The 57,671-nt window shown below is 42.6% G+C and carries 44 protein-coding genes and 2 pseudogenes (1 of these 46 running past the window's edge); 13 read left to right on the plus strand and 33 right to left on the minus strand.

The genetic code is table 11. From position 1 onward, the window contains the following. The 12 genes from nuoM to MN200_RS12445 all read right to left on the minus strand — a co-directional run. Nucleotides 1–1,596 carry the 5' portion of an NADH-quinone oxidoreductase subunit M gene (gene nuoM / locus MN200_RS12390; protein WP_242760535.1) on the minus strand. It extends 12 nt beyond the left edge of the window, so only the first 1,596 of its 1,608 coding nucleotides appear in the window; it begins with the start codon at nt 1,594–1,596; the stop codon falls past the left edge of the window. Nucleotides 1,597–1,603: 7 nt separating this feature from the next. Then, nucleotides 1,604–3,493 (minus strand): NADH-quinone oxidoreductase subunit L, encoded by a 1,890-nt coding sequence (gene nuoL / locus MN200_RS12395; protein ID WP_242759495.1) that lies wholly within the window; start codon nt 3,491–3,493, stop codon nt 1,604–1,606. Continuing rightward, nucleotides 3,490–3,798, minus strand: coding sequence for an NADH-quinone oxidoreductase subunit NuoK (nuoK, locus tag MN200_RS12400; protein ID WP_004695395.1), 309 nt, complete (start codon nt 3,796–3,798; stop codon nt 3,490–3,492). The genes nuoL and nuoK overlap by 4 nt, the downstream gene beginning before the upstream one ends. Then, nucleotides 3,798–4,316: an NADH-quinone oxidoreductase subunit J gene (gene nuoJ / locus MN200_RS12405; protein WP_171264408.1), complete on the minus strand. Its 519-nt coding sequence runs from the start codon at nt 4,314–4,316 to the stop codon at nt 3,798–3,800. Before nuoJ ends, nuoK begins: the two co-directional genes overlap by 1 nt. After that, nucleotides 4,316–4,858 carry an NADH-quinone oxidoreductase subunit NuoI gene (gene nuoI / locus MN200_RS12410; RefSeq protein ID WP_004651038.1) on the minus strand — a complete coding sequence of 181 codons (543 nt, stop codon included), beginning with the start codon at nt 4,856–4,858 and terminating at the stop codon, nt 4,316–4,318. Before nuoI ends, nuoJ begins: the two co-directional genes overlap by 1 nt. A 16-nt stretch (nt 4,859–4,874) precedes the next feature. Further along, entirely contained in the window at nt 4,875–5,882 is a 1,008-nt protein-coding gene (gene nuoH, locus MN200_RS12415; protein ID WP_004695391.1) for an NADH-quinone oxidoreductase subunit NuoH, read from the minus strand. A 3-nt stretch (nt 5,883–5,885) separates the two neighbouring features. Beyond that, on the minus strand, nt 5,886–8,567 hold the full coding sequence (nuoG, locus tag MN200_RS12420; protein WP_242759498.1) for an NADH-quinone oxidoreductase subunit NuoG: 2,682 nt from the start codon (nt 8,565–8,567) through the stop codon (nt 5,886–5,888). An 11-nt stretch (nt 8,568–8,578) separates the two neighbouring features. Continuing rightward, a complete protein-coding gene (gene nuoF / locus MN200_RS12425; RefSeq protein WP_178928348.1) occupies nt 8,579–9,910 on the minus strand; it encodes an NADH-quinone oxidoreductase subunit NuoF in 1,332 nt (443 codons plus the stop codon). Further along, nucleotides 9,907–10,416: an NADH-quinone oxidoreductase subunit NuoE gene (gene nuoE / locus MN200_RS12430; protein ID WP_004982912.1), complete on the minus strand. Its 510-nt coding sequence runs from the start codon at nt 10,414–10,416 to the stop codon at nt 9,907–9,909. Before nuoE ends, nuoF begins: the two co-directional genes overlap by 4 nt. A 14-nt stretch (nt 10,417–10,430) precedes the next feature. Beyond that, nucleotides 10,431–12,218 carry an NADH-quinone oxidoreductase subunit C/D gene (gene nuoC, locus MN200_RS12435; RefSeq protein WP_078389993.1) on the minus strand — a complete coding sequence of 596 codons (1,788 nt, stop codon included), beginning with the start codon at nt 12,216–12,218 and terminating at the stop codon, nt 10,431–10,433. Nucleotides 12,219–12,306: 88 nt separating this feature from the next. Then, nucleotides 12,307–12,984, minus strand: coding sequence for an NADH-quinone oxidoreductase subunit B (locus MN200_RS12440; RefSeq protein WP_004695382.1), 678 nt, complete (start codon nt 12,982–12,984; stop codon nt 12,307–12,309). Between the two features lie 6 nt (nt 12,985–12,990). Next, nucleotides 12,991–13,539 (minus strand): NADH-quinone oxidoreductase subunit A, encoded by a 549-nt coding sequence (locus tag MN200_RS12445; protein ID WP_004695380.1) that lies wholly within the window; start codon nt 13,537–13,539, stop codon nt 12,991–12,993. A gap of 491 nt (nt 13,540–14,030) precedes the next feature. On the opposite strand from MN200_RS12445, the gene MN200_RS12450 reads away from it, so the two are divergent. Continuing rightward, nucleotides 14,031–14,387, plus strand: a complete 357-nt coding sequence (locus MN200_RS12450) for a hypothetical protein (RefSeq protein ID WP_004695379.1) — start codon at nt 14,031–14,033, stop codon at nt 14,385–14,387. 49 nt (nt 14,388–14,436) lie between these two features. On the opposite strand, the gene bfmS is transcribed toward MN200_RS12450, so the two are convergent. Continuing rightward, nucleotides 14,437–16,101, minus strand: coding sequence for a sensor histidine kinase BfmS (gene bfmS, locus MN200_RS12455; protein ID WP_058870147.1), 1,665 nt, complete (start codon nt 16,099–16,101; stop codon nt 14,437–14,439). Between the two features lie 36 nt (nt 16,102–16,137). Then, nucleotides 16,138–16,854, minus strand: coding sequence for a response regulator transcription factor BfmR (gene bfmR / locus MN200_RS12460; protein WP_004695375.1), 717 nt, complete (start codon nt 16,852–16,854; stop codon nt 16,138–16,140). 595 nt (nt 16,855–17,449) lie between these two features. On the opposite strand from bfmR, the gene MN200_RS12465 reads away from it, so the two are divergent. The 3 genes from MN200_RS12465 (at nt 17,450) to MN200_RS12475 (ending at nt 21,965) form a co-directional block, all read left to right on the plus strand. After that, nucleotides 17,450–20,281: a ribonucleoside-diphosphate reductase subunit alpha gene (locus MN200_RS12465; protein WP_004695373.1), complete on the plus strand. Its 2,832-nt coding sequence runs from the start codon at nt 17,450–17,452 to the stop codon at nt 20,279–20,281. A 125-nt stretch (nt 20,282–20,406) separates the two neighbouring features. Then, entirely contained in the window at nt 20,407–20,544 is a 138-nt protein-coding gene (locus MN200_RS12470) for a hypothetical protein (RefSeq protein ID WP_004695369.1), read from the plus strand. A 137-nt stretch (nt 20,545–20,681) separates the two neighbouring features. Further along, complete coding sequence (locus MN200_RS12475; protein ID WP_058870148.1) at nt 20,682–21,965, plus strand: ribonucleotide-diphosphate reductase subunit beta; 1,284 nt, start codon at nt 20,682–20,684, stop codon at nt 21,963–21,965. Nucleotides 21,966–22,517: 552 nt separating this feature from the next. Here MN200_RS12475 and MN200_RS12480 read toward each other — a convergent pair. The 7 genes and pseudogenes from MN200_RS12480 to MN200_RS12510 all read right to left on the minus strand — a co-directional run bounded on the left by MN200_RS12480 (nt 22,518) and on the right by MN200_RS12510 (nt 33,053). Then, nucleotides 22,518–22,940 (minus strand): hypothetical protein, encoded by a 423-nt coding sequence (locus MN200_RS12480; RefSeq protein ID WP_058870150.1) that lies wholly within the window; start codon nt 22,938–22,940, stop codon nt 22,518–22,520. Beyond that, nucleotides 22,930–24,036: pseudogene (locus MN200_RS12485) on the minus strand (RHS repeat-associated core domain-containing protein); the annotation flags it as partial. The gene MN200_RS12480 and the pseudogene MN200_RS12485, both read right to left, overlap by 11 nt. Before the next feature lie 2 nt (nt 24,037–24,038). Next, the gene (locus MN200_RS12490) at nt 24,039–24,533 is read right to left on the minus strand and encodes an IS630 family transposase (RefSeq protein WP_005402037.1); all 495 of its coding nucleotides are present in this window, start codon (nt 24,531–24,533) and stop codon (nt 24,039–24,041) included. 47 nt (nt 24,534–24,580) lie between these two features. Then, a complete protein-coding gene (locus tag MN200_RS12495; RefSeq protein WP_000122230.1) occupies nt 24,581–24,886 on the minus strand; it encodes an IS630 transposase-related protein in 306 nt (101 codons plus the stop codon). A 32-nt stretch (nt 24,887–24,918) separates the two neighbouring features. After that, nucleotides 24,919–28,860, minus strand: a complete 3,942-nt coding sequence (locus MN200_RS12500; RefSeq protein WP_242759500.1) for a DUF6531 domain-containing protein — start codon at nt 28,858–28,860, stop codon at nt 24,919–24,921. Between the two features lie 18 nt (nt 28,861–28,878). Then, the gene (locus MN200_RS12505; RefSeq protein ID WP_242759502.1) at nt 28,879–32,091 is read right to left on the minus strand and encodes a type VI secretion system Vgr family protein; all 3,213 of its coding nucleotides are present in this window, start codon (nt 32,089–32,091) and stop codon (nt 28,879–28,881) included. A gap of 767 nt (nt 32,092–32,858) precedes the next feature. Continuing rightward, nucleotides 32,859–33,053, minus strand: coding sequence for a hypothetical protein (locus tag MN200_RS12510; protein WP_151836627.1), 195 nt, complete (start codon nt 33,051–33,053; stop codon nt 32,859–32,861). Nucleotides 33,054–33,186: 133 nt separating this feature from the next. On the opposite strand from MN200_RS12510, the gene atzF reads away from it, so the two are divergent. The 3 genes from atzF to MN200_RS12525 are packed head-to-tail and all read left to right on the plus strand — an operon-like array spanning nt 33,187 to nt 39,347. Then, the gene (gene atzF / locus MN200_RS12515) at nt 33,187–35,016 is read left to right on the plus strand and encodes an allophanate hydrolase (protein WP_058870154.1); all 1,830 of its coding nucleotides are present in this window, start codon (nt 33,187–33,189) and stop codon (nt 35,014–35,016) included. 20 nt (nt 35,017–35,036) lie between these two features. Next, a complete protein-coding gene (uca, locus tag MN200_RS12520) occupies nt 35,037–38,639 on the plus strand; it encodes an urea carboxylase (protein WP_242759503.1) in 3,603 nt (1,200 codons plus the stop codon). Between the two features lie 3 nt (nt 38,640–38,642). Continuing rightward, complete coding sequence (locus MN200_RS12525) at nt 38,643–39,347, plus strand: GntR family transcriptional regulator (protein WP_242759504.1); 705 nt, start codon at nt 38,643–38,645, stop codon at nt 39,345–39,347. Between the two features lie 68 nt (nt 39,348–39,415). Here the strand turns inward: MN200_RS12525 and lysM are convergent, their stop codons facing one another. The 6 genes from lysM to MN200_RS12555 form a co-directional block, all read right to left on the minus strand. Then, a complete protein-coding gene (gene lysM / locus MN200_RS12530; protein ID WP_184118468.1) occupies nt 39,416–39,889 on the minus strand; it encodes a peptidoglycan-binding protein LysM in 474 nt (157 codons plus the stop codon). A 245-nt stretch (nt 39,890–40,134) separates the two neighbouring features. Beyond that, complete coding sequence (gene acpP / locus MN200_RS12535; RefSeq protein WP_004695351.1) at nt 40,135–40,371, minus strand: acyl carrier protein; 237 nt, start codon at nt 40,369–40,371, stop codon at nt 40,135–40,137. Between the two features lie 86 nt (nt 40,372–40,457). Beyond that, nucleotides 40,458–41,192, minus strand: a complete 735-nt coding sequence (gene fabG / locus MN200_RS12540; RefSeq protein ID WP_004695350.1) for a 3-oxoacyl-ACP reductase FabG — start codon at nt 41,190–41,192, stop codon at nt 40,458–40,460. After that, nucleotides 41,189–42,175, minus strand: a complete 987-nt coding sequence (fabD, locus tag MN200_RS12545) for an ACP S-malonyltransferase (protein ID WP_242759505.1) — start codon at nt 42,173–42,175, stop codon at nt 41,189–41,191. The genes fabG and fabD overlap by 4 nt, the downstream gene beginning before the upstream one ends. 176 nt (nt 42,176–42,351) lie before the next feature. Continuing rightward, nucleotides 42,352–42,534, minus strand: a complete 183-nt coding sequence (rpmF, locus tag MN200_RS12550; RefSeq protein WP_004279227.1) for a 50S ribosomal protein L32 — start codon at nt 42,532–42,534, stop codon at nt 42,352–42,354. 76 nt (nt 42,535–42,610) lie between these two features. Next, entirely contained in the window at nt 42,611–43,168 is a 558-nt protein-coding gene (locus MN200_RS12555; RefSeq protein WP_242759506.1) for a YceD family protein, read from the minus strand. A 97-nt stretch (nt 43,169–43,265) separates the two neighbouring features. Here MN200_RS12555 and MN200_RS12560 point away from each other — a divergent pair, with 97 nt between their 5' ends. The 6 genes and pseudogenes from MN200_RS12560 to rluB form a co-directional block, all read left to right on the plus strand. Beyond that, a complete protein-coding gene (locus MN200_RS12560) occupies nt 43,266–43,928 on the plus strand; it encodes an elongation factor P hydroxylase (RefSeq protein WP_242759508.1) in 663 nt (220 codons plus the stop codon). Nucleotides 43,929–44,013: 85 nt separating this feature from the next. Beyond that, the gene (locus MN200_RS12565) at nt 44,014–44,631 is read left to right on the plus strand and encodes an L-threonylcarbamoyladenylate synthase (protein ID WP_242759524.1); all 618 of its coding nucleotides are present in this window, start codon (nt 44,014–44,016) and stop codon (nt 44,629–44,631) included. Between the two features lie 115 nt (nt 44,632–44,746). Next, a complete protein-coding gene (locus MN200_RS12570; protein WP_242759525.1) occupies nt 44,747–44,953 on the plus strand; it encodes a hypothetical protein in 207 nt (68 codons plus the stop codon). Nucleotides 44,954–45,400: 447 nt separating this feature from the next. Further along, a complete protein-coding gene (locus MN200_RS12575; RefSeq protein ID WP_218289040.1) occupies nt 45,401–46,195 on the plus strand; it encodes a segregation/condensation protein A in 795 nt (264 codons plus the stop codon). After that, on the plus strand, nt 46,195–46,782 hold the full coding sequence (scpB, locus tag MN200_RS12580; RefSeq protein ID WP_010327370.1) for an SMC-Scp complex subunit ScpB: 588 nt from the start codon (nt 46,195–46,197) through the stop codon (nt 46,780–46,782). Before MN200_RS12575 ends, scpB begins: the two co-directional genes overlap by 1 nt. Nucleotides 46,783–46,823: 41 nt before the next feature. After that, nucleotides 46,824–47,675: pseudogene (gene rluB, locus MN200_RS12585) on the plus strand (23S rRNA pseudouridine(2605) synthase RluB); the annotation flags it as partial. 411 nt (nt 47,676–48,086) lie between these two features. Here rluB and MN200_RS12590 read toward each other — a convergent pair. The 6 genes from MN200_RS12590 to MN200_RS12615 are packed head-to-tail and all read right to left on the minus strand — an operon-like array spanning nt 48,087 to nt 57,584. After that, a complete protein-coding gene (locus MN200_RS12590; RefSeq protein WP_242759532.1) occupies nt 48,087–49,814 on the minus strand; it encodes an ABC transporter ATP-binding protein in 1,728 nt (575 codons plus the stop codon). Nucleotides 49,815–49,824: 10 nt separating this feature from the next. Next, entirely contained in the window at nt 49,825–50,970 is a 1,146-nt protein-coding gene (locus tag MN200_RS12595) for an ABC transporter permease (RefSeq protein ID WP_242759535.1), read from the minus strand. Nucleotides 50,971–50,977: 7 nt separating this feature from the next. Continuing rightward, nucleotides 50,978–51,916: an ABC transporter permease gene (locus MN200_RS12600; RefSeq protein ID WP_114392736.1), complete on the minus strand. Its 939-nt coding sequence runs from the start codon at nt 51,914–51,916 to the stop codon at nt 50,978–50,980. A gap of 11 nt (nt 51,917–51,927) precedes the next feature. Then, the gene (locus MN200_RS12605) at nt 51,928–53,943 is read right to left on the minus strand and encodes a M3 family metallopeptidase (protein ID WP_058870163.1); all 2,016 of its coding nucleotides are present in this window, start codon (nt 53,941–53,943) and stop codon (nt 51,928–51,930) included. 24 nt (nt 53,944–53,967) lie between these two features. Further along, the gene (locus MN200_RS12610) at nt 53,968–55,776 is read right to left on the minus strand and encodes an ABC transporter substrate-binding protein (protein ID WP_242759538.1); all 1,809 of its coding nucleotides are present in this window, start codon (nt 55,774–55,776) and stop codon (nt 53,968–53,970) included. Nucleotides 55,777–55,793: 17 nt separating this feature from the next. Continuing rightward, nucleotides 55,794–57,584, minus strand: coding sequence for an ABC transporter substrate-binding protein (locus MN200_RS12615; protein WP_242760537.1), 1,791 nt, complete (start codon nt 57,582–57,584; stop codon nt 55,794–55,796). Between the last annotated feature and the right edge of the window lie 87 nt (nt 57,585–57,671).

The following is a 57,671-nucleotide window of genomic DNA, read 5'->3' on the forward strand; positions in this document are numbered from 1 at the left end:
CACATTTTCGAGTTGAACAGTTGCTTGACTCGCAACGTCAACTACTTCTTGTACAGGAATGTAGCTGTTCGCTAACCACGCCATGCTTGAATTTGAAATATCAAGGAAGCTTTGTGGGTACAGACCAAGCCATAACAGACCGAAAGCACAGATTAACAAGATCACTACTTCACGCGCATTTAAATCTTTCAATGGGTTGTTGTAGTGCTGCTGTTGTTCTTCGTTTGGCGTACCAAACAACGCTTTGTGGATCAGAATCAAGCCATAAAGACCTGCAAATACTAAGCTTACTGCTGCAAGAATAGTAAACACTGGGAATTTTGCATAAGAACCCATCAAGATCAGGAACTCACCAATGAAGTTACCTAGACCTGGAATACCTACAAGCGCCGCCACGAAGAACATGAGGAAGAATGCAAGATATGGGAACTGACCACGCATACCGCCCATCAAACGCATATCACGTGTATGAACACGCTCGTACACTTGACCACACATAATGAACAATGCAGCAGATGACAAGCCATGTGCCAACATCATGATCATCAAACCTTGGAAGGTTAAAATGTTACCTGCGTAAATCGCAAGTAAAACAAAGCCCATATGTGAAATTGACGTATACGCAAGTAAACGTTTCATATCGGTTTGCTGGAAAGCACACCAAGCACCGTAGAAGATACCGATTAAACCGAAAATGATCGCGATGTCTGCAAACTGTGCAGAAGCCGCTGGGAAGAATGGAATCACAAAACGTAGTAAACCATATGCAGCGGTCTTAATTAAGATACCTGCAAGGTCAACCGAACCTGCTGTAGGTGCTTGCGCATGCGCATCTGGTAACCAGCCATGTAATGGGAAAACTGGAAGTTTTACCGCAAAACCGACGAATAAACACAGCATGAATGCAAAAGCAACAGCAGGTAATTCTTTGTCTAAAGTATTGGCTACAGCTAATAAATAGTTGTAATCAAAACCGATCATACCCGTCATCATGTAACCGTAAACCACAAGGCCTAGGATACCGATGAGCATGATAAGACCAGCGACTTGCGTATAGATAAAGAATTTGGTTGCAGCGTAAACACGTGATTTACCTTCTGCCCCTTTATGACCCCAAAGCGCGATCAAGAAGTAGATAGGTACAAGCATCATCTCCCAGAAGAAGAAGAACAAGAACATGTCAATCGCTAAGAATACACCGATCACACCACCCAAAGACCATAAAAGGTTTAAGTGGAAGAAACCAACATTCTTTTGAATTTCACCCCAAGAACAGCCGACAGCTAATACACCTAAAAGTGCCGTTAAGCCCACCATTAATAGAGATAGGCCATCCACCGCTAAATGGATGTTAATGCCTAAAGTTTGAATCCATGGCAACATGAATTCAGCAGACCACGATGGCACTTTCGCGCCAAGTTCGTAGTTAAATGTACCTGTCTGCCATAGCGCAACAGTTAAGCCCAAAGTAATGAGCATACCCACTAACGCGATATAACGCGGCAGTTTGTCGTCGAGTTTGTCGACTAACCAACAAATAAAACCAGCAATGAACGGAACTAAGATCAGCGCGGGTAGAATCCAGTTGTTTGTGATTTCCATCTTATTTCCCCACGATCTGAGTGACGATCAAGACCATTAGTAATACAAAGATACCTAATGCCATGCTTGATGCGTAATCACGCAATGAACCCGTTTGACGTGAACTTGTGAAGCCATGACCGCCTTTTACAAGTGCAGGCAAGACTAACCACAAACGATCAATTGGATCACGACCTAAAATCTTCGCAATAAGCAAATATGGTTTCACAAAAACGATGTCATAAAGCGCATCGAAGCCCAGTGCATTACGGCAAATGTTTGCAAGACCTGCACCCAATGACGTTTTAGCAAAGCCTTTCACTGCGCTATAAGCAAACGCAAACAAGACCACACCAATCACTAAACCAACCAATGCAATACCCACAGCAGTCCATTCAGCGCTGTGCATACCATGTTCTAACGCTTCTGGAATTACAAATGCTGGAATTTTTGCTGCATTTAAAATGCTTTCTACAGGCGCTTTAAGTACCGCACCAATGAAGGTCGAAAATACAGCAAGAATCGCCAAAGGACCCCAGAAGGTAATGCCTTTGATCGCATGATACGGCGTATTTTCTTTACCAAAGAACACAACCCAAATCAGACGGAATGTGTAAATCGACGTTAAGAATGCACCTGCTACACCCGCCCAGTATAATGAGTTATACACTGCGATTGATTCGCCTTGTACCCAAACTGCACCCAAGATCGCGTCTTTAGAGAAGAAGCCTACGGTGATGTATGGAATCGCGGCCAATGCACCGCCACCAATAGCGAAACAAGCAAATAGGAATTTGTTCTTGTAGAACAAACCGCCCATCTTGAAGATGTTTTGTTCGTGGTGGTAAGCCAAAATCACTGCACCCGAAGACAAGAACAATAATGCCTTGAAGAATGCGTGAGTTAGCATGTGGAACAGGCCTGCTTGGTAAGCTTCAGCACCCACAGCCATAAACATATAACCCAGCTGACTCATCGTTGAGTAAGCCAAAATACGTTTGATGTCGGTTTGAACCAATGCAGCAAAACCAGCCACTAACAACGTTACCGCACCTGTGATTGAGATAAACATCATCACTTCAGGCGCCATTTCAAACACGGTGTACATACGGCAGCACAGGTAAACACCTGCAGTTACCATCGTTGCAGCGTGGATCAATGCAGATACAGGCGTAGGACCTGCCATTGCATCGGCCAACCATGTTTGTAATGGGATCTGTGCAGATTTACCTGCCGCACCCAAGAACAACATCAGTGCTGTCCAAATGGTTAAAGATGAACTTTGTGTCATCACTGTTGGTGCAGCTGCAACCACTTCAGCAATGTTTAAAGTACCGAACTGTTGGTAAATTAAGAACAAAGCGATCAGTAAGAAAACGTCACCGACACGTGTTACGGTAAATGCTTTAATTGCTGCAAAACCATTTGCAGGGTTTTGATAGTAGTAACCAATCAGCAAGTAAGAGCATAGACCTACGCCTTCCCAACCTAAGAACAATAACGCTAAGTTATCGCCCAATACGAGCAGCAACATGCTAGCAACGAACAGGTTGAAATAAGAGAAGAAACGCGCGAAGTCTTCTTCACCACGCATATACCATGATGCAAAGATGTGAATCAGGAAACCCACACCTGTCACCATACCCATCATGAGCAGTGATAAACCGTCAAGATGTAAGCTAATGCCTGGGCTTAGATTGCCTACATTGAACCATGTCCAAAGATGTTGAACATAAGTCACTTTGCCATTATTCACAAAGTCTAGACCAGCGATCAAAGCAACCAATGCAGAAAGGCCAACCGCCCCTACACCAATAATGGCAGCGACATTTTCAGGAAGCTTGTTGCGACCTGCCGCTAAAAGGACAAAACCAATGAGCGGGAATAATACTGTTAAATATAAAAAACTCATCCGCGCATCTCACTAGCAGCATCCACATCCAAATGATGGAAGCGATGATAGAACTGAAGGACGATCGCAAGACCGATACACGCCTCTGCCGCAGCAAGTGTCAAGATCAGGATAAACATGATCTGACCATCTGGTTGTACCCATGCACTACCAGCCAAAACAAACGCAAGCGCAGCTGCGTTCATCATGATTTCAAGGCTCATTAACATAAATAATAGATTACGTCGCACCATCACACCGTAAAAACCCAGTGCAAAAAGAATGGTTGCAACAATCAAACCATGTTCTAAAGGGATGTTGCCCATTATTGTTTGTCCTCTTCTGCACCTGGTTCACGTTTGCCAAGATGGAATGCTGCAACCAACGCAGCAAGCAATAACATGGCAGCAACTTCAACCAATAATAAATAGTGAGTAAAGAGTGCTTGGCCAACGACTTTTGGACCCACAACTTCAGTACCCATAGCAGGCCCAGCCACTGTGTAGTCAGAGCCGAGCATCCACACCAACACCAAGCCCATTAAGAAGCTCATGAGTGCTGGATATGCCCAAGCAGACGATGTTAACCATTTACGTTCTTGTTCAACGGTGTGTTGACCAAGGTTTAACATCATCACTACGAATACGAATAACACCATGATCGCGCCTGCATAGACGATGATCTCAAGCGCGCCAGCAAATGGCGCACCCACGATCATAAACATGCCTGCAACTGCAAGAAGTGACACGATCAAGCTTAATAAAGCGTGTACAGGATTCGCGTTGGTCACAACACGAATCGTAGAAACGATGGCCACAAGTGCCATCAAATAAAATGGCCACATCATGGTAATAAGCTCCGTACATCAACTGGTGCGCTTTCACGCTGCGCTTGACCTTTGTCTTTTCCAGTTACAGCCATACCTGTTACACGGTAGAAGTTGTAGTCTGGGTATTTACCAGGACCTGAAATGAGTAAGTTTTCTTTCTCATATACCAAGTCTTGACGAACGTATTCACCCAACTCGAAATCTGGAGTCATTTGAATTGCAGTCGTCGGACATGCTTCTTCACACATCCCGCAGAAAATACAACGTGAGAAGTTGATACGGAAAAACTCCGGATACCAACGACCATCTTCTTTTTCTGCTTTTTGTAGTGAAATACAGCCAACAGGACATGCAACTGCACATAAGTTACACGCAACACAACGTTCTTCACCATCTGGGTCACGTGTTAACACGATACGACCACGGAAACGTGGTGGAACAATTTGTTCGGCTGGCACTTCTGGGTAAAGAATGGTGTCACGTTTACGTGTCACGTGTGAGAAAACCATCCACAGTGAACGTACGATTGACCCGAACCCAGCTAGAATTTTATACATTTTATTCTCCCTGCCCTTACCACAGAATCACTGCGCCAGTAACTAATAAGTTAACTAACGCTAATGGTAAGCAAATCTTCCAACCAAAGTTCATCACTTGGTCATAACGCGGACGCATAAGTGAACCACGAGCCAAGACAAACATCATCACAAAGAATGCTGTTTTGATAATGAACCAGAATACTGGTGGAATGAACGGAATATCGATGTTAAATGGCGCTAACCAACCACCGAAGAATAGCGTTACGATCAATGCAGAGATCAGAACTACGTTGACGTATTCCGCAACGAAGAACATCCCCCATTTCATACCGCCGTACTCGACGTGGTAACCTTCCGCCAATTCTTGTTCTGCTTCTGGTTGGTCAAATGGGTGACGGTGAGTGACCGCAACACCTGCAACCACGAAGATTAAGAAACCTAAGAACTGTGGGATGACAAACCATACATCTTTTTGTGCTTCTACAATTTCACGCATGTTGAATGAGCCTGCAATTGCAACCACACCCATCAATGAAATACCCAAGAACACTTCATACGAAATGGTTTGAGCTGCAGAACGTAGACCACCAAGCAATGCATATTTGTTGTTTGATGACCAACCACCAAACAATACTGCATAGACTGCAATACCTGCCATTGCCATAAAGAACAATAGACCGATGCTCATGTCTGCAACACCTAAGTATGGTGATACAGGAATAACCATGAACGACATCACCGCTGTTGCCATGGCAACAGCAGGAGCTAAACGGAAAGTCAATTTGTCAGCAAACTTTGGTGTCCAGTCTTCTTTGAACATGATTTTCAACATGTCAGCAACGATCTGGAACATTCCCCCAGGACCTACACGGTTCGGACCATAACGGTCTTGCCATAAGCCCAGTAAACGACGCTCAATAAAAGACATCAACGCAGCGATGAGTACTACAACGAGTAAAATCACAATCGCTTGAATGACTGAGTAGGCAATTGGCCAGTTCTCAGCCCAAAGCGGCGTTTGACGGATTAATTCTTGTTGCATGAATTACGCTCCTACCGCGACTGATACAGGCTCAGCAAGTGAAACCGTAGGTGCAAGACCAACTGGATAACCAATATAACCTGTAGGTAAATAATCAATCACTTGAACTGGAAGTACGATCGAAGTCTCACCTGATTTCACAGTGATTTTTTGACCATCTTGAACATTCAAACGAGTTGCATCTTGCTCACCCACTGCAAAGACCGCTTCAGGAATACGCGATTCCATCGCAGGTGTTTTCACAGTAAATTCACCAGAAGCAAAAATGTGATGCATCGGCACTAAACGGAAGCTTTCAGGGTTTGCAACGATAACTGCTGGAGCAACGAAAGTACGTGCTGGGCGCTTCGATAAACGATCGAATAAACGCACACCCGAATCACCACCTTTTAAGTGACCACCCACGTTATCTTGGAATTTATTCCAAGCTTGCGGTGAGTTCCAACCTGCTGACCATGCAAATGGTACCAGTGGAGACGGAGTCTGGTTCCCAACATAACCTTCCATAGAGAATGTTAATGCAGAGTCGATATCTGTCGGTTGTTTCGGTTCATGCACGTTCAATGGTGCACGCATAGAGGTACGACCAGAGTAACGACGCGGTTCACGCGCAACTTTCAAACCATGGACACGGAAGCCCGCATCTGGAGCCACATCTTGAATCGCAGCAAGTGCAGGTACGTTTTTCGCAACTGACTCAATCACGTCATCAAGTAAGGTCCAAGAAATCGCTTTGCCCTTCACGCCGGTTTCAATGGCATGTAACCAGCGCCAAGATTCTTTAATCGCCAGTTCAGGTTTGTAGTAGCTCGGGTCATACACTTGGTAGAAACGTTGTGCACGGCCTTCTTGAGAGACAACCGTACCATCGCCTTCAGCAAATGACGCAGCAGAAAGTACGATATCCGCTTTCTTCACAGTTTCAGTTTCAGAGTGATCTAAAACAATCACGTCTTTACCAGAAAGTGCTGCTTCAACTTGTACCGCTGGCAAACGACGGAATAGATCATTTTCAACGATCACAACCGTGTCATAGTCTTGCGCAAACGCTTGTTCTAAGCTTTGACCACCGAAGATTGCTAAGCCCATAGAGTTCACTTCAGGAACCGTCAAGCTTAAGCCAGCATTTCCACCAAGGTTTTGCGCAACTTGTGCAGCAGCTTCCATGATGGAGGCATCTTGTAAACTTGTACCTGAAATGATCAGTGGTTTCTTCGCCGCTTTCAGTGTATCTGCAATGTTCTGAGCAAATGCTTTCGCATCATCCGCCAAACCAAGAATTGCATCACCTTTCACAGCAGCAGCAACGGCAAAACCTAAACGAGCAATGTCGTTTGGAGAAGCAACCACTTCACCAGCAGCAACATCAGCTAAGCGTGTTTGTGTTGCAGCGAGGATGAAAATCGGTGATTTCGCATCTTGAGCAATACGTTGTAGCGGTTCTGCTAACCAGTCTTGGGTACGACGTTCCGCAGCCATTTCTTTGGCTTTGTTTTTCGCCGCTTGACGAACAGACAACGCCATACGTGGTGCAGTTTGCGTTAAGTCTTCACCCAAAATGAGCACAGCATCATAGCTTTCGATTTCACGCATACCTGGGTTATAGACACCTTCGGTTTGCATAATCGATGCAGCCAATTCAACCAAGTTTTGCTCTTTTTGAGACATACCAGTTGAATAGTTCTCTTGACCGACTAATTCGCGAAGCGCGAAGTTCGACTCAAGTGATGCGCGTGGAGAACCAATACCTAAGACTTTTTTGCCTTGGATATTTGCAATCACGGTATCTAATGCCTGATCTACAGAAACTGTAGTTGCTTCAGCACCATCACGGAACTGCGGTTGACGTGGACGATCTGCACGGTTCACATAACCTGTACCAAAACGACCTTTGTCACACAAGAAGTATTGGTTCACTTCACCGTTAAAACGGTTTTCGACACGACGAAGTTCGCCATAACGCTCACCCGGAGAAATGTTACAACCCGAAGAACAGCCTTGGCATACGCTTGGCGCATACTGCATGTCCCACTTACGGTTATAACGTTCTGAGTGAGTTTTGTCGGTGAATACACCTGTAGGACATACTTCAGTCAAGTTACCTGAGAATTCAGACTCTAAAGTGCCTGACTCAGGACGACCAAAGTAAACACGTGACGCGCTTGCATACACACCAAAGTCTGTACCACCCGCATAGTCGTTGTAGTAACGAACACAACGGTAACATGCGATACAGCGGTTCATTTCGTGTGAAATGAATGAGCCTAGCTCTTGGTTGTAGTGCGTACGTTTAGTGAAACGGTAACGACGACGGTCGTGTTGAGTCATCACGGTCATATCTTGTAAATGACAGTGACCACCCTCTTCACAGACTGGACAGTCGTGTGGGTGATTCGTCATCAAGAACTCAACAATTGACGCACGGAAGTCTTTCGCTTCTTTGTCTTCAATCGAGATGTAGGTATTGTCAGATGCAGGCGTCATACATGACATGACTAAACGGCCACGCGTATCTTCAGGATTCGCGTATTGAGTCACGGCACATTGACGGCAAGAACCGACAGAACCTAAGGATGGATGCCAACAAAAGTACGGGATATCAATACCCAAAGACAAACATGCTTGCAGCAAGTTCTCTGAGCCATTGACTTCGTACGATTTGCCATCGACATGAATTGTAGCCATAGTCGAATTCCTTAAGCTTGTTCTACGTTGCTAGTTTGCGCAGCAGCATTCACTACTTTTGCTTCAAACTCGCCACGGAAATATTTGAGTGCACCCATCAACGGTTCCATTGCACCTGGAGCATGCGCACAGAAAGTCTTACCAATCCAAAGCTTACGAGTAAGTTCTTGTAAGTGATCGATATCTTCTTTCTTACCTGTACCATCTTCCAATGCTTTCAGTGCTTTCACCGCCCACGGTAAACCATCACGACAAGGCGTACAGAAACCACATGACTCACGTGCAAAGAATTCTTCTAAGTTACGAGTCGCTGAAACCATACATTGCGTTTCATCAACCACCATCAGCAAACACGTACCTAAACGTGAACCTGCTTTCATGATGCTCTCAGCATCCATCGGTAGATCAATGTGTTCAGCAGCCAAGAAGTCTGTAGACGCACCACCCGGTAACCATGCTTTAAGCTTCAAGCCATCACGCATACCGCCCGCATAGTCTTCAATTACTTCACGCGCAGTTGTACCAAATGGAAGCTCCCAAAGACCAGGGAATTTCACCTTGCCAGATGCACCATAAATTTTTGTGCCTGGATCTTTTGACTTACCCGCAGATAAGCCGATATACCATTCAGGGCCACGCAACATGATTGCTGGTAAGTTGTTGTAGGTCTCTACGTTGTTGACAATGGTAGGACGACCCCAAGCACCTGCAACTTGTGGGAATGGCGGTTTCGTACGTGGGTTTGCACGGCGACCTTCAAGCGAGTTGATTAATGCAGTTTCTTCACCACAGATATAACGACCCGCACCCGTGTGCACATGCAACTCGAAGCTCCAGCCAGTTCCAAGGATGTTTTCACCCAAGTAGCCTTTGGCACGAACTTGCTCAAGCGCTTCATTTAAGTAAGCAGCTGCTTCAATGTACTCACCACGAATGAAGATATAACCATGAGTTGCTTCTAGCGTATACGCTGCAATCAACATCCCTTCGATCAATTGGTGAGGAAGTTTTTCCATCAACAAACGGTCTTTAAAGGTCCCTGGTTCCATCTCATCGGCATTACAAATCAGGTAACGTGGCCCTGAGTTGTCATTTGGCGCCATCAAAGACCATTTGATCCCTGCTGGGAAGCCCGCACCACCACGGCCTTTTACGGTCGCAGCTTTAATCACTTCAAGCACATCTTTCGGCGGCATGGTGATTGCTTTTTTCAGACCCGCGTAACCTTCAAGCGCTTCGTAATCATCTGCATTACGAACGTGCTCTTGCTTACTCAAACGCCAAGTTAATGGATGCGTTTCTGGGTTACCTTCGCCATAAATTGGTTTTGGTTCGGTATTCATACATACTTCTCCAATAACTGTTTCACTGAAGAAACTTCAACCAAACCGTGAGTGTCTTCATTCACCATTAAGGTTGGGCCTTTGTCACAGTTACCTAAGCAGCAAATCGGCAGCAAAGTAAAACGACCATCAGCAGTCGTTTGACCAAACTGAATGCCTAACTCGCGCTGAAAAGCTTCTGCTAAAGTTTCCGCACCCATCAAGAAACATGCAATCGAGTCACAAAGTAAAATGACGTTACGACCCACGGGTTGACGGTAAATACGGTTGTAGAAAGTTGCAACACCTTCCAAATCAGCAACACTGATTGTCAATAACTGAGCAATGGCGTTTAGCTGCGCGTCATCTACCCAGCCATTACGGCGTTGTACACACTTCAAAGCATCCAAAGATGCTGCACGTGGGTACGGATAGTGACCAATGTGATGTTCAATTTCGTGGATTTCGTCCGCAGTCAAAATCCCTTCAACATTCACGCGTGGCTTTTTATCAGTCAAAATCATCATAATGCGTTTACCCCTTAGCGATCCACGTCAGCCATAACGACGTCAATTGTCGCTAAATAAATGATCAAGTCAGATACCAGACTGCCGTTAATCACAGAAGGCATTTGCTGTAAATGCGTGAAGGTCGGTGTACGAATACGGGTACGATAACTCATGGTTGACTTGTCTGAAGTCAAGTAGTAGTTCGACGCACCTTTGACCACTTCCGCCATTACAGATGCTTCACCTGCAGGCATTACAGGACCCCAAGATACGCTTAAGAAATGCGTAATCAAGGTTTCAATATCTTGTAAAGTCTTGTCTTTTGGTGGTGGAACAGCCAATGGATGATCTGCTTTGTATGCACCAGAAGGCATGTTGTCTAAACATTGCTTCACGATTTTGAGTGATTCTTCAATTTCACGGAAGTGAACAAGAACACGTGCATACGCATCGCCTTCGTACTCAAGTGGCACATCGAAGTCGTAGTTTTCATAGCCACTGTATGGGCGATATTTACGAACGTCGAAGTCAATACCTGTTGCACGTAGACCTGTACCAGTTACACCCCAAGCTAACGCAGATTTCGCGTCATATTGAGCTACGTTACGCGTACGACCTACAAATACAGAGTTTTTAAGCGCTGCTGTGTAGTATTCGTTCATACGCTTCGGCATCCAATCTAGGATTTCACGAATCAGATGCTGCCAGTTGTTTGGCAAGTCATGCGCTGTACCACCAATACGGAACCATGCTGGGTGCATACGATAACCCGTGATCGCTTCAATCGCGTCATAGATTTTTTGACGATCCGCAAACATGTAGAAGACTGGTGTCATACCGCCGGCATCTTGAATCGCAGTACCGATATACAATAAGTGGTTATTGATACGGAACAATTCAGACATCATGACACGGATACATTGCGCACGGTCAGGTACAGTAATACCCGCCATTTGCTCCACACCCATCACATAAGGCATGTTTTGCGCACAACCACCCAAGTAGTCGACACGGTCGGTATAAGGAATGAATGAATGCCAAGTTTGACGTTCAGCCATCTTTTCCACACCACGGTGGTGATAGCCGATATCAGGCACACAGTCTTTCACTTCTTCACCATCCAACTGCAAGATTACACGGAAAGCACCGTGCGCAGATGGGTGGTTCGGACCTAAGTTCAAGAACATGAAGTCTTCGTCGTCATTACCGCGCTTCATACCCCAATCTTCAGGTACGAAACGAAGGTGTTCCTGTTCGTAATCCTGCTTCGCTTGGTTCTGCATATACGGTGTATATTCAGTGGCACGTGCAGAGTATTCTTTACGAAGTGGGTGACCTTCCCAATAGGTTGGCAACAAAATACGACGGAGCATTGGATGCCCTTCGAAATTGATCCCGAACATATCGTAAGCTTCACGTTCGTACCAGTTGGCATTTGGCCAAATATTGGTTGCAGTTGGAAGATTTACATCATTTTCATTCAATGCAACTTTGATACGAATATCACTATTACGCTCAAGCGATAATAAGTGATAGAACACAGTAAAGTCAGACGCAGGCAAACCGTCGCGGTGTGTACGTAAACGTTCATCTACCGCAGACAAGTCAAACAACATCACGTATGGACGTGACACTGTACGCAAGAACATTAAAACTTCTTGTACGCGCGCGCGCTCAACCCAGACTGTTGGAAAGTCTTCAAAAGTCGTTTGCACATAGAAGTTCTCGCCAAATTTGGTTTTGAGCTCTTCTACAATTGCAAATGCTGGGCGTGAATCAACTTGCGCTGACTCTGGCATAGCGTTTTCAGTTTCAGCCATTGGCTTGGCTTCCTATTTAATACAAATTCATTCAACCTAAACGACAACTACACCCAGACCGGGTGCATCAAAACAACTGTCGTTTAAATTATTTAATTTCATCCATAGAGCGTAAGTTTTTCACTGCAATACGTTCAGCATTCTTACGATCACGTTCTGGCATCATCTTTGGCTTATACACTGGCTTAAGATCATCACCAATCACGGCAGAAAGTGGACGGCGCTCTAATTGAATTTGGTCTTGTAACAACATTAATGCTTGGATTAATGCTTCTGGACGGGGTGGGCAACCTGGAATATAAACATCGACTGGGATGATTTTATCCACACCTTGTACAACTGAATAAATATCGTACATACCGCCAGAGTTTGCACATGCGCCCATTGAAATAACCCACTTCGGTTCCAACATTTGTTCATATAAACGTTGAATAACTGGAGCCATTTTGACGAAACATGTACCTGCAACAATCATCAAGTCAGCCTGACGAGGTGAAGCACGGATTACTTCGGCACCGAAACGCGACAAGTCATGCACGCCTGTTAAAGTCGTTGCATACTCTACGTAGCAGCAAGATGTACCAAAGTTAAACGGCCAAACTGAGTTCTTACGACCCCAGTTCACTGCTGTATGTGCCACATCCTCTAAACGAGTCATGAACACATTTTTATTCACTTCTTCTTCAAGCGGATCCGTTACGATTTGACGCTCTTGAAGTGGATATTGATCAGCATCCGGATTCGCACGGGTTAATGTATATTTCATCCCGAGTTACTCCTTATCAGACGATTTAGCCGGTGACTTATCTTTCACACGACCAGATGATTGAGCTGGGATTTGACCTGTAGGGTCCATAACCAACTCTTCAATTGAATTAAAGCGAGTGATTTCTGCAAGATTCATATTTGGAGAACCAACTTTAGGTTTAATCCCTGCTGCTTTACGTTTGTCAGAAGGCGACCAGTTAAGCGCACCAGTAGACAACTCATAAACCAAACCAACGAGTAAAACTAAAATAAATACTGCTGCAGTGGTGAAACCCACCCAACCCACTTCACGAACCGATGTAGCCCATGCGTAAAGGTAAAGCGCCTCTAAGTCGAATACGACGAAGAAGATTGCAACCAAATAGAACTTTGCTGACAGGCGGATACGTGCGCCACCAGCACCAACCACACCTGATTCAAATTGCTCTTGCTTTGCACGGCCCCATGACTTACCCCCAAGGAGTAATGGGACAGTGAGCATAAAGACGCAAAGAAATGTAACGCCGATCACGAAGGCAATAATTGCCCATTCGTATGGAGTAATGGCACTCATGCGGGGATAACTCCTGGCAGGCCTAATTTATTAACAAAGAATGCATGTATTGGCCTTCAAATACACCAAACACAAAATTAATCCCGCCAATTGTACCCGATTGCTGACGTAAGTTGCTAGCTTATAGACCTTCGTCTTTAGGATGATTTCTCTTCGTTTTTTGAGATTTTTTCGATGAAAGCCCTTTTATTTCGAAACCAATCGCTTTATCTAATAAAACACTACTATTCTATTATTTTTCCAAATTTTGACATTCAAACAAAGCCTATAAAGCATTTTTCAGCCTCATTCCAATAACAATCACACAATCAGCGGTTTAAAAAACTCAGCTCAGCAACCGCAGCATTTTGCTTATTTTAAAAGTACAAAAGTAGATTAAGTCACTCATATTTTTTGTATTTTTTTGCAAATCACTCCAATCAATTAATGCACTTGGCTTTTTCTTGTGCTATTGATATAGACAACCAACAACAAAGAATAAGGAGCACCACATGAGTCTGGAATTCACCCATAAACCTAACTATTTTTTATTTGCCCAGTTGCTTATTCGCCATGTTGAAACTTATGTTCGTAAACACCCTGATGCCAATAATGCCATCTTTGATTTACGCGACATTTATGAACTTTTTCGCCAAGACAAAGCTTCAGCCACCACCAACCTTGATGGCATTATGAATATTGTGGATGAATATAAAATTGAAACGATTAATGGTGATCAAAAGCTCATTAGCCGTTATGGCATAGATACGCAAAACAACTCTTTATTGATTGACTTTAATGCAGATGCGCTTGAAAGCCTAAAACAAGGCAAGCAGATTATTTCTCCCGATGCCAGCATCCAAGAATAAGTCAACATTGAAAATAAAAAAGCACCGAATTTCGGTGCTTTTTTAATGCTTAGCTTTTTGAGTCTGTACTATCTTTGACACTATATTTCTTTTTAGACTTACTAAAGCGGTGTGCCGGCCATGTCATAGTAAAACGTGCACCACCGAGACTTGGGCTTTGATCCACTTTAACGCTACCACCAAACCAATAGGCAATTCGGCTCACAATCGACAAACCTAAACCATAGCCACCCGATGCTCGAGTCCGGCTATCATCCAAACGTGCAAAGGCTTCAAAAACGCGCTCTCGCTCGTCTTCTGGAATACCGGGCCCGTCATCTTCAACACAAACATAGGCCATACCGCTGTCATTAATACCACCACTGACCAGCACCTGATGGTCGCCATAACGAACCGCATTACCAACCAAGTTCTGCACCACACGGTGTAAATAACGACGCTCAGCTTCAACTTTTAAGGTTAAAGGAGGGGCATTTAAATGAATTTCTTTCTGGGTTTTTAGTGCTTCCGTCTCAACCACCACCTGATCTAAGACTTCAAACAATACAATGTTTTCAATATCCAGTGATGGTGTGCCCTGCTCTAACTTGGCATAGGTCATGATTTCATCAATTAAGGTATTTAAAGCCTCAATGTCTTTATCAATCATATCGACTTGTTGAAGACGATATTCATAATCATCTTCTTCAGCCAACATTTCCATACCAAAACGAATCCGAGCAACAGGCGTACGCAGCTCATGGGATACCGCACGCATCAGCTCACGCTGCGCCTCGATGAGTCGTTGAATATGATCTGACATGCTGTTATAACTATTGGCTAGACTGGCCATTTCATCCGTGCCATCGACAGGCAAACGTAGGGTCATGTCACCCGCTTTCATACGGTTTAAACCGTAATTGACCTCGCGCAGTTTACGCTGCATCGGTACAAGCAAGCCATACACCCCCAAACTCAGCACAAACAGGCTCAACAAGGTAATCCCTGCTGCGAGCTGAAACGGCATCCAGTTGAAAATAGGCACAGGCCCCAATACCAAAACCTTGCTCGGTGAACTTGGTAAAGGTGGAGACACAATAGAAATGGTGGTGCCACGAACAGAAGCACTATCACGATATAAGATGACGCTATGATCTAAACGCAAACGACCAATCTGCTCCGACTCTAAAGCCAGATTTTGTACTTCTTCAATTTGTACAGGATAAGAGAAATGTTTCTGTACTTTTTCCAAATACTCTTCTTCTTGGCCTGGGTAATACACCAAATAATCTAGGATAAAAATCGGGAGTGCTTTCATTTGCAGCTCACCAATTTTATCTACTTTAATATACAGTAAATGATTCGGATCATCTTTTAGACCAATGATCAGGTACGCCACTTGTGTTTGCGCATCATAACGCACAGCGGCTTTACGCTCACTGATCCGTTTTAACTCTGCACGACTCAAATCAACCTTATTGGCAGGGATCATATTAATCGGCAGTTCAAGCAAATCTGAAGCATCTGAAATCCAGTCTGCTTTTTGCTGTGCATTGGTCTGACGGGATACACCTTCACTAATAATAAAGGAAATCCCGTCCGTCAAAGACTCTCGATATTCTTGCACTCGCTGATAGTTAATAATTTGTACAAGCAAATACCCCATGAGGGCAACAATAGCGACCAGCACTACCAGCCCAGCATAGATACGCAAGAATATACTGTGTTTGAACACTAAAAATGTCCCGTTTTAACGAATCAAATAAACGGCTTAAAGACCATTGGTTTCTTTTACAAATAAGTAGCCTTTACTACGTACCGTTTTAATACGTTTTGGATTTTCAGGATCATCACCAATTTTTGGACGAATACGCGAAATACGCACATCAATTGAACGGTCTTGACCGTCATATTCGATGCCACGTAAGCGTTCGAAAATGTCTTCGCGAGAAAGAATGCGGCCTGCATTTGAAGCCAGCAACCACAATAAGTCATATTCAGCGCTGGTAAAGTCAACCAGCTCACCATTTAAAGTCACTGAACGACCACCGTTATCGATCACCAGATCATCAAATTCAATACGCTGTGCAACTTCATCTTCAGGCGCTTTGTCAGTACGACGTAATAAAGCACGAATACGTGCAAGTAAAACACGTGGCTGAACTGGTTTTGCCACATAGTCATCTGCACCCATTTCTAGACCAAGCACTTGATCCATATCTTCGGTACGTGCAGTCAACATCAAAATCGGTTGGTGATAATGTGGACGAACTTCACGGCAAATGGTTAAACCATCTGCACCTGGAAGCATCACATCCAACACCACCATATCGGGTTGTTCTGCAATAATACGGCGAATGGCACGGTTACCATCGGGTTCTACCCCAACCTCAAGACCATTACGGATCAGGTACTCTTGAGTTAAGCGAGCTAGGCGCTCATCGTCTTCTACGATTAAAATTTTTGGTAACTTTTCTTCTTGGCTCATGGAGTGCCCCTTTATTTTGACGACTTAACGTATCCTTTAAAATCCAAGGGATACGCTCTGATATATTTTGCAATATACACACGTTTACATTGTAAACAAGATCTTGTTCACCAAACTGATACATCAAAGTAGCATTTTGTTATACATTTTTTTAGCCTCCAAATGAGCGCTTTCTCGCGTTTGCTGTATATCCAACCAAAGCAAAAGAAACGTTTCTTTACAAAATGGCGATTTTTCATACCAAGTCACTGTTTGAACAGTTTATAACTCACTCATTCGTCTGTTTTGAACTTATCCACAATGTTATCTATAAGCACTTAAACCGAGCTTTGTTATGCTATCGCCTTGTCTAATAAGGCTTAATACAAGAATCATAAAAAAGGGATCTTTTTGAGATCTTTTCGAGACCAGATCGATCAAAATATTTAATAAAATGTCAATATTGATCTACCCTGAATTTTCCCGTATCTTGTGTTCAATTAATTTTTAAACCACTAGGTCTTGTGTTTAAACCTCAAACACTGTGGCATAAAAATTGCCCAGTTCAAACGGTCCATAGACATAAAAATAGATGACAAAATGGAGCTATGCTAGCATGAGCGTATCGAATTCAACCCCTGGTCAAATTCAGGTGATTAAACGCACTGGAGATGTTGCCAGCTTTGACGCAGAAAAAATCTCTGTTGCCATTGGTAAGGCATTTTTGGCTGTTGAAGGCCAACAAAGTGCTGACTCAAGCCGCATCCACGATCGTATTTCTCAACTTACCGAGATGGTATTAAATACGTTCAGTCGCCGCCTACCTTCTGGCGGTACAATTCACATCGAAGAAATCCAAGACCAAGTTGAACTTGCGCTGATGCGTACAGGTGAACAGAAAGTTGCTCGTGCGTATGTCATCTACCGCGATCAACGTGCTGATGCACGTAAACAAGCAGGTGAAAACCATCACCCAACCTTACAAATCACTGACGCCAATGGTCAGCTTCAACCGCTTGACATGCGTAAGCTTGAAGCGACTGTAACCAAAGCGGCTGAAGGTTTAGAAGGCATCAATGTTCAAGCGATCATCGATGAAACCATTAAAAACCTTTACAACGGTGTAAAAGCGTCTGACATCGCAACCACGATGATGATGGCAACACGTACCCGTATTGAACAAGAACCAAACTATACCTACGTGACAGCTCGCCTACTTCGTGATGAATTGGTCGCAACTGGTTTAACTTTCCTTGGCTTGTCTGAAGACACCGCTGAAGGCGATGCTTTAGAAACTTTCCTGAAGAAAGGTATTGAGCTAGACCTACTTTCACCAGAACTTCTCAACTTTGACCTTGCGAAATTGGCCGCAGCGATTCAACCAGAACGATCAAACCAATTTACGTACTTAGGTCTGCAAACATTATTTGACCGTTACTTCATCCACTCAGATGGCGTACGTTTCGAATTGCCACAATTATTCTTTATGCGTGTTTCGATGGGTCTTTCACTCAACGAAGCAAACCGTGAAGAACGTGCAATCGAGTTCTACAACTTATTGTCTAGCTTCGATTACATGGCGTCTACGCCTACCCTGTTTAACTCAGGTACGCTACGTCCACAGTTGTCTAGCTGTTATTTAACGACCATTGATGATGACCTATATGACATTTATGGCGCTATGCGTGATAACGCAATGCTATCTAAATGGGCAGGCGGTTTAGGTAATGACTGGACGCCAGTTCGTGCCTTGAACTCATATATCAAAGGTACAAACGGTAAGTCACAAGGTGTAGTTCCATTCCTTAAAGTGGCAAACGATACTGCTGTTGCAGTTAACCAAGGTGGTAAGCGTAAAGGTGCTGTGTGTGCATACCTTGAAACTTGGCACTTGGACATCGAAGAGTTCCTAGAGCTACGTAAAAACACGGGTGATGACCGTCGCCGTACGCATGACATGAACACCGCGAACTGGGTTCCTGACTTATTTATGCAACGTGTTTTTGAAGATGCTGAATGGACACTGTTCACGCCGTCTGAAACACCAGACCTACACGACTTAATGGGTGCAGAATTCGCTGAGCGTTATGCACACTACGAAGCGATTGCGAAAGAAACAAACATGTTGCACAAGAAAATTCGTGCAAAAGATTTGTGGCGCAAAATGCTGTCGATGTTGTTTGAAACTGGTCACCCGTGGATCACATTCAAAGACGTATGTAACTTACGTTCACCACAACAACACGTTGGCGTAGTTCACTCTTCTAACTTGTGTACAGAAATCACATTAAACACAAGCAAAGATGAAATTGCGGTATGTAACTTAGGTTCGATCAACCTTGTACAACACGTTCAAGGTGGTGTGTTAGACCGTGAAAAGCTTGCACGTACAGTAAAAACAGCGGTTCGTATGCTCGATAACGTAATCGACATTAACTACTACGCTGTGCCACAAGCGAAAAACTCGAACTTGAAACACCGCCCAGTGGGTATGGGTATCATGGGCTTCCAAGATGCGCTTTATGAAATGCAACTCGCTTATGGTTCTGATGCAGCAGTAGACTTTGCTGATGAATCGATGGAAGTGATCAGCTACTACGCAATTTCAACATCAAGTGATTTGGCTGTTGAACGTGGTACTTATGAGACATTCAAAGGTTCACTGTGGGATCAAGGTATCCTGCCAATTGACTCGCTAGACCTTGTTGCTAAAACACGTCCTGAACGTATGTTTGAAGTTGACCGCACTCAACGTTTGGACTGGGACACTTTACGTGCCAAAGTTCAAAAAGACGGTATGCGTAACTCGAACGTGATGGCCATTGCACCGACTGCAACCATTTCAAACATTTGTGGTGTGTCTCAGTCGATTGAGCCAACATTCCAAAACTTATATGTAAAATCAAACCTATCAGGTGAATTCACAGTAATCAACCCGTACCTAGTACGTGCGTTGAAAGACCGTGGTCTGTGGGACTCTGTGATGGTGAATGATCTGAAACACTTTGAAGGTTCAGTTCAGAAGATTTCTCGTATTCCTGAAGAGCTTAAAGCAATCTTCGCGACGGCATTTGAAGTTGAGCCACGCTGGATTGTGGATGCTGCATCACGTCGTCAAAAATGGATCGATCAAGCGCAGTCTTTAAACCTTTACATCTCTGGTGCAAACGGTAAGAAACTGGACTTGACCTACAAAATGGCTTGGTTACGTGGTTTAAAAACAACGTATTACCTCCGAGCTTTAGGTGCAACTTCTGCTGAGAAATCAACCATTAACACTGGTGCATTGAACGCAGTAAAACCTGCAACTGTAACGGCAGCGCCTGTTGCAGCAGTTGCTCAGGAAGTTAAACCAGAAGTGGTTGCTGAAGATGAAGGCTTCGGTCAAGCAGCTCCAGTGCCAATGGCGTGTTCAATTGACAATCCAGACTGTGAGGCTTGTCAGTAATCACCTCCCCTAACCCCTCCTAAAAGGAGGGGAATTACACCAAACTTATTGAGGTGTGAAAGTCCCTCTTTCATAAAGAGGGATTTAGGGAGATTAAAAAATTAAAGACGACCTAGGAACCCACCATGCTCCATATGACACATAACTATATGTTAGGTCTTGCGACCTTGGTGATTTCCTTTGTGGTTTTGTTTTATATGCCGATTGCCTACTTTTGGGTAAAAGCAAACCAAAGCAAAAAGCGAAAGCAAAATAAGTCGTGAGAATCACGTTCTATGCACAGTTTTAGAACAATGATTGGCAAAACTTAATTTTGCTTTCACAAATTAAGCGTATAGTAAGACATCTCAGCACTGCTGGATGTCGATAAAAGATATAAAGCAACGTAGAGAGAATTGATATGTCTATCCTAAGTTGGGACGATTTCGAAGATGATTCGCAAAAACCGGCTGCACCTGAACACAAGTCTGCGCCCGTCGAACCGCAAAAAGCGGCTAATCCGCAGATGGTATCTGCTGCAGAGCAACCACAGAAGAATGTGGCAACTGCACAACCCGCTTCAACCCCTCGAAGCCGATCAACAAATCCAGCCGATCCGTTGGCAAGAGCATCTAACGCCTTAGAAAGCTTAGATGTTGCTCCAGGTCTAGAAGAACTAGAAATGGGTGCGCAACGTGTACAAGTTGACGACAAAGCCATGATTAACTGTCGTGCGGACTTAAACCAACTTGTACCGTTCAAATACGAATGGGCTTGGCAAAAATATCTAGACGGTTGCGCAAACCACTGGATGCCACAAGAAGTAAACATGAACCATGACATCGCGCTTTGGAAGTCTGAAAATGGCTTAACCGAAGATGAGCGTACCATCGTCATGCGTTCATTAGGTTTCTTCTCTACAGCAGACTCATTGGTTGCAAACAACTTGGTATTGGCGATTTACCGTCACATTACCAACCCTGAATGCCGTCAGTACATTTTGCGTCAAGCGTTTGAAGAAGCTATTCATACTCACGCTTACCAATACTGTATCGAATCTTTAGGGATGGATGAAGGCGAAGTCTTCAACATGTACCGCGAAGTTCCATCAGTCGCACGTAAAGCAGCTTGGGGCTTGAAATATACGCAGTCTTTAAGTGATCCTACTTTCCAAACTGGTACACCTGAAAACGACCAAATTTTGCTGCGCAACTTGATCGCGTTCTACTGTGTTCTTGAAGGGATCTTCTTCTACTGTGGTTTCAGCCAAATCTTGTCGATGGGCCGCCGTAATAAGATGAATGGTGTTGCTGAGCAATTCCAATACATTTTACGTGATGAGTCGATGCACTTGAACTTTGGTATCGACATGATTAACCAAATCAAGATCGAAAACCCAAGCTTATGGACTGCTGAATTCCAAGAAGAAATCGTTCAAATGATTCTTGAAGGTACGATGCTTGAAATCGAATATGCGCGTGACACTATGCCACGTGGTGTATTGGGTATGAATGCTGCGATGATGGAAGAATACTTGAAATTCATCTGTAACCGTCGCTTAGCACAGTTGGGCTTGCCTGAGCAGTTTGCTGGTGTGAGCAACCCGTTCCAGTGGATGTCTGAAATGATGGACTTGCGCAAAGAGAAGAACTTCTTCGAAACACGTGTGACAGATTATCAGACTGGCGGCGCGCTGAGCTGGTAAGGTAAAACACGCGTTGAACGACACATCAGTTGTCATAGAAAAAGGCTGCTATTTGCAGCCTTTTTCTATTAGAAACAAATTATGGTAACTCTTTGATCATACTTATTGAAAACAAATATTCTTGATGGTCATCACTAATTTCCAGAGTAGCGTGCTTTTATACTTTCATTTTTTTACAATACAAACTAATGGTTTTATTCAAAATCACATATCACCAGCTGTCAATAAATCATGATGTTTCTCGCAATATATTTCATTATACCAAGTATAATGCATGTCATTATTAATGCTTACAAAGATCCATAAAGGTATATTGACCAATGATTTTGAGGCAAGTTTGTTATTTAAAAAAATGAATCTACTATCTTTCTTGGGCCACTCAGGCATTTCATTATAAGATCTAATAGAGTTTCCTAAATCTATTTCTTTTACTATGATTTCTTTTAGACATTCACAGATATATATTCTATTTAAATTAAATTTCATTAACTTATACTAACTCACACTTCACTTTGAACAAAAATAAGAAAGCATAATTTTTATTATTACGTTTTAAAACTCCAAACTCATGGAAATATCGCCTTGTTTGGGATCGTAAGTAAACTCGACTAAATTCCATTTGTGATTTTCTTTATTCAAAATAACTTTAGTAGGATGTTCTACATAGAAATTACTATGCTCTAATTTATATTTCTTCATGAATCTTTTCAAAACTTTAGAGTGAAGCAAGTTTTTTTCAAAAAACTCAGGAGTTTGAAACAATATATAAATCATATTTTCTGTTTTCAGAAATACTTTCAAATCAACCATATCACTTAAATAAATTAGTTGATTATAAAAGTAGTGTTGTTTGCCATTTATTGATTCTTTTTTCAAAAAACTTAAAGAATGAATATTCGCCAAATCAATAATTATGTTATCAATTTTTAAAATTTTTTCATCCAATATAATTTGTAAATTAAATTTATTTTCCATATTTAATTATTTTACCTGTTGAAGTTAGATTTTTTTTATCTGAGTCTTCGATAAAATATTGAGTTCCTCCTCCAGCACCAAGATGAGGATTTGCAGCTGTCCTACCTTTAGCCATACACATATCTTTAGTAACAATGAAGGCATGTAGTTGTGTTCGCATATCTCTTGCTTTAGGGTTATCCCAATTTCCTTTGTGCGCAACTTGTACTGCATCGTTATAACCTCTAGCAGTCCCTGCCTTTATTACATCAGGTGATGTAGCAAGATAATTTCCTGGAGCACTACCATGTGGATACAAAGTATATAAAACAGTGCCTTTTTTTACTACTACATTTTTATATGCATCTACACCAGAATAAGGTGCCGATCCTTGCCATGACCGAGCTGTTTTTGAGGGATCTTTACCTTCACAAGGATTTCCATGGCAAGGTTTCTTTTTAGGAGGTACTCCTCCTTTACTTCCCTTTCCACTACCATTTTTAGAACCTTTTCCGCCAGATAAGCCTCTCGGATCAACCCAATCAATAGGATTCGGCGCATAAGCATAAACATTATGCCCACCTAAAAGCCCAATTGGATCTTTAGAAATAAAGCGCCCAACGTAAGGCGAGTAGTAACGATGACGGTTATAATGAAGCCTTGTTTCTTCATCAAAATACTGCCCTTGGAAGCGAATATTATTTGAAATGATTTCACTATTTTCAAAGAAGTTTGATTTCACTTTCTCTGCTTTACATTCACCCCAAGCTTTATATTGTGCCTTCCAAATGAACTGACCACTAAGATCACTCATCTCGTGTGGAGTCCCCAAATGGTCACAGTGATAGAACCAAACATCATCAAAGCCTTGACTACTCTGAGTCTTCTTCCAAAGTAAATCACGAGTAAAACTATATTTATCATCCCAAACAGGTGTTGTATGCACCTGTATAGGCGTTTGATAAACAGCTTGAATTAAGGGAATAAAGCTGTCTTTTTCATAAAGATAATGCTTGGTATATGACTCATTTGACTCATATGCTAACGTATCACCATCCCATCCATAAACAAAATCCAGCTCTTGACCTGTATGATGGTGCTTACTTCTTTTTGCTATAGTCAAACTACTTTATTATTCATACAAGATTCGAAAAAAACTCGAAATAACTCATCGACTGAGTCGATCAACCATTCTTTACGCTTACGTTTAACCCATGCCCACATGTGTTCTATAGGATTTAAATCAGGGCTGTATGCAGGAAGCCAAAGAATTTTATGCCCTTGTTGTTCCAATAACTCCTGAATATCTGCTCTTTTATGAAATGCTGCATTATCCATAACCACTACACTATTTTCTGGTAATGCTGGTATGAGGAATTGCTCAATCCAAAAATGAAAAACATCTGAATTGATTTTGCAGTCAAATAAACCGACTGAAAATAACTTACCCTCATGGATTGCTCCAATGGCATTGGTCTGATTCTTTAATTGCCAATTATATTGCCATAAACAGGGTACTCCTTTTCGTGAGTAGCCATGAGGTCTATAATCATGTGACTTAAAACCACTTTCATCCAGATAAATAATCGGATGGTTTTTTTCTAATTCATTCACTTGCAGAATAAATTTATCCCTAAGCTTTGTATCTGCTTTAGGATGGCTTAACGTCTTTTTTTAACTGTAATATTTAAGCGCTTTAATGCAGCACCAATAGATGAAACACCACAATTAAAACGTGCAGCACGTTCATATTGATAAGCATCAGGATACTTTTCAACATCTTCACGTAAAGCATCATCGTTAATTTTAGAAGGTTTACGTACACGAGTTTTTTTAATCTCTATACGTTTCTTCCATTCAACAATGGTATTTTTATTAATTTCAAATTGTGCAGCTACCGCTCGAATAGAATAACCTTCCTCAAGCTTAGCTAAAATTTTACGTCTAAAATGTTCTGAATAACTCATTGCACCATTGTATTGGTTTTATAATGATTTGACTATAAACGTCGCCCCATCGCATCGTAACGATATTCAGCCGTATATTCAGTATTACGACTTCGAACCAAACGACCTAAAACATCCCAAGATAAGTTTAAATCCCCTTGATTTGATTTTTGAGCAGTCAACTGTCCATAAGCATCATATTGATATTGTTGATCTAAATATTGACGAACAACATTATTGACCAATTTCAAATAGCCATACTGGTTTTCATCTGTTCTACGTTCGTGAATTTGATTTTGCTGTTCCAGATGTCGGTCTATTAAATTACTCGCAGGGTCAAAACTAAATTTTTCTTTACATAATTTCGACGTTGCTTCAAGTAAACGTCCAAGTGGATCATATTTATAATGAATATCACCACGACGGCTGTCCTGAATTTGAGCAAGCTGACCAGATTTATCATAACGATAGACACGTGATAATAGACTTGTAGTGTCTTGAACAGCATTTTGTTCTTGTTGCAATTGTGCATTTGCATAGCCACTTTCATGGCCTTGTACGATTTGTTGCTGACTCAACCGTCCTTGTTCATCAAAGTGTTCAAATTGGCTTAAACCGTTTGCATAATGTCGTGCAATTTCGCGATGCAAATCATCGCGTTCGAAGCTAACAATATCTTGGCCATTTAAAATTAAGCTATGGACATGACCCGTTCCATAAGTCAACCAATCAATATCTTGTCCATCTGGGCGTATCGTTTTAATACGGTCATTGATTTCATCGTAGCCATGTTTCCACACCGCTGTCATATGAGTTTTATTGTCTTGAATGTGCTCTCGAACTAAATTACCCACAACATCGTAGAACCACTCAACCTTACTCTCAGCATTTTTTGCCAATAAAATTTGGCCATGACTGTTATAGGCAAACTCTTCTAACTGCTGTTCTTCTAATTCATTTTGACCTTTGTATCCAAAACCAGAAGTACGTTGTTCAAGTCGCCCCATACTATCCATAACGAAGTGCTGAATACGATCTTTTGGTGCCAGCTTTCCAGACAAGTTTTGCCCTTGAAGCATAGCAACTTCGATACTGGTTTGAAGTTGACCATTTGTCTCATCATATTCATACAGGGTTTCTTTACCATCAAAATCAATTTCTTTGATTAAACGACCAGCTACATCATAAAAGAACTCAAAGGCCGCACCATTTTCATTGATTAATCGTTTGAGTCGGCTTAACTTATCCCACTCATATTTAATCTTATACCCCAGAGGGTCAATACGATAAGAAATTAGACCTGCTGGGTCATAGTCATAACGTATTTTTTTCCCAGTTGGATCGATATACACCAACAGTCGGCCTTCGGCATCATGAATAAAATGTTCTTCTAATACATCGCTATATTTAATCTTTTCTAATTGACCAAACGAGTTTAATGGTAAACCTTGTTCAAGAGGTTCTCTTTTTTCAGCCGTAAAATCACTATAAAAATATTCAACTTTATTTTTTAAAGCATTCTCGACTGAAGTCACTCGCCCCCTGAGGTCATACTCCCATTTTGTTTCTTTACCTGAACAGTCGGTATAACTGATTAAGTTTCCTTGGTCATCATATTTTAATTGTTTGCTTCCACCTTTCGCATCTGTGATTTGTATAGGAAGACCCATAGCATTGTAGTTGTACTTTGTTTCTCTTTTTAACGGATCAATTTCTTTTATTATGTTTCCTGAACCATCATATTCTTTAAACCAACGACCTTGTTCAGCATCTACCATACCAATGAGTTGATCCTGATCATCATAGTCATAGTGGATGGTCGCCCCATCAGGTTGAATAATTGTGGTTAAGTTACCATTCTCATCAAATTCATATTCATTGACAGCTGCGTCAGTATCAATATGTCTAACTACACGACTACATTCATCTCTGAAATACCATTCTTCCAGCCCATCAGGATAAACAATACGGTAGGTATAACCATCAATATCATAGTAATATTCTGTTTCATTACCATATGCATCAATAACATAGGTAAGACGAATATTCTCATCCCACTCTAAGCGAACCTCAGAGCTACCATCATCTGCCCATTCATGATATGCCTTAGAAGTCGGTGCAATGCCATCGTATTCTAAATTCATACCGCGACCTGTAAGATCGGTATAACGTGTTATAAGATGATGATGATATTGGTAATAATAACTTGCGCCATTTTCAGTAATGGCTTCAATTAAATCGCCTTTGTCATTGTAGTTATAGCTTGCTAGTGGACGTTTTAATTCTCCCTTTTCAATTGCCCAAACATCTTCAACCTTACCTTGACTATTTATGCTAAATGCGATGTGTAGCAACAATTGGGATTTATGTTTAATTAAAATATCTGAAATATAAGACTTATTATTGATCTTATGGTCATAACGAACTGCTGCCGTCATTCCATTTTTATACTCAATTATTGATAATCGGTATTCATCATTATATTTTTCAAAGATGTGCTTCTCATCTGTACCAAATGAAATCATTTGTACATTTTCAGAAATCACACTGTAATAAAATCCTTCCTGTTGATCATGAATACTTTCCCCAACATTAATATCCGCTAAAGCAATTGGGCGCGCATCTGCCCCAATATACTGCAACCCTTTTAATTGACGGATATGTCCTTCTTTCTGTTCTGTTTCTTCTATATATTCTGTTTTATTAATAATGCGTGACATAAATGGCGTAAACCAACGCGCTCCAAACTCACCATCATCCAGTTGATACAAATTTGAAGCGTAGGTTCTAGAGAGAACAAAGCTAGACAAAGCAAATTCATATGCATCTACATGAGTTAAGAATTCAGTTCCTAAAGCATAACTGATACTTCTTTTAGTTTTAGTCACTGGCTTGGTTTTACTTCCATTTACACCAGTTGTATTCAGTGGACAACTATCATTCGGATTGTTATTGGCACCCTTCTGATTTTGAATAGTTTCCAATTCCCCACTTGGTCTTTTTTTATCTTTCTGTGAAGTTTGATTCGGTTTAATTGCAACCGTCTTTTTTGCCTTCTTCAGTTTAAATTTTTTTGCAGCTATCGAAAGTTTTTGTAATAACCAAGAAAAACTCATAGCTGTATTTGGATCGGCCAAAGGCGCTAATTTTGACGGTACAGTATTACTAAATTTTCTGAAAACTCCAATTTGCTTGTTAAGCAAGGCTTTTGTATCTGATCCTATGAAATAGGTTGCAGTACCAGCTCCTAAATTTCCATACTCTTTTCCAACAGCAGAAAGACCACTCGCTAAGAAAGAAACACCATGTGAAAATGCTTTTCCAGTATCACGAAAAATATTGTCACCAGCTTTAGATAAACTGGCTTTTGCATTTTTAATGTCACTCCTTGAATTAAAAACTTTTCCAGTTAAAATTTTGCTCATACCATCAGCAAAATTATTGCCAAGCTCTTTAGCTTTGCCACCACAATCATTAACTGTCTTTTTAACTAAAGGCTGTGCCTTATCTGCAAATTTATCCAGCTCCCCTGCTACACGCTCATTAACATGATTAGTTAATAATTCAATAATAACATCAGGTATTTGTTTAGTTAAATTTTTGGATTTCAGTGTTTTCAATGCTGGTCTAAGCGCTGTGCGAGCTGCGGCCATCCCGGGAGGTAAAGGAATCACTCCAACTAAATCAATTCCTAGGTTTAGCCAATCGGGGAATCCTGGATTTGGCTTCTTCGTAATTTCAATGACATCATAAACAGCATCTGTTAATGAAATAATATTTCCTATTACTGGTAAGCTTCCTGCAACATTTTTAAGAGTATCTAAATCAACAACACCCCCTGTATTTTGCTTTAGCCATTGATTAATTTTTTTTGTCCCAGCATTCACATCTGCCATTTTAATTGTATTAATTGGTGCAACTGCTGCTTTTCCAGTATTACTTCTCGTACTTACTTTTGTTTGTTGTTTCTGCGCTGTTTTTGGTGGATTAGCCATTCTTCTAATTCTCAATTCTTACTTAAATGTTAAATTCATAGCGTTCATCGGGTTACTATTGATCAAAGTTGTGCTTTGACCCGTGGTATTTGAAGCTTTTTGTCTTAATGGATTTTTGATTGGTTCTAGGCTATTGCTAGCAACAACTCCTTGCACCCCATTGGCTATACTTTGCCCTTTAGAATTTTGTCCAAGTGCTTTGGGTACAAAGCTGGCGATTTGATTGGTCAACTGCGTTTCAGCACCTTGTTTTAGCATTGGGAGCAATGTCTTTGCCCCTCCATCTTTCAACATGCTGGCTGCTCCAATTGTTTTCTTAATTGTCTCAGGATTGGTAAATGCTTGACCTAATGTTTTCTTCGCTTCACTTACTGCATTTTTTAGTACAGATTCAGCCTTCCCCATTAAACTTTGTGCATCAGGATCATTTTCATTTGGCCACATAGGTGGTCGTTTAAAGTCACTCGCTTCATCCCATGGATTACGTTGATCTTCTTCAAATACAACTTTGGCTGCGCCTGTCGCTAATCCTGAAACACGGACAAAACCTTTATTATCCAGTTGCCCTTTAAATTGCTTACCAAGTGAATCAGTAACGGTATAGCCGCCCTGTTTGACAAAATCGCCATGAGCATAATCATGTAATAACTCAAGTACACCCTGACCACGCTTCGGTGGTGGTGGTAAACTTGATTTGGTACTCGCTGTCGCCCCACTTTGGAACACATGCTGTGCTGCATTCACTCTAAATTCACCGCCTGTTTTCGGGAAAATCCCAGAACCATTTAAGGTGATTTGTGATGTAGCCCCTGTGATGACAATCTCTTTAGGACTGCTGATTTCGATACGGTCCTCAGTCGAGGAAATAATGATGCCTTTTTTAGCAAGTATATCCAACGCATCGGATTGAGCTTGGATCTCAACTTTACTCTGTGCTGCTACGGCTTTGATCCCACCTTGAGCAGCAAACAAGCTCAGTTTGTTTTGCGCCTGAGCAATCCAGTTCTTTTGAGTGCTGAAGTTGATGCTATCGCCTGCAATCTGATTAATTTGTGAATCAGCAGAGAAATGAATATCTTCAGCTGTACTTAGCGCAATTCCGTCAGGTGAATTGAGCAATAAAACTGCCTTTTTGAATTTTGCAATTTTTTGTTCGAGTTGTTCTGCAAATTCTTTAAGCTGCTCAAGCGATTCAATTTCATCAGTCTTTTGATTTTTAGCAATATCACTTAAAGCTTTACTGTTCGTCTGACTACCTTCCAGTTGTTTCTTGGCAATTTCAGCATCTAGATGCTCACCTTTGGCTTGATCTTGTTTATACGTGGAAACAAGTAAGCCTTGCCCAGCACGGACAGCTCCCCACTGGTCAGTACGCAGTTCAAAACCTTCACCTCGCCCTTCACTCGTGTCCGTTTCTTTAGGATGGCTCAAATTCCCTAAGTTCAGTTGTGTTGCACCATGACTGCTTTGTAGTTGGGTACTGATCTGACCCGTCGTGTCATCAAAGCGTAGTTGCCCAAAGCCCTCTCCTTGAACCTCTTTTGATCGGATCCCTGCCAGTTTTTTGGTATCAGGCAGTTTGCCTGTATTGTCAAACTTGCTTGGATGACGTTGTGCTTCATGGATGCGCCCCACGACAAAGGGTCTGTCGATATTGCCATCAAAGAAGTCGATAACCACGATTTCACCAATACGCGGTAAGAAGCGTGCACCATAACCTTCACCTGCCCAAGGTGTGAGCACATCAACCCAAGCAGAATCTGTGTCATTGTCATTTGAACCTGCACCGCCATCGTGAGTATTGTCTTCACTACGCGTGAACAGGAAACGGACTTTAACACGCCCCCATTCATCCACGTGAATTTCTTCACCACTTGGCCCAACCACTTTCGCACGTTGTGGTGATGCAATAGGCCGTTGTCGCAGCGGATTGTACTCTGGAACAATACTGATATTACGTCGTTGTAAGACGAGGTGATTGGCTTGGCGTTCTTCTTTATTATTTATTGTAATTTCAGCCTGTTGCCAATTGGTTTGTTTCAACAAAGCTGTGATTTGATCGGTCAAATCTTTAGGCAAATTATTCTGATTATAGAATTTTTTAGATGTGATTAAGAATTCTTTGTCTGAACCACTATGCTGATCAATTTCAGGGTGCTCATTGAGTTCAAACCAGTAACCCACTTGTGCATCTCGTACGGTCGAGGTAGCCATAAATTGTTTGGCTTGTAAGTCGTAATAGTGACCAAGATTTTGATTAAACTTTTCAATCTGACCATTGCCTGATTTGGTCGTTCCATCTTCACCTTTAAGATCTTGTATCCATGCAGGTGAGAAATGCCATGCCTGCTCTAAACCTAGGCTGGCGTTGTCTTGATTATCACTATGGCTATGTTTGCTTTGAACTGAACCCGCACCTTCTTCTACTTCTAAAGTATTTGCTTGCCAATGTTGAATATGGACAGATGTTGGTTGTATAGAACGCTGCCCGACAAAATTTGTAATCGAATCACTGCTTTCTACAGCACTGCTACGATGGAAGCGAATATTCTGACGCTCTAAACTTTGATATTGGGCGTTGTCATCAATCAGTCTAAGTTTTTGCGGCTGAATGGGTTCACTTGAACTGGACACTTTGAGCTGAGACTCATCAATAAGCCAGTTAATCCCCTCTGAAGAGAGCAGCCTTTGAATAAATTCACTGTCCAACTCATTCGCTTGCATAATGAATGGGCGCACATCATATTCTTTGCTTAAACCACTTTTATCCAAAATCAAACTTGAAGCAAATAAGGGACTACGTTGCTGCCACTCAGCAAAAATAGTTTGAACCACATCAACAACAGATTTCGCCATGAAAACTCTAGAGTTACGTCGATGCTTCCATAAGGCTGTCGGGTCTTCCACGGTTAAACGATATATAGTTAAAGCGCCATCGCTTGCCCCTACATCCGCCTTGGTGATGATGCCCGAAATACGATTGAGTTCTGATTTATCAGTGACAATATCGACAGCCACCTGACTACCAATAAATTGCTTTAACGGAATATGAGCTGAGGTAGATAAGCAAAGGAGCTGTAACTCTATACCTGCATTCAGTTCATGCGTTCCATCTATGCGCTGAAGGAATACTTGTTCGTTAAGCGAAGTATTGCTGAACTGAATATGAATGGCACGTTTTTGTGCACTAAGTCCAAGTTGCTCTATTGCAGCATAAATATTATTGGGCATCGTTATTATTAAATTTTAAGTTGTGGCTGATTGTACAAAAGTCTCAAAAAATTTCTTTAATTTTTTGTAACTTTAATAAAATTTTTAAATTTCAGAACCTTTTTTCCAATAAATGACCGATCCATCTGTAAGTTTCTATTTTTCTAGTTTTGATATTATCCCAGTCATATTCAGCCTTAACCCAATTCATTCCTTTATCCGCCATAGAAGTATTAAAATTTTATTTTCTTCAAACTGGTTTGCAATTTACTCAAACTTCGTTTAACCCATTAACAATTACAGTATTCTACATAACCCGTAATTCTTGAAGCTGTTGCTTATCAGGCAATATAGGCATTCCCCAATAGATGATACAGTAGGCTACTACCAATAGCTTATACATAGTAGCAATTGATCTGCTATCGACAGACAGTTTAGATCATCACTTTATGCAGGATAAATAAAGATGAAGCACATCAATTATTATTCGAAAAAAAGACCCCATTATTCACGTTAGATTTTTGAATTGAGATCTAGCCAGCTTATGTATATCAATATATGGCATAGAATTAATTACACAGGAAAGATGAGAAAATCTGAATGCAAAATTATAAAAATAATAGTTTATTATAAGTTATACGCGTGATTTATTGATTATCTCTGCAAATTTCAACGGTTGTATTGGTCAAGAGTTAAATGAAGCTTGCAAATTTCCAGATTTGGTATAGCTCAAATTACATTAAGTTATACATAAAAATTAAAAACTGAGTGTGTATAGTTTCTTTGAATCATCCTATTTTATAATATGTTTTATCCTCAATTCTTTTGGCTTTAATTCCCTCAATCCACATAAACAATGAAAATAATTTAAACCCTATTTTTAAATAGTTTAACGTCACACTACCCAAGACTTGATCATAAAAAGCACCATTAGCTCCCCTATGCACTTGTTTTGGTGCAACTCTAAAAACACTTAGAATCACTCAATTTCACCAAAGCTTTACTCTCAACCAATTGATTTATAGCAATTATAACCAAAAATAAATCAAATTGATTAGATTGGCATAGATTCTGCTTTTTTGTATTCCATCATGTATACAAGTTGGAATGCAAAAAATGAGTCAGAACAAATGCATTGGCTGGACACTTCAAGAATGGCAAACCGCTTATCTCAACCAAGATGTTCATCTTGAAGATTTAATCGACTATGTAGCGCAATTACCACAACCTGATCATGCATGGATTTCAATTGCTACGACAGAAATACTTTCCCAACAAATTGAAGCCTTAAAGCAAAAAGCAGATCAAGCCACAGAGCTCAGCAAAGAATTGCCTTTATACGGTATTCCATTTGCAGTGAAAGATAACATCGACGTTGCTGGTTTTGTCACCACGGCCGCATGCAAGGCCCTGACAACTGTTGCTACGCAAGATGCTGAAACCATTCGACTGCTTAAAAATGCAGGGGCCATTGTTGTAGGAAAAACCAATTTAGACCAATTCGCAACGGGGCTTGTCGGGACACGCTCTCCCTTTGGCGCGGTCAGCAATACCTTTAATGCTGACTATGTCAGTGGTGGCTCTAGCTCTGGTTCAGCCAGTGTTGTTGCTCGTGGCTTGGTGCCCTTTGCACTCGGAACAGATACTGCAGGCTCTGGCCGTGTTCCTGCTGCATTTAACAATATTATTGGGCTAAAACCGACTAAAGGCCGTTTTTCAAATCGTGGTCTACTCCCCGCCTGTAAAAGCTTGGACTGTATTTCGATTTTCGCATTAACGGTAACAGACGCCGACACCATTGCCCAAATGGTAGAACACTACGATGCGCTAGATAGCTATTCACGCCAGCACCCCAAAACTACACCTGCGAAACTCTCGGCTAAACCACATTTTGCTATTCCCCAAAAACTGGAATTCTTTGGAGATGACCAAGCTAAATATGCCTTCCAACTGGCTGTAGAACAGTTAAAAGTTCTCGGGGCTGAAATTACTGAAATTGATTTTTCAGCGTTTGAACAATTAGCAGCCCAACTCTATCAAGGCTCATGGGTGGCAGAACGTACAGCGGCGGTTGCTGAGTTGTTGGCGCAGCAACCCGATGTTTTCGATCCGACAGTACGTGCAATCATTCAAAAAGGTCATGATTTTAGTGCAGTCGATGCCTATAACGCAGAGTACTTAAAGCAGGACTTAAGCCGAAAAATTCAAGACACTTTGGCCCAATTTGATGCATTGATTGTTCCTACCTCCCCAACCATTCATACCCTTGCGGAAATGGAACAGTCACCGATTAGTCTGAACTCTGAGTTTGGGACTTATACCAATTTTACCAACCTCGCCGATTTAAGTGCCCTCGCCCTGCCCGCGGGTTTCCGCACCGACGGTTTACCTTTCGGCATCAGCCTAATTGCACCTGCATGGTATGACCAAGCTCTGATTGAATTTGGGAAAATTTGGCAGACGCATTTGAACTTAAAGCTGGGTGCCTTAGACCGATATGCATCTATTCCAAAGCTACAGAACACAGTCTCTCCACATCATATCAGTGTTGCGGTGGTTGGCGCACACCTGACAGGAATGCCGTTGAACTTCCAATTGCTCACACGTGATGCCGTGCTTGTGGAAACCACGCATACCGCTGAGCACTATGCCCTGTTTGCACTAAATGGCACGATCCCGCCTAAACCCGGTCTAGCCCGAGTCGATGAACACGGTCAGCAAATCATTGTTGAACTGTGGGATGTACCCACCGCACGCTTTGGAGAGTTTGTCGCAGAGATTCCGACACCACTGGGCATGGGCAATGTCGAACTGGCAGACGGTCGATGGGTTAAAGGTTTCATTTGCGAACCTTATGGCTTAAACGATGCCGAAAACATCAGCCACTTTGGTGGTTGGCGCGCCTATATCCAGCACCGTAACAACTCAAAAGTAGAACAAGCTTAGTCAAATTTAGGAACTTTAAAATGTTTAAAACTGTATTGATTGCAAATCGTGGCGAAATTGCCGTACGTGCAATTCGCACTTTAAAAAAACTGGGGATGACCAGTGTAGCGGTATATTCAGACAGTGACCGTTACGCACAACATGTCAAAGACGCGGACATTGCCATTGCTTTAGACGGCTTAAAACCATCTGACACTTATTTAAGCATTGAAAAACTGATTCAAGCCGCACAAAAAACAGGGGCTGAAGCTATTTTCCCAGGCTATGGCTTTTTATCAGAAAGTGCTGAATTTGCAGAGGCTTGTGAGAAAAATAATATTGCCTTTATGGGGCCAACCGCGACACAAATTTTAGAGTTTGGTTTAAAACACCGTGCACGTGAACTTGCGGCTGCTGCACAGGTTCCTATGACACCAGGGACAGGGTTACTTGAAAGCATAGAGGAAGCAATTTCTGCGGCTACAGAGATTGGTTATCCCATCATGCTGAAAAGCACCGCAGGCGGTGGTGGTATTGGTCTCACCCGCTGTGATAATGAACAAGCCTTAGTTGAAGCTTATGAAAGCGTCAAACGTTTAGGCGCACAATTTTTTAAAGATTCGGGCGTATTTTTAGAACGTTTTATTGACCGTGCACGCCATGTCGAAGTTCAGATTTTTGGTGATGGTCAAGGTCAAGTGGTTGCATTGGGTGAACGCGACTGTTCATTGCAACGTCGTAACCAAAAGGTGGTGGAAGAAACCCCTGCTGCTCATCTGCCCGAAGCCACACGTCAAAAAATACATCAAGCAGCAGTTGAACTCGGCAAATCGGTCAATTATCGCAGTGCAGGTACGGTCGAATTTATTTATGATGCTATACGTGATGAATTTTACTTCCTTGAGGTCAATACCCGACTACAAGTGGAACATCCTGTCACTGAGATGGTGACGGGTTTAGACCTGATTGAATGCATGCTTAAAGTCGCTGCGGGCGATACACTGGATTGGACTGCACTTAGCAACATCCAACCGCAAGGTGCGGCAATTGAAGTGCGTATTTATGCAGAAGATCCAGTTAAAAACTTCCAACCTAGCCCGGGTGTACTGACAGAAGTTGCATTTCCAGACAATTGTCGTGTTGATACATGGGTTTCAACAGGAACAGAAATTTCGCAATATTTTGACCCGATGATTGCCAAAATCATCGTACATGCGGACACCCGTACACAAGCCATTGAGCAACTAAAAAATGTACTCTCTCAAACTCGTTTAAATGGCATCAGCACCAATTTAGACTATGCGCATAGCGTGATCTCTGATGAACGCTTTGCACAAATGCAAATCTGGACGCGTTTGCTAGACGACTTTGACTACGTACCGAATGTGATTGAAGTACTCCAAGCTGGCACGCAAAGCTCGATTCAGGACTTTCCGGGACGTGTGGGCTATTGGGATATCGGTGTACCACCCTCGGGTCCTATGGATGACTATGCTTTTCAATTGGCCAATCAAATTGTAGGGAATGATACTAGCGCAGCAGGCTTCGAGTTTACCCTACAAGGCCCAAGCCTCAAGTTTCATCAAGACAGTGTGATTGCACTGACAGGTGCACCATGCCCTGCGCAACTGGATGATAAGCCCGTGACCTTTTGGCAGCCGATTCACATTCGCGCAGGTCAAGTACTCAGCTTAGGACAAGTCGAATCTGGTTGCCGTAGCTATTTAGCCGTTCGTCATGGACTCGATGTTCCCCTATATTTGGGCAGTCGTTCGACTTTTGCTTTAGGGAACTTTGGCGGGCATGCAGGACGCGTGCTTCGTGCAGGTGACATGATCAAACTCGTCAACACAACCCATCCAAATAGCGATACACCTTTAGCCACGCAAGAACCACAGGCTCTATCTCCTGCACTCATTCCAAGCTATGGCAGAGAATGGCAAATTGGGGTGCTATATGGACCACATGGTGCACCTGACTTTTTTAAACCCGAATATATTGAAGAGTTTTTTGCTTCCGAATGGAGCGTACACTTCAATTCCAACCGTCTAGGCATCCGACTGTCAGGGCCAACACCAAGCTGGGCACGTGAAAATGGCGGTGAGGCAGGACTCCACCCATCCAATGTCCATGACTGTGAATATGCCATTGGTGCGATTAACTTCACAGGCGACTTCCCTGTCATTCTCGCCAAAGATGGGCCAAGTCTAGGGGGCTTCGTTTGCCCTGTAACCATTGCTAAAGCTGAACTTTGGAAAGTGGGTCAGCTTAAAGCCGATGATAAAATCAGCTTTTATCCTTTAACTGTTGAACAAGCCAATGCTTTAGAACAACAACAAATTGAACGGATCGAAAACTTTGCTCACGCAGCCCTTAATTCTGAGCTGCCAAGCAGTGATATTCCAACATCCGCAATCCTTGCCAGCTTAGAAGCAACTGACGTGTCCCCACGCACGGTATACCGCCAAGCGGGTGACAGCTACATCTTACTGGAGTACGGTGACAACGTTTTAGACTTGGCCCTGCGCTTGCGCGTTCACCAATTGATACAATTAATCCGCGCAGCCAATATTAAAGGCATATTGGAACTGTCCCCCGGTGTACGCTCGCTGCAAATCAAATATGATGGACTCACGCTTCCACAGCATCAATTGATCGAATTTCTACTCAAACTTGAACAGCAAATGGGAGATTTAAGCCAAATTAAGATCCCGTCACGGATCATCCATCTGCCGATGGCATTTGAAGACAGCGCAACTTTAGGTGCCGTTGAACGCTATCAAGAAAGTGTCTGTGCCAAAGCGCCTTGGCTACCGAACAATGTCGATTTTATTCAACGCATAAATGGTTTAGACAGTCGTGAGCAAGTCAAAGAAATTATTTTCAATGCCCATTACCTCATTTTAGGCCTCGGCGATGTTTACCTCACCGCCCCATGTGCAGTCCCGATTGACCCACGCCATCGCTTATTAAGCTCGAAATACAACCCTGCACGTACTTTTACCGCTGAAGGTACCGTAGGCATTGGCGGCATGTATATGTGTATCTACGGCATGGACTCTCCAGGCGGCTACCAACTGGTCGGACGCACCCTACCCATCTGGAATAAGTTTAAAAAGAACAAACAGTTTGGCGACAAAGAATGGTTCCTAAACTTTTTTGATCAAATCAAATACTTCCCCGTATCTGAGTCAGAGTTAGAGCAATGGCGTGCCGACTTTGAAAATGGACAAGCACAAATTCAAATTGAAGATACTGAATTTGACTATGCCGCGTATTTACAACTGCTGGAAGATGAAAAAGACAGCATTGCCGAATTTAGAGCACAGCAACAACAAGCTTTCAGTGCTGAAGTCGGCTTATGGAAAGAAAGTGTTGATCATCAAGAACATTTGATTGCAGAAATACCTGATGAGACCGACTACAGTGCCTATGCAGCGCTACATGCTTCGATGACCGGTAATATTTGGAAAATATTAGTGGAACAAGGTCAGATTGTGAAAAAAGGGGAAACCATTGCTATTATTGAAGCCATGAAAATGGAATTACCGGTGTACGCTGCGGATGATGGTACTGTCAAAGCCATTATTTGTCGGGCTGGACAAACCGTTCATAGCGGTGAGCCTTTAATTTATATGGAATAGTACATGCCCAATATGACACGTGCAGGTTCAAGTTCAGACAATTTGTCTGAACTTGTTTACCAGCAAATAAAAAACGATATTTTTGATTTCAAATTGATGCCTGGTGAACGTTTTACCGAATCCGAAATCGCCTTGAGCTATCAGGTCAGCCGCACGCCTGCACGGCAAGCGCTATATCGATTGCAACAAGAAGGCTATGTAGAGGTAGCATTTCGTAGTGGCTGGACTGTCCGTCCGTTGAACTTACAATACTACGATGAGCTGTATGAGCTACGCATCATGATTGAGCAGTATGCAATTCGAAAGCTATGCAGCATTGCATCTCAGCCATCAAAGGAAATGAAACACCTACACAAAATTTGGATGGTAACACCTGAGCAGTATCTATCGAGTTTAAAAGCCATGGCGAAAATTGATGAAGATTTTCACTGTGCGTTGGTTCGTGCCATTGGCAATCAAGAAATGATCAAAATTCATCAAGAGGTCAGTGAAAAAATTCGCATTATTCGGCGCCTCGACTTTTCAAAAATGGACCGAATTGAAGCCACCTATGCTGAGCATCAAGCCATTTTGAACCATATAGCACAGCAACAGACGGAGCTTGCCGTTGAAAAGATCAGCGCTCACATTCAACAAAGTCGTGATGAAGTAAAAAAAATTACCTTAGGTATGCTCAGTCAGCATGCTGTTGTGAAAGCAAGTCGCTAAACACTCGATCAATATTCCCCTCTCAAATAAAAAAGGCGCTTCATGCGCCTTTTCTTCAACCTTTGGACTTAAGCAGGAATACGCAGGACTTGGCCTGGGAAAATATCATCTGCATCTTTCAATAGCGGACGGTTGGCCTCAAAAATTTTATTGTACTGGTTGGCATCACCATAAAATGCTTTGGAAATCTTCGATAAGTTATCCCCCGATTTAACCGTGTAGAACTTACTCTCAGGTTCAGGGCTAGCCACAGTGAGTTGATCATCGACTTGTGCAACATGGTCAATATTACCGACAGCTAAAACAATCTTTTCTTTATCAGCTTGACTCTGAACTTGCCCTTTCACGGTCGCCAAATCCGTAGTTGAGTTATAGCTGACTGAAAGTCCCGTCACAGGTAAGCCCAATGCTTTGATATGACCCAATAACTTGTTGGCAATTTCTTGAGCAGATGGCTCTGCTGGTGTGCTTGGTGCGGCTTGAGGCTCAGCTGCTGCTGTGTTTTTCTTACCAATGCCTTTAACAAAATCAAAAAGACCCATGTGTATGCTCCATCTTGTTATATCAGTGTTGTTATAGTGAATGCTCAAAAATGAGACACACTTTTTTATACCCCAAAAAGACAACAGATTTGGTAGCGAAAAGTCCTGTTAAGGTAAAGCTTTGTAAGTTAGCCCAGTAAATATTAGATTTTAAAGGTGAGTTAGGCACTTTGCATTTTTGAAAGGCATAAAAAAGCCACCCAAGTGGGTGGCCTTTCCATTCAGCAAAGCTGAAACAATATGGATTAACCTAGTTTCTTAGAAACGTAGTCAATCGCAGATTGTACAGTTGTGATTTCGTTAGAATCTTCATCTGGGATTGTGATGTCAAAGTCGTTTTCGAAAGACATAACAAGCTCAACAAGGTCTAAAGAGTCAGCACCTAAGTCATCCATGAAAGATGCTTCGTTTTTGATTTCTTCAGCCTTAAGACCAAGTTGTTCTGCAACTGCTTGCTTGATGCGTTGTTCGATATCGCTCACAGGAATTCTCCTCATTGCTTGTGGCGTTTTTAATGCCGTTAGTTTAATTGAATCTTTAAAATTTTGAAAGTTTATCCATCAGCCAATTAGCTCATGTATAGACCACCATTTACATGCATTACCGTACCAGTAATGTAATTTGCTTTGTCTGATGCCAAGAAGCTCACCGCATTTGCAATATCTTGTGGATCACCTAAACGGTTCAAAGCCACTTGATCGCTCATTTTTTTACGGATATCTTCGCTTAATTGCTCAGTCATTTCTGTTGCAATAAAACCAGGTGCCACTGAGTTTACAGTGATTTGACGGCTGCCCATTTCTTTTGCAAGGCTACGGCTAAATGCTTCAATACCAGCTTTCGCTGCTGAATAGTTGGCCTGACCTGGGTTGGCAAAATGCGCAACCACAGAACTAATATTAATAATTCGTCCAAAACGCGCTTTGGTCATACCTTTTAAAACGCGTTTCGACAAACGGTAAACTGCTTTTAAATGGATATTTAAAATGTCATCCCAGTCATCTTCTGACATACGAAGTAACAAATTATCTTTGGTAATCCCAGCATTGTTCACCAAAACCAACACAGGGCCATAGTTTTGTTCAATGTCAGTGACAAGCGCATCAATGGCAGCACCATCACGAACATCGAGCACTTTACCTGCACCGTGTTCACCGAAGCTTGCAGCCAGTTTTTCTGCACCTGACTCAGATGTCGCAGTACCCACAACAAAATAACCGTCTTGAATAAGTTGCTGAGCGATGGCAGCACCAATCCCTCGACTTGCACCTGTCACGAGTGCAATTTTGCGTTCCTGTGTCATGCAATTTTTCCTTCAGCCACTAAAATGGCATTTAGTGCATCTTCCAAGCGTGATTTACTATCGAGTGGAAATGCTTTTTCAATATTAGGTAGACGTTTTGCCAAGTTTGCCAAAACATTACCTGGACCACACTCTGCAACATATTGGATCCCTTGATCCTGAATAAACTGCATTGTTTTAGTCCACTGTACAGACTCATATAACTGAGCGGTAAGTGCTTGGCGAACTTGTGCTACATCTGTAGCAATTTCCGCGCCCACATTTTGTATTACAGGTATGCTAGGCAGCTCAATGGCAGTTTGTTCCAATGCTTCTGCGAACTGTTCTGCAGCAGGCTTCATCAATGAACAATGCGATGGAACAGAAACTGGGAGTGCAATCGCTTTGCCGCTGTTTTCTTTGGCTAAAGCCATGACTGCTTCAACTGCTGCTTTTTCACCAGCAATCACCACTTGACCCTGAGCATTGTAGTTAGCCGCTTCAACTGAACCTTCAGCTTGACTCGAAACTTGTTGGCATAAAGCAACAACTTGCGCATCATCTAAACCTAAGATGGCTGCCATTGCACCCTTACCTTGAGGTACAGCACTTTGCATTAACTTGCCACGCAAGTTTACCAGCTTGACTGCATCACCTAAGCTTAGGCTTCCTGCTGCAACCAACGCACTGTATTCACCAAGTGAGTGTCCCGTCAAATACTTTGGTGCAACACCACCAAGTTCTAACCATACACGCCACAAAGCAATGCTGGCAGTTAACAATACCGGTTGGGTAAATTCAGTTTGGTCTAAACCTTCACCAGATTGTGCAATGTGCCACAAATCGAATCCAACCGCTTTAGAGGCTTCTGCAAATGTTGCTTCAACACTGGCAAATTGTTCTGCCAATTCAGCCAACATGCCAACCTTTTGTGAACCCTGACCAGGAAATACAAAAGCTGTTTTTGTTGCCTGAGCGACTTGATCAAGTTGTTTCGCAGACATAAAAAAGTCCTTTCTTGTCTTTGCTCTCGTTTATGGAGCGAAAATTTAACACTTAATTTAGGTCGATGTAATTGCCAAATACAACAAAAACAGCAGCGATAAAAATTCGACAACAAAAAAAGGGAGCTTTACGCTCCCCTTTTTTCGACTAAGCTTTAAGCTTAATGCTTCGACAATTATTCAGCAGATGCTTTAGCGAATAATTGACGACCACGGTAGATACCATCTTTAGATACGTGGTGACGACGGTGAGTCTCGCCAGTAGCTTGGTCTACAGTTAATGCATTCTCGGTTAAAGCGTCATGTGAACGGCGCATGTCACGGCGAGAGCGACTTTTACGGTTTTGCTGAACGGCCATGATGGCTCCTTACAAATCGAAAAATATGGATCAGAACAAATTCAGTTGTCTTATACGGAAGAGTATAACACAAAAATTAGTTAAGTTTACCCTTCAAACTTGCCAAAACATCAAACGGATTATCCCGCTTTTCTTCAACAAGTTCTTCAACGGCAGGTTGGTGCTTATGTTCACAAGCGTCATGCTTAGCAGACAAAGGCATCAACAATAACAATTCATCTTCTATCAGAGACAGTAAATCAGCCGTCGCAGGCGCATCATAGCTACCTTTTGTCGTTGCTTCACTTTCACCTAAGACGATGAAATCAGCATCCTCATCCAAGCGCTCTATCAGTGACTCATCATCCACTAGAGCTAGATGAAAATCTGAAACCAGTTCAATGTTAACCACGTCTAAACAACGCTGGCATTCAATTGGGACTTGTGTTTCAACGTAACCATCTAGCCACACAATACGATGATACGCATCCATTGATAGCTTACAGTCTATGTTAATCAATTGATCATCAATTGATCCAACAGCTTCACGGGCTATACGAGCAAAGCGAGACAATGGCAGTGTTCCTGACCATGTAAAGCCTTGTTCGGCCCATTTAAACGGCTCAATCTGTGCCGGAAAGGTATTTGCTGACATAATTAAGGCGGCAATTCTACAAATTCATCAGTACTCTGTCAAAGATTAAGATACAATTTTGTACTTATTTAGACAGACCATTTGGGTAACTTAAGTCATGCATCTGTTGCAGCCGCAAACAGAAGTGAGTATTTCATCACTTGTGAGCACAATTTCAACTGTTGATTCTGACATTTCAAACTGCCAAGTGCAACTCTCGACGTGGGAGAATTTGTGCACAGAAGCAGAACAAGTTGATTGGCTCATCTTACACTTTAATCGTTGGTTTTCCCACCTGAATGTCAACTTGGTTAAAGGTGACTTTGAGCCTGAATATTTTCCCGCGATAGACAGCTCTCCTGCTCGTATCCAATTTGCCCATGGTTTTTTTAATAGTGCCTTACATGAAATCAGCCATTGGAGCATTGCAGGAGACAAGCGCCGTCTACTCCCCGACTTAGGCTACTGGTATGCACCCGATGGTCGTACGGCTGAGCAACAAGCTTTATTTGAACAGGTTGAAATTAAACCACAAGCCATTGAATGGTTATTTGCCACAGCTTTTGGTCGGAAGTTCCGTGTTTCCTTAGACAATCTGACTGGTGAAGGGGGTGACGGCAACCGCTTTAAAGACCATGTTTTCGCTCAAGTTCAGGCTTATTTTTCAGGCCAAGCCCAATTACCGCGCGATGCGAAACACTTCATTGACTGTATTTGCCTATGTACTCGTGCTGGCAAAACATTACAGAGCAATGAATTTCAAAGAGAAATGCTCGACTAAATTTAGCACGATTCACATTTTGGTCATTGAACATCACCGAGATAAAGCGCGATAATGTTGAAAAAACCATCAGGAGATAAAAACGATGCTTCATTTAAGAGTCCATCCTGATAACCCTCAAGCACGCTCAATCAGCCAAGCAGTAGAACGGATTCGCGCAGGCGATGTGGTGGTGTATCCGACCGATGCCGCTTATGCTATTGGCTGCCAGATTGGGAATAAAAATGCCATGGAGCGGATTGCTCAAATTCGCGGCCTGGGGGCCAAACATCAATATGCCATCATTTGTGCAGATCTTTCCGATATTGCTACTTACGCCAAAGTGGACAATGCCATGTATCGTTTACTGAAAAACAATACACCAGCCGTGACCACGTTCATTTTGCCTGCAACCAGTGAAGTGCCTAAACGCTTGATGCATCCTAAGAAAAAAACCATTGGTTTACGTATCCCAAGTAACCCAGTGTGCCAAATGTTACTCAAAGAGTTAGGCGAGCCGCTACTAACCAGCACCTTAATCCTGCCGAATCAGGAAGAGCCACTGGATGATCCCTATGACATTGAAATGCAACTATCAAAACGAATTGATGTGTTTATCGACAGCGGGCTGGGCACATTAAGCACCACTAGTATTGTCGACTTATCAGGTGATCATCCTGAAGTGATTCGCCGTGGGCTTGGCGATGTCAGCGGATTTGAGTAATGCGCTGCATTTATTCGCTAGGGAAACTGAATCTCACATTCTCAAGAGATCAACATGACCCTGTTTACGGTTTTACTCAATCTGAATCAATTTTCCCGAGCAACATAATTTATATGTGCAGCGTCCTTGGACGCTTGAGTCCGAGACTTTGGTGAAAAGTCCGAGTTCAATCAACTGCATTATGCGGGAAGAGAATCTGTACAGCTATTTCCTGCCGATCGCGACCATCCAGCAATATTTCAAATACCTTGAACCCAAAAACCTCTGCTTACAGGACAACTGTCAACGCATCATTGAATTTGCTCTACAAGCACCTGAGTAAATCTTTTCTTTGGCGTCAACTGACATTAACTTGAGCTTCATCTACTCTCTTCACTCTTTCAAACCATTTATAAAATTAAAGCGTTGTCCATCACTACTCTAATCTCAATAAATCTGTATCACCCATCTACCTATCTGCAGCAAATCGATTATTTTGCAAACTACAGGACTGCCCTAAGTGTGCCAAGTTCTCTCAAACCCACCCCATTTCTGCAAATTTAGCTACGACATCAGTGGATAAAAAGCATCACAAAAATAAATACTCTCTATTTATTTACAGCTTTTTTTGTTATTTGGTCGGTGAAATCATGTATTCACACTGCAATTTGTTTTACACTAAGCCCTATTAAAATTATGTATTTTTTAAATCACCTCTACTTTTTCTCCTAAGTACTGATTCGAAAAAACATAATCATGCCTTTGAAAATTCGCGTGGCCAATAACTGTAATGAATCAATCCGTCCATAATGCCATGGAAGATCTTCCACAAATCCGTGTTATGGATGAGTGGCATGACTCCATCCCTGAGGATTTATATATTCCTCCCGCTGCATTTGAAATTCTTTTAGAGCATTTTGAAGGACCACTCGACTTTCTGATTTACCTGATTCAAAAAAATGGCTTTGACTTATTACAGTTAGATATTGCCCCGATTGCAGCGCAATACCTGTCTTATATGGATGCCATGAAGTCGCTTAACATTGAGCTGACAGCAGACTATATGGTGATGGCCGCGCTCTTGGCTGATTTAAAATCACGTTTGCTGTTGCCAAAAGCACCCAATACAATCCAAATTGAAAAAGATCCAAAACAAGAGCTGATTGACCGTTTAGAAACTTATCTCCGTATTAAACAAGCTGCTGAACGCTTGGGGCAAATGCCTATATTAGAGCGAGACACCTTCTCAACCAATGTCAGCTTAGGCCAAACTCTAGATAATAATGACGGTCATAATGTGCAACAGCTACGTGATGCCCTGTTTTGTGTATTTAACCGACCTGAGCCGATCACCCATCAAATTGCACAAGAACCTGTTTTACTTGAAGAGCGCATGGCTTTTATTGAAAGCAAAGTCGCTTCAGGTGAAGTTTTAGTTTTTGAATCTTTGCTGCGTCCCATCCAAGGTCGGATGGGCATGGTCGTGACGTTTATGGCCATTTTAGAGTTAACCCGTCAGCAACGTATTCAAATTGTGAGTTCAGGTGTTGAAGCACCACTTTCGATACAAGGAGTCAAAAAATAATGTTAGAACAAACCGCTCCTGTAACGAACGAAGATAACTTGCATGAAGTACTGATGCAGTTAGAAGCGATTATTTTTGCCAGTGATGCGCCTGTTTCACTTGCACGATTGAAAGAATCGTTCCAAAATCAATATAGCAAACAAGATTTACGCCAGTTTTTACAACAACTTGCCATGCTACAACATGGTCGTTCGATTGAACTGATTGAAACTGCTCAAGGTTTTCGTTTTCAGGTTCGAGCAAAATACCGTCAAATTGTTGCTCAAACGTGGCCAGAGCGACCAACTCGCCTCTCGCCATCGCTACTCGAAATGTTGGCCGTGGTTGCTTATCATCAACCCGTCACTCGAGCAGATATAGAACAAATTCGAGGAGTCTCAAATAACAGTCAACTGTTACGCACGTTATTTGATTGGAACTGGATTAAAGAATCTGGTTTTCGTGAACTCCCAGGAAGACCTGCGTTGTTAGTTACGACGCCCCAATTTTTAAATGCATTTGGCCTAAATTCTTTAGGTCAGTTGCCTCCCCTGCAGGATGCCAAGGAAGCTTTTATGGCGCTCGATGCGAATGCACCGAAGTCGTAAATAGGTGAACTGTTGATGATAATTTCTAAGGTTATGCTGTCATGAGTGAAAAGTTGCAAAAGGTACTCGCACGAGTTGGTTTGGGTTCTCGCCGTTATATGGAAGAAGTCATTGCCGCTGGTCGTGTGAGTGTCAACGGCCAAGTTGCCCAAGTAGGCGAACGTATTGAACCAGGTGATGAGCTTCGCATCGATGGTCGTAAAGTATCGTTCCAAATTGAAGATGAAATTCGTCGTCGTGTTCTGATTTACTATAAACCAGAAGGCGAAATTTGTTCACGTAACGACCCTGAGTCACGTCCAACAGTATTTGATCAATTACCTGCAATCGCGAATGATCGTTGGGTGATGGTTGGACGTCTGGATATTAACTCAACAGGTCTACTGTTGTTCACAAATGATGGCGAACTCGCGAATCGCTTGATGCACCCATCAAATGAAGTTGAACGTGAGTATGCTGTACGTGTTATGGGTGAAGTGACGCCTCAAATTAAGAACAACATGCTCAAAGGTGTGGTGTTAGATGATGGCCCAGCGAAGTTTGAGTCATTCTCTGAAATTGGCGGTGAAGGGATTAACCGCTGGTATCAAGTGGTGGTAAAAGAAGGTCGTAACCGCGAAGTACGTCGTATTTTTGAATCGCAAGGTTTAAAAGTCAGCCGTCTACTCCGTACACGTTATGGCACGGTTATTTTACCACGCGAACTACGTACGGGTCGTTGGATGGAATTGGACAAAAACGACATCGACAACTTAACCAAAGCGGTTGAGTTAAAACCACGTCAAGGCACTGGCTTATACGGCATGGCAAAACGTCGTACTGAACGTATGCAAGAAAAACCAATGGCTGCACGTCGTGGTGGTTTCTTACGTCAGCAGCGCCGTGACAATGAAGATGAAGGCCAACAACAAGCGAAGCCTGCCTTCAACCGTGATCGCCGTGAAAATCCAAATGGTCACAGCCAGCGCCGTCAAGACAATACGCAAGCGGCTTATGGTCAACGTGAACCACGTCAAAACTCAGGCTATGCACAGCGCGACAGTCGTCCAGACAACTTTGGCAACAAAGGCACCTATGGTCAGCGTGATACACGTGACGAAAATGCACCCCGTAAACCTTTTGGAAATAAAAGCTTTAGGAAATTTTAATTTCTAAAGTCAAAATTTGAGCCACTTTCGAGTGGCTCTTTTTATATGTGTTTACGGTGCAATAAGATCACTTTGTGTTCCGAAGTGCGAAGAAGATGTAAACCCTCATAAAAACGCCCAATTTATTGAGCGTTTCATTATCCCACTCCCTCTTCACTACACTCCCTGCGGGATAGCACTAAGCAAGCGCTTGGTATAATCATGCTGTGGTGACTGGTACAAATCATCCGAATTGGCTATTTCCACCAAATCACCATGATTCAAAACCATGATTTGATCTGAAATATATTTCACTACAGACAAGTCATGTGAAATAAAGATATAACTTAGACCAAACTCATCCTGTAAGTCTTGCAGCAAATTCAATACTTGGGCTTGTACCGAGACATCCAACGCAGAAACTGACTCATCACAAATCAAAACCTCAGGTTTTAAGGTTAGGCAGCGCGCAATCGCAATACGTTGACGTTGCCCACCAGAAAATTCATGCGGATAACGATAAAAAGCCTGTGCAGGTAAGCTCACACGCTCCAACAGTTCCAAAGCCATCTGTTTACGTTCAGCATCATTCGCCCCGATCCCATGCACCTGCATCGGCTCCATTAAAATCTGCCCGACAGTAAAACGTGGATTGAGTGATGCATAGGGATTTTGGAAAATGATTTGAATCTTGCGTTGATACTGAGCAAACTCTTTTTCTGACATGGCTAAAATATCTTGACCTTCAAACATCGCTTTTCCTCCTGTCGCCGCCTGTAAGCGCATCAGCAATAAGCCGATGGTCGTTTTCCCCGAACCAGACTCCCCCACCAAGCCCAAAGTCTTGCCTTTTGCCAGTTGGAAACTCACGCCTTTGACCGCTTGGAACTCCTCTTTTCCGAATAATCCTTTACGACTATAAAATGACTTTTTAAGGTCACGCACATCTAAAATAACCGCTTCTTGGCCAGTTAAGCCGCGAGATCTTTGTTGAAGTGACTCGACATCGATGCTATGCGTCTCAATATAGTCATCACCCTTTTGCTGCATGAAATCACTGATCATGGGCAAACGCATGGGACGTTTGGACAATTGTGGACGGCAGTGTAACAACGCTTTGGTATAGACATCTTGAGGGCGTTCAAGCACATCTTTAACCCTGCCTTGTTCACGAATTTGACCATGCCGCATTACGATTACCTGATCGGCAATTTCCCCGACCAAAGCCAAATCATGGGTAATAAACAGCATCGACATTTGATGCTTCTTCCGCAACGACTCCAGCAAATCTAAAATTTGCTTTTGAATAGTGACATCCAGCGCTGTCGTCGGTTCATCGGCAATCAATAGTTTGGGTTTACACGCAATTGCCATAGCAATCATGACGCGCTGCTGCTGCCCACCCGACAATTGCCCCGGATAAGCATCAATCTTGGTTTCAGCAGATGGAATCCCAACTTCTATCAATAGTTCCAAAGCACGTGCACGCGCCTGCTTACGACTCATGCCCAAATGTAACTGCAAAATTTCTGCAATTTGTGAACCTACCGTAAACACAGGATTTAAGGATGACATCGGTTCCTGAAAAATCATGGCAATATCTTTACCACACTTTTTCCGCATTTCACGGCGTGGTAAATCGAGTAGGTTTTTCCCCTCAAACAAAATTTTACTGTCCGAAGCAATTTGACTGCTTTCAGTAGGTAACAGCCCCATGGTGGCTAGCGATGTGACCGATTTACCACTGCCAGACTCCCCGACTAAAGCTACAGTGGTATTCACTGGAACACTGAAACTGATGCCTTTGACCGTTTCAATGTACTGCTTTTCTTCATTTTTAAAGCTAACACGCAAGTTTTCCACCTGAAGTAAGGCTGGCGCTGTCATATGATTAAGTTCAGACATTCTCATGCTCCTATTTCAGTTTTGGGTCTAATGCATCACGCAGTGCATCGGTAAACATTGAAAATGCAGTGACCAGAACAGCCATCGCTACCGAAGCAGTCGCTAACTGCCACCACTTACCTAAAATCAACTCACTTTGCGCCTCATTCAGCATACTGCCCCATGACACCACACCGACAGGGACACCAAAACCTAAGAAGCTCAAAATCACCTCTGATTTAATAAAGGCCACCACTAAAATTGACATTTGAACCAGTGCAATATGACTGACATTGGGAAATATATGCACAAAAATACGTCGGCTATGACTCACTCCAATCGCTTTTGCCGCCAGCACATACTCCCGCGAAGTATGCTTCATATATTCGGCACGAATTAAACGATATACTCCCGTCCACCCCGTTAAACCCAAAATCAAAACAATCGATAAAACGCCTTTTTGTTGTAGTACTGCGGCAATCGCTAAAACCAAGAGCAAATAAGGAATCGAAGTGAAAATGTTATAAAACCAGTTCAAGACATCATCGACCCAGCCACCAAAGTAGCCCGAAATTGCACCTAGAACGGTACCAATCACCACAGCAAGAAAAGCTGCGACCAAGCCAACAATAATTGATGTTTCTGCACCTTTAATGGTTTTCAGTAAAACACTTTGTCCCCATTTGTCGGCACCTAAAACCAAGCTTTGCTTGAGTTCCGCTTGTTGATCTAGTAAATGACCATCCAGCGCTTGGTCAATCGCTTTCATATCTTCGGCTAAAGGATCAACAACCCCATAGTAATCAATAGCACCACCTACATCCTGTTCAGCAGCAATTTCTGCGTTGAGCTCACGAATCACATCTTTTAAAGGATCAACAGGGTTTTCAGGCACAGCCGCTTCGACTTTTCGTGTTTCACTTTGCGTAGCAGGTATCGCTGCTGCACCGATAAACGTAGGCGGTGCATAACTCACAGCGACTTCTTTATTCCAGTCTTTTGCAATCAATCCTGTAGATGACAAAATTAACAGCACCAAATAGAACAGTACGATTAGGAGGGAAAACATGGCGATTCGATCGCGTTTTAAACGGCGCATGGCGAGTTGCCATAGCCCTGTAGATGCTGTTGTAGGTTCAGCAGTATCTGGTTTTCTTTTAGTGAGAACACTGAGCATAATTCACCTACTTCAACTGTACACGTGGATCGACCCATTTATAAATCAAATCGGCAATCAAGTTGAAAAACATCGTTGCGAGGGCAACGTACACGGTAATGGCTTTAATTACGGGAAAATCACTGCGCTCTACTGCAATAATCACTTCACGACCAATACCCGGAATACCAAAGAAGCGCTCAATCAAAAATGCACCAATCAGCAAAGCAGGTAAACTTGCCATCACGTCTGTAATAATCGGGATTGAGGCATTGCGTAGTACATGCACACCTAAAATGCGGCGTTCACCAATCCCTTTGGCACGTGCAGTACGAACATAGTCTTGATTGACTTCATCCAAAACAAAACTACGATACAACCGTAAAGTCGGGGCAATACTGACCACCAACATGATCAGAATAGGCAATAAAGCATATTTAAACAGGTTCTCGCTAAAGCTATCGCTCCAGCCTTGAACTGGAAACCAGCTCAACTGATAGGCAAAGACATACTGAAAAACAATGATATACACCAAGATACTGATCGACATGCCAATCGTACACAGCATCATCACCATACGATCCGTTAAACTGCCGCGCACGGCTGCCACCGCCAAAGCCAAAATAATAGAAATAATGGTTTGTAAGATCGTCAGTGGAATGAGCAAAGTCAGTGAAGGCCCGAGTCGTGTCGTGATGATTTGCGATACCGACTCACCTGTACTCCAACTTAGCCCATAATCAAATGTCAAAATCTGCTTAATGAAAATCCACAGTTGCACATAATAGGGCTGATCGACCCCAAGCTGCTGTCGGATATTTTCAATCTGTTCAGGGTTCGACATTTTCCCTGCCAAAATATAGGCAGGATCACCACCGACCCAGTTAAACAAGAAGAAAATCAGCAACACCACCCCAAGCATGGTCGGGATCATTTGCCAAATTCGACGAATAATATATGCCAGCATAAAAATGCCCCTTATTTCACCCGTTGACCGGTAATTTCATCGAAAAAGGCTTTGTTATCAGGTTCACGACCCAAAAAGTCTTTGACCAATGCTTTGGCAGGTTTTTGACCACCTTGGGACAAAATGGTTTGACGATAGTGCTGTCCCACTTCAGGGTTATTTAAGTTATTACCAAAGGCTGAGAGCATGTCCAACGCCATCACTTCTGACCACATATAGCCGTAATACCCGACTTGATAACCACCCATGATGTGACCAAACTGCCCCGGAAACTCAGTGGTTGGAACATAACCCAAAGCCGTTTCCCCTTCCATTTTTTCCCAAACCTTTAAGGGCTGAACCTCTCGTGCATCACTGCCATGTAGCGCCATGTCATACTGCGCATACAACGTCTGACGAGCATAATGCAAACCACGCCCATAACTATGCACGGCATTGAGTTTGGCAATCAGCGCATCATCCACGCGTGGGCAGTCAGGTTTGCAGTAGTCTGCCACCTTTGACAAAGTCTCTTTGCGTCGAGCCCATTCTTCATACATTTGTGACGGTGCTTCGACAAAGTCTCGCTCAACCGAAGTTCCAGACTGAGATGAAAAACGTGTGTTGGATAAAATGCCATGCAGCGCATGACCAAACTCATGTACAAAAGTTTCAAGTTCATCGCTATTTAAACCATTGCGGTTAAAGTTAGTCACCAGTGCTGAAATCGGTTTTCGCCCAGTTAAGCTACTGCCGCCATAAACACCCCATACAGCAGCATGTCCATATTTACCTTTACGTGGAAATTTATCCATATATAAGCCACCGAGCAGTTGCCCTGTTTTGGCATCGGTCACATCGTAATATTCCACTTCATCTTGCCAAACTTCGACTTTGGCAGGCTTAAATTTGATGCCATACAGGTTTTCAGAAATGGCAAATAGCCAGTCTTGAGAGGCTTGCGTTGGAAAATACTGACGTAGTTGCTCTTGATCGACCTGATACTTGGCTTTGCGTAACTTTTCACTCCAATATGCTTCGCTCCAACGCTCAATACGGGCTTGCTCAACAGGAATATTTAAACTTTGCGCTTTAAACTCACGTAGAGTTTGGACTTCCTTTTTCTCTAGGGGTGCTACGGTAGCATGTACATCTGCCAAGAATTTATTCACAGTTTCAGGGTTTTTCGCCATCCGACTTTGCAGTACCCATTCGGCATAACTAGACTTACCAAACAGTTGTGCTAACTCATAACGTAAGTCCATGGCTTGCTTCAGCAGCGCTAAATTTTTCTCACCGCCACGTCGGGTAAATGCAATTTGATAACGCTTACGTGCATCATCGTTATCTGCCAACTCCATAAACGGACGATAATCGGGATACTCAAAACCGAGTAAATAATTGCCTTTGTCACTTTTCTTTAAGCCATCGATATAACTTTGTGGCAGGCCTTTTAGCTCATCAGGGCTAAATTCGAGTTTTTCAGGATTATCACGGACATTACGCGCATACTCTTGTTCAATTTTTGCCAGTTCATCAAAAATCGCTTTTAAGCGTGCTTGTTTATCTGCTGAAAGCTGTATCCCAGTTTTTTCAAAGCCTTCCAAAATATCTTCACGGAACTTGGCTTCAATCGGATCAGCAATTTTAATTTTCTTAATTTGTTGATATAGCTTTGGATTTTGATACACATCAGTTTGGAATTGGCTAATTTTAATTTCACAGTCTTCAGCCGCTTTACGCAGTGCTTCATCAGGGTCAACATTGCTATACAGACCAATCGGACCGTAAAAGTCTTCAAATGATGCAAAAATACGATCCCATTCAGCCAATACAGGCGCTGCTGCCGTTTCGTTTTTAAGGGGCTTATTTTCAAACTTTTTAAGTTGCTTTTTCACATCCGCAATTTTGGCATTACACATTGCAGGGATGTCTTTAGCTTGAAAGCTGGGTAATGTTTGGCGCGGTGCTGTTTCCGCCAAAGCCATCTGACTCATCCCTAGGCCCAACATGCACAATGCAGTGAATTTAAAATGTTGCTTTTTCATCATGACTCCAGTTTTGTTTAATTTCTATTTCTTCAAATCAATATCGATATACATCCACTCTGCGGGCAGTATGGGATGCTTTTTAAAACCAATCACACGCGGTTGTGCCAAGATATTGCGGTAACGCGCCCCAATCACCTGTACAGGCATATACACTTCCAGCAGACGTGACATTTTGGCGTAGATTGCATCGCGCTCTGGGCTTGGTGTCATCTTTTGGGCTTGTTCATATAGGCGGTCATATTCAGGAATTTTGACGCAGCCATTGTTGGTGATCTTGATGTTTTTGCCATAAAACAGCTGCATAAAGTTATCTGCATCTGGGTAGTCTGCAATCCATGCTGATGCTTTAAACATGGTTTTACATTGTTTTTCTAATTTCAAAGCCTCAGCAAAAGGCATCGACTTGGTGGTCATTCTGATTTTGATACTGTCTAAGGTTTTCTTCCAAAACTCGGCCTGTTGTTGACTGCGTAAATTATTGCCCGAAAGCGTCATCTCAATCACCAAAGGTTTGCCATTCGGCTGAGTACGCCAACCATCCGCAGCTACTTTATAGTGATAACGATCTAACAATAAATTTGCCGCTTTGACTGAGTAAGGAATACTGCTTCGATAATTGGGATCATAGCCCACCACACCACTTGGAATCGGTGCTTGCAGTTTTTGCGAATCGCCTTTTTGTAAAATATTGATGTAATTATCGGCTGAAAAAGCCATCGCCATAGCACGGCGTAAGGCAATTTTATCTTTACTTAAGCCGCCGACTATTGGGTTTTGCATATTCCAATAATGATAGTCAATCGAAGGATTGGTGATCCGTGACAGCTGTACGCCTTTCTTGACCAATTCCGGTTTTAGTTTTCCATCTTGCAAGGCTTGAACCGTCAGCTCACCATCTAAGGCAAACAAATCCACTTCATCTTTAATAAAGGACAACCAGCGTGATTGCCCCTCTTCCATTACCTGAATATCAATCTCGCCAATTTGCGGCATCTTTTTGCCTTGCATGGCTTTGACGATCTTTTGGTCCTCAGGCGTACTGGCTTTAAAGTTCCAAACAAAACTTCGGAAATCAGGGTTAGCCTTTAGAATAATCCGCGAACCCGGTGTCCAACGACTGAGCATATACGGCCCCGTTCCGATTGGATGCCCCATCACAAACCCAGCTTTGTCTCGATATTTTTCAATCACCTCCCGTGCAACTGCACCTGCAGGCTGATGCGCAAGCAACATTGGAAAGTTCTGATCAGGGCTGGTCAGGCGAATAACCAAGGTATAACGGTCTGGTGTTTGCAAGCCCGCGACAGATTGGTCGTAATTGAATTTTCCCGTTTTCTGCGCCTGTTTCAGCAAAGTGTCCATCCCTAAGATTCGCCCATCGAGCAGCCAACTGTTGGGTGAACGCAAGCTCGGATCCAGTAAGCGTTTAAAGGTATACACATAATCAGTCGAGGTCAGCTCACGCTTTTTACCTTTAAACACGGGGTCAACAGCAAAATAAATCCCCTTTTGCAAACGAATGGTGTAGGTCAATCCATCCGCACTCACCTCGGGTAAAGCCGCAGCTGTTCGTGGCACCAATTTCGCAGGTGAGGCCAAATAATCATAGGTAAACAACGTTTCAAAAATCGAACCATTGACATGCGCCGAGTACAAGTCATGCACGCCCGCAGGGTCAAAGCCTGTTTCAGCCACAGGAAAAACATAACGTAAAACTTTTTTCGGGTCGGCAGGGCTTTGCGCAAAACTGGAAACTGAACTACTCAGCAGAATGCTGCCTGCCAAAATTCCCAAACCCCATCGTTTCAATTTCTGATTTAGATCTCTCATTGTGTTCTACATCTCAATTATTTTTTTATGGGCTGAATATCAAGATATTGCCAGTTGGTGTTCATCATCGGATGTGCTTTAAAACCCTGAACTTGTGGATGTAACAACCAATTTCGAATACGACTGTTATGAATAATCCATGGATTATCGGCCTCAATTTGACGACTGAGTTTTTCATAAAATGGCAAACGCTGAGGCGGTGGTAAGGCCATCGCTTGTGTATAAAGTGCATCATAGGCTTTGGACTGGTAGCAACTGAGATTACCCTGAGCCGAATTGGGCCCATACAGCAGTTGGGCAAAGTTTTCCCCTTCAGGATAGTCCGCAATCCAAGCCCCGCCCCAAATCATGTATTTACATTGCATCGCTGCTTTTAAATTGTCAGCAAAGTTACTCACCACAAAGTCGGCACGCAGACCAATCGCATCTAAATTTTTCTTCCACAGTTCAGACTGAATCACGGAACTGGAACTATTTTCTGTCATAAACTTGAGCGTTAGAGGCTGACCATTCGGTAGTCGGCGGTAGCCATCTGCTCCCGTCTTATAACCGAAACGATCCAGTAATTTATTCGCCAAGAGTGGGTTATAGGCCACACTACTCCGATAATTCGGATTAAAGCCTTGTACCCCCTCAGGCACCAACATCTCCGACTTCACCGCCTGTCCTTTATACAGTTGTTTAATGGCTTCTGCTTGGTTATAAGCCAGACTAATCGCACGTCTTAATGCAACTTTTTCAAGCCCAAAACCACCCACTGTAGGGTCTTGCATATTAAACATGGTATAGGTGATTTCAGCGTCTTTATTGGGAAAATGTTGAATACCCTGCTTGACCAGTTCAGGTTTGAGTTGTTTGCCATTTAAAGCCTGTGGTACCGCATTGGAAGTCAGTTTGTCAAAATCGAGTTGTCCCGATTTGAACGCGAGCCAGCGAGACTGTTCTTCTTCAATAATACTGACGCTGACTTTGCCGATTTGCGGCATTTTTTTGCCTTGCATCTCCTTGACCAGACGATTGTCCCAACTTGAACCTGTAGATTTAAAGTTCCATGTAAAACCACGATATTTCGGGTTGGCCACCAGTTCAATACGACTCCGCGGTACATATTTGCTCAGTTGATAAGGCCCTGTCCCCACTGGATGCTGCGCGATTCGGTCCCCATAAAACTCCACCACTTCCCGCGCTGTTCCACTAAATGTGGCATAAGCCAAGATATAGGGAAAATTATAGTCAGGACGAGTTAATGTAATTTGTAGTGTGTATTTATCGAGGGCTTTTAAACCCGGAATCGCGGCATCATAATTAAACTGACCTGTTTTCTTGGCCTGAGCAACAGCAGCATCGCCACCGACAATTTTGCCTTCAATAAATGAATAGGTCGGTGAGCGGTTTTTCGGATCCATAATCCGCATCATGGAATAAATATAATCCTGCGCCACCAACTCTCGCGGCTTGCCTTTGAAGGCCGCGTCATCGCTAAAATAAATATTGGGCTGAATTTTAAAGATATAGACTTTGCCCTCTTGTTCTATTTTTGGCATCGACACTGCTGTGTTTGGAACCAATTGAGCGGGGCGCGCCAAATAATCGTATTTTAAAAGTGGTTCAAAAATGGCTTGGGCAATACTACCACTATAAAAATTATAGGTTTTAACCGTATCAAAACCATCATCAGGCGCTTCATAAGCGATATTTAATACTTTGTTTGGATCTGCAGGCGACTTTGCATAGGCAGAAAAGCCAAAACCCATCGCAAGGGATAAAGCAGCAAGCTTCAGTTTTTTTGAATTCAAGTTCATACCTATACACATCTTTTTTTAAGCAAGGTGATCTCATGCCATTCATGTTCAATGTCAGTGTTTTATTTTTAAGACAACACTGACAAAAACTTA

The organism is Acinetobacter sp. LUNF3 (assembly GCF_022699605.1).
GTDB classification, from domain to species: domain Bacteria; phylum Pseudomonadota; class Gammaproteobacteria; order Pseudomonadales; family Moraxellaceae; genus Acinetobacter; species Acinetobacter johnsonii.

Bases quoted from the DNA above. Each gene is read 5' to 3' on its own strand.
- nuoL (WP_242759495.1), bottom strand. From the start codon at position 3,493: ATGAGTTTTTTATATTTAACAGTATTATTCCCGCTCATTGGTTTTGTC.
- nuoK (WP_004695395.1), bottom strand. From the start codon at position 3,798: ATGGGCAACATCCCTTTAGAACATGGTTTGATTGTTGCAACCATTCTT.
- nuoJ (WP_171264408.1), bottom strand. From the start codon at position 4,316: ATGTGGCCATTTTATTTGATGGCACTTGTGGCCATCGTTTCTACGATT.
- nuoI (WP_004651038.1), bottom strand. From the start codon at position 4,858: ATGTATAAAATTCTAGCTGGGTTCGGGTCAATCGTACGTTCACTGTGG.
- nuoH (WP_004695391.1), bottom strand. From the start codon at position 5,882: ATGCAACAAGAATTAATCCGTCAAACGCCGCTTTGGGCTGAGAACTGG.
- nuoG (WP_242759498.1), bottom strand. From the start codon at position 8,567: ATGGCTACAATTCATGTCGATGGCAAATCGTACGAAGTCAATGGCTCA.
- nuoF (WP_178928348.1), bottom strand. From the start codon at position 9,910: ATGAATACCGAACCAAAACCAATTTATGGCGAAGGTAACCCAGAAACG.
- nuoE (WP_004982912.1), bottom strand. From the start codon at position 10,416: ATGATGATTTTGACTGATAAAAAGCCACGCGTGAATGTTGAAGGGATT.
- nuoC (WP_078389993.1), bottom strand. From the start codon at position 12,218: ATGGCTGAAACTGAAAACGCTATGCCAGAGTCAGCGCAAGTTGATTCA.
- MN200_RS12440 (WP_004695382.1), bottom strand. From the start codon at position 12,984: ATGAAATATACATTAACCCGTGCGAATCCGGATGCTGATCAATATCCA.
- MN200_RS12445 (WP_004695380.1), bottom strand. From the start codon at position 13,539: ATGAGTGCCATTACTCCATACGAATGGGCAATTATTGCCTTCGTGATC.
- MN200_RS12450 (WP_004695379.1), top strand. From the start codon at position 14,031: ATGAGTCTGGAATTCACCCATAAACCTAACTATTTTTTATTTGCCCAG.
- bfmR (WP_004695375.1), bottom strand. From the start codon at position 16,854: ATGAGCCAAGAAGAAAAGTTACCAAAAATTTTAATCGTAGAAGACGAT.
- MN200_RS12465 (WP_004695373.1), top strand. From the start codon at position 17,450: ATGAGCGTATCGAATTCAACCCCTGGTCAAATTCAGGTGATTAAACGC.
- MN200_RS12470 (WP_004695369.1), top strand. From the start codon at position 20,407: ATGCTCCATATGACACATAACTATATGTTAGGTCTTGCGACCTTGGTG.
- MN200_RS12475 (WP_058870148.1), top strand. From the start codon at position 20,682: ATGTCTATCCTAAGTTGGGACGATTTCGAAGATGATTCGCAAAAACCG.
- MN200_RS12480 (WP_058870150.1), bottom strand. From the start codon at position 22,940: ATGGAAAATAAATTTAATTTACAAATTATATTGGATGAAAAAATTTTA.
- MN200_RS12495 (WP_000122230.1), bottom strand. From the start codon at position 24,886: ATGAGTTATTCAGAACATTTTAGACGTAAAATTTTAGCTAAGCTTGAG.
- MN200_RS12500 (WP_242759500.1), bottom strand. From the start codon at position 28,860: ATGGCTAATCCACCAAAAACAGCGCAGAAACAACAAACAAAAGTAAGT.
- MN200_RS12505 (WP_242759502.1), bottom strand. From the start codon at position 32,091: ATGCCCAATAATATTTATGCTGCAATAGAGCAACTTGGACTTAGTGCA.
- atzF (WP_058870154.1), top strand. From the start codon at position 33,187: ATGAGTCAGAACAAATGCATTGGCTGGACACTTCAAGAATGGCAAACC.
- uca (WP_242759503.1), top strand. From the start codon at position 35,037: ATGTTTAAAACTGTATTGATTGCAAATCGTGGCGAAATTGCCGTACGT.
- MN200_RS12525 (WP_242759504.1), top strand. From the start codon at position 38,643: ATGCCCAATATGACACGTGCAGGTTCAAGTTCAGACAATTTGTCTGAA.
- lysM (WP_184118468.1), bottom strand. From the start codon at position 39,889: ATGGGTCTTTTTGATTTTGTTAAAGGCATTGGTAAGAAAAACACAGCA.
- fabG (WP_004695350.1), bottom strand. From the start codon at position 41,192: ATGACACAGGAACGCAAAATTGCACTCGTGACAGGTGCAAGTCGAGGG.
- fabD (WP_242759505.1), bottom strand. From the start codon at position 42,175: ATGTCTGCGAAACAACTTGATCAAGTCGCTCAGGCAACAAAAACAGCT.
- rpmF (WP_004279227.1), bottom strand. From the start codon at position 42,534: ATGGCCGTTCAGCAAAACCGTAAAAGTCGCTCTCGCCGTGACATGCGC.
- MN200_RS12555 (WP_242759506.1), bottom strand. From the start codon at position 43,168: ATGTCAGCAAATACCTTTCCGGCACAGATTGAGCCGTTTAAATGGGCC.
- MN200_RS12560 (WP_242759508.1), top strand. From the start codon at position 43,266: ATGCATCTGTTGCAGCCGCAAACAGAAGTGAGTATTTCATCACTTGTG.
- MN200_RS12565 (WP_242759524.1), top strand. From the start codon at position 44,014: ATGCTTCATTTAAGAGTCCATCCTGATAACCCTCAAGCACGCTCAATC.
- MN200_RS12575 (WP_218289040.1), top strand. From the start codon at position 45,401: ATGAATCAATCCGTCCATAATGCCATGGAAGATCTTCCACAAATCCGT.
- scpB (WP_010327370.1), top strand. From the start codon at position 46,195: ATGTTAGAACAAACCGCTCCTGTAACGAACGAAGATAACTTGCATGAA.
- MN200_RS12590 (WP_242759532.1), bottom strand. From the start codon at position 49,814: ATGTCTGAACTTAATCATATGACAGCGCCAGCCTTACTTCAGGTGGAA.
- MN200_RS12595 (WP_242759535.1), bottom strand. From the start codon at position 50,970: ATGCTCAGTGTTCTCACTAAAAGAAAACCAGATACTGCTGAACCTACA.
- MN200_RS12600 (WP_114392736.1), bottom strand. From the start codon at position 51,916: ATGCTGGCATATATTATTCGTCGAATTTGGCAAATGATCCCGACCATG.
- MN200_RS12605 (WP_058870163.1), bottom strand. From the start codon at position 53,943: ATGAAAAAGCAACATTTTAAATTCACTGCATTGTGCATGTTGGGCCTA.
- MN200_RS12610 (WP_242759538.1), bottom strand. From the start codon at position 55,776: ATGAGAGATCTAAATCAGAAATTGAAACGATGGGGTTTGGGAATTTTG.